Origin of the sequence: Alteromonas sp. NFXS44 (assembly GCF_040148705.1) — a bacterium.
GTDB lineage: Bacteria > Pseudomonadota > Gammaproteobacteria > Enterobacterales > Alteromonadaceae > Alteromonas.
Map to the genome: position 1 here is coordinate 1 of NZ_JAGDEA010000011.1, position 57671 is coordinate 57671.

General features: G+C 48.7%; 60 protein-coding genes (1 of these 60 running past the window's edge). 24 read left to right on the forward strand and 36 right to left on the reverse strand.

The features are described 5' to 3' along the window. On the forward strand, window positions 1–359 hold a 359-nt coding region (locus J3369_RS13730; RefSeq protein ID WP_349587858.1), incomplete at its 5' end, for a hypothetical protein. Window positions 360–457: 98 nt separating this feature from the next. On the opposite strand, the gene pssA is transcribed toward J3369_RS13730, so the two are convergent. Next, window positions 458–1279 carry a CDP-diacylglycerol--serine O-phosphatidyltransferase gene (gene pssA, locus J3369_RS13735; protein ID WP_303573132.1) on the reverse strand — a complete coding sequence of 274 codons (822 nt, stop codon included), beginning with the start codon at window positions 1277–1279 and terminating at the stop codon, window positions 458–460. Between the two features lie 329 nt (window positions 1280–1608). On the opposite strand from pssA, the gene xdp1 (J3369_RS13740) reads away from it, so the two are divergent. The 3 genes from xdp1 (J3369_RS13740) (at window position 1609) to xdp1 (J3369_RS13750) (ending at window position 6690) form a co-directional block, all read left to right on the forward strand. Next, window positions 1609–2529, forward strand: coding sequence for an exosortase-dependent surface protein XDP1 (gene xdp1, locus J3369_RS13740; RefSeq protein ID WP_349587860.1), 921 nt, complete (start codon window positions 1609–1611; stop codon window positions 2527–2529). An 83-nt stretch (window positions 2530–2612) separates the two neighbouring features. Beyond that, window positions 2613–5423 carry a tetratricopeptide repeat protein gene (locus tag J3369_RS13745; RefSeq protein WP_349587862.1) on the forward strand — a complete coding sequence of 937 codons (2811 nt, stop codon included), beginning with the start codon at window positions 2613–2615 and terminating at the stop codon, window positions 5421–5423. Window positions 5424–5736: 313 nt separating this feature from the next. Further along, the gene (gene xdp1, locus J3369_RS13750) at window positions 5737–6690 is read left to right on the forward strand and encodes an exosortase-dependent surface protein XDP1 (protein ID WP_349587865.1); all 954 of its coding nucleotides are present in this window, start codon (window positions 5737–5739) and stop codon (window positions 6688–6690) included. A gap of 83 nt (window positions 6691–6773) precedes the next feature. Here the strand turns inward: xdp1 (J3369_RS13750) and clpB are convergent, their stop codons facing one another. The 3 genes from clpB to rluD all read right to left on the reverse strand — a co-directional run bounded on the left by clpB (window position 6774) and on the right by rluD (window position 11241). Further along, the gene (gene clpB, locus J3369_RS13755; protein WP_349587867.1) at window positions 6774–9344 is read right to left on the reverse strand and encodes an ATP-dependent chaperone ClpB; all 2571 of its coding nucleotides are present in this window, start codon (window positions 9342–9344) and stop codon (window positions 6774–6776) included. Window positions 9345–9513: 169 nt separating this feature from the next. Beyond that, on the reverse strand, window positions 9514–10257 hold the full coding sequence (gene pgeF, locus J3369_RS13760) for a peptidoglycan editing factor PgeF (RefSeq protein ID WP_349587869.1): 744 nt from the start codon (window positions 10255–10257) through the stop codon (window positions 9514–9516). Beyond that, window positions 10258–11241, reverse strand: coding sequence for a 23S rRNA pseudouridine(1911/1915/1917) synthase RluD (gene rluD, locus J3369_RS13765; RefSeq protein WP_119501908.1), 984 nt, complete (start codon window positions 11239–11241; stop codon window positions 10258–10260). 169 nt (window positions 11242–11410) lie between these two features. Between rluD and J3369_RS13770 the strand changes: the two genes are divergently transcribed. Beyond that, entirely contained in the window at window positions 11411–12178 is a 768-nt protein-coding gene (locus tag J3369_RS13770; protein WP_349587872.1) for an outer membrane protein assembly factor BamD, read from the forward strand. An 84-nt stretch (window positions 12179–12262) separates the two neighbouring features. Here J3369_RS13770 and J3369_RS13775 read toward each other — a convergent pair whose 3' ends face one another. The 3 genes from J3369_RS13775 to J3369_RS13785 form a co-directional block, all read right to left on the reverse strand. Next, window positions 12263–12973: a ChrR family anti-sigma-E factor gene (locus J3369_RS13775; RefSeq protein WP_349587875.1), complete on the reverse strand. Its 711-nt coding sequence runs from the start codon at window positions 12971–12973 to the stop codon at window positions 12263–12265. Further along, window positions 12966–13577 carry a sigma-70 family RNA polymerase sigma factor gene (locus tag J3369_RS13780; RefSeq protein WP_119501911.1) on the reverse strand — a complete coding sequence of 204 codons (612 nt, stop codon included), beginning with the start codon at window positions 13575–13577 and terminating at the stop codon, window positions 12966–12968. Before J3369_RS13780 ends, J3369_RS13775 begins: the two co-directional genes overlap by 8 nt. A gap of 112 nt (window positions 13578–13689) precedes the next feature. After that, window positions 13690–14265 carry an LON peptidase substrate-binding domain-containing protein gene (locus J3369_RS13785; RefSeq protein ID WP_349587877.1) on the reverse strand — a complete coding sequence of 192 codons (576 nt, stop codon included), beginning with the start codon at window positions 14263–14265 and terminating at the stop codon, window positions 13690–13692. Between the two features lie 180 nt (window positions 14266–14445). Here J3369_RS13785 and J3369_RS13790 point away from each other — a divergent pair, with 180 nt between their 5' ends. The 5 genes from J3369_RS13790 to J3369_RS13810 are packed head-to-tail and all read left to right on the forward strand — an operon-like array spanning window position 14446 to window position 18891. Beyond that, on the forward strand, window positions 14446–14874 hold the full coding sequence (locus tag J3369_RS13790) for a nuclear transport factor 2 family protein (RefSeq protein ID WP_349587879.1): 429 nt from the start codon (window positions 14446–14448) through the stop codon (window positions 14872–14874). After that, complete coding sequence (locus J3369_RS13795; protein ID WP_349587881.1) at window positions 14871–15590, forward strand: SDR family NAD(P)-dependent oxidoreductase; 720 nt, start codon at window positions 14871–14873, stop codon at window positions 15588–15590. The genes J3369_RS13790 and J3369_RS13795 overlap by 4 nt, the downstream gene beginning before the upstream one ends. Before the next feature lie 12 nt (window positions 15591–15602). Beyond that, window positions 15603–16874 (forward strand): NAD(P)/FAD-dependent oxidoreductase, encoded by a 1272-nt coding sequence (locus J3369_RS13800; protein WP_349587883.1) that lies wholly within the window; start codon window positions 15603–15605, stop codon window positions 16872–16874. Next, window positions 16871–17632 carry a DUF1365 domain-containing protein gene (locus J3369_RS13805; RefSeq protein WP_349587886.1) on the forward strand — a complete coding sequence of 254 codons (762 nt, stop codon included), beginning with the start codon at window positions 16871–16873 and terminating at the stop codon, window positions 17630–17632. The genes J3369_RS13800 and J3369_RS13805 overlap by 4 nt, the downstream gene beginning before the upstream one ends. Next, window positions 17632–18891: a class I SAM-dependent methyltransferase gene (locus J3369_RS13810; protein ID WP_349587888.1), complete on the forward strand. Its 1260-nt coding sequence runs from the start codon at window positions 17632–17634 to the stop codon at window positions 18889–18891. The genes J3369_RS13805 and J3369_RS13810 overlap by 1 nt, the downstream gene beginning before the upstream one ends. Before the next feature lie 31 nt (window positions 18892–18922). Here J3369_RS13810 and J3369_RS13815 read toward each other — a convergent pair whose 3' ends face one another. Then, on the reverse strand, window positions 18923–19849 hold the full coding sequence (locus J3369_RS13815) for a flagellar motor protein MotB (protein ID WP_349587890.1): 927 nt from the start codon (window positions 19847–19849) through the stop codon (window positions 18923–18925). Between the two features lie 6 nt (window positions 19850–19855). Then, a complete protein-coding gene (pomA, locus tag J3369_RS13820; protein WP_303573116.1) occupies window positions 19856–20617 on the reverse strand; it encodes a flagellar motor protein PomA in 762 nt (253 codons plus the stop codon). 235 nt (window positions 20618–20852) lie between these two features. On the opposite strand from pomA, the gene xseB reads away from it, so the two are divergent. From xseB to dxs, 3 genes are read left to right on the forward strand one after another with little or no spacing between them, the layout of a single operon-like run. After that, complete coding sequence (xseB, locus tag J3369_RS13825; protein WP_119501919.1) at window positions 20853–21098, forward strand: exodeoxyribonuclease VII small subunit; 246 nt, start codon at window positions 20853–20855, stop codon at window positions 21096–21098. 51 nt (window positions 21099–21149) lie between these two features. Continuing rightward, window positions 21150–22043, forward strand: a complete 894-nt coding sequence (locus J3369_RS13830; RefSeq protein ID WP_303573115.1) for a farnesyl diphosphate synthase — start codon at window positions 21150–21152, stop codon at window positions 22041–22043. A gap of 32 nt (window positions 22044–22075) precedes the next feature. Continuing rightward, entirely contained in the window at window positions 22076–23941 is a 1866-nt protein-coding gene (gene dxs / locus J3369_RS13835; RefSeq protein WP_349587894.1) for a 1-deoxy-D-xylulose-5-phosphate synthase, read from the forward strand. A 78-nt stretch (window positions 23942–24019) separates the two neighbouring features. Here the strand turns inward: dxs and J3369_RS13840 are convergent, their stop codons facing one another. From J3369_RS13840 to lpxD, 10 genes are all read right to left on the reverse strand, one after another. Then, on the reverse strand, window positions 24020–24511 hold the full coding sequence (locus J3369_RS13840; protein WP_349587897.1) for a phosphatidylglycerophosphatase A family protein: 492 nt from the start codon (window positions 24509–24511) through the stop codon (window positions 24020–24022). Continuing rightward, on the reverse strand, window positions 24511–25476 hold the full coding sequence (thiL, locus tag J3369_RS13845; RefSeq protein ID WP_349587900.1) for a thiamine-phosphate kinase: 966 nt from the start codon (window positions 25474–25476) through the stop codon (window positions 24511–24513). The genes J3369_RS13840 and thiL overlap by 1 nt, the downstream gene beginning before the upstream one ends. A 61-nt stretch (window positions 25477–25537) precedes the next feature. Beyond that, on the reverse strand, window positions 25538–25957 hold the full coding sequence (gene nusB, locus J3369_RS13850; RefSeq protein ID WP_119501924.1) for a transcription antitermination factor NusB: 420 nt from the start codon (window positions 25955–25957) through the stop codon (window positions 25538–25540). 11 nt (window positions 25958–25968) lie between these two features. Next, window positions 25969–26442: a 6,7-dimethyl-8-ribityllumazine synthase gene (ribH, locus tag J3369_RS13855; protein ID WP_119501925.1), complete on the reverse strand. Its 474-nt coding sequence runs from the start codon at window positions 26440–26442 to the stop codon at window positions 25969–25971. Window positions 26443–26527: 85 nt separating this feature from the next. Further along, window positions 26528–27628 carry a bifunctional 3,4-dihydroxy-2-butanone-4-phosphate synthase/GTP cyclohydrolase II gene (gene ribBA, locus J3369_RS13860; RefSeq protein ID WP_349587903.1) on the reverse strand — a complete coding sequence of 367 codons (1101 nt, stop codon included), beginning with the start codon at window positions 27626–27628 and terminating at the stop codon, window positions 26528–26530. 18 nt (window positions 27629–27646) lie between these two features. Beyond that, complete coding sequence (locus tag J3369_RS13865; RefSeq protein ID WP_349587906.1) at window positions 27647–28312, reverse strand: riboflavin synthase; 666 nt, start codon at window positions 28310–28312, stop codon at window positions 27647–27649. A 21-nt stretch (window positions 28313–28333) separates the two neighbouring features. Then, a complete protein-coding gene (gene ribD, locus J3369_RS13870; protein WP_349587909.1) occupies window positions 28334–29455 on the reverse strand; it encodes a bifunctional diaminohydroxyphosphoribosylaminopyrimidine deaminase/5-amino-6-(5-phosphoribosylamino)uracil reductase RibD in 1122 nt (373 codons plus the stop codon). Window positions 29456–29463: 8 nt separating this feature from the next. Continuing rightward, the gene (gene nrdR, locus J3369_RS13875; RefSeq protein ID WP_119501929.1) at window positions 29464–29913 is read right to left on the reverse strand and encodes a transcriptional regulator NrdR; all 450 of its coding nucleotides are present in this window, start codon (window positions 29911–29913) and stop codon (window positions 29464–29466) included. A 102-nt stretch (window positions 29914–30015) separates the two neighbouring features. Next, window positions 30016–31272: a serine hydroxymethyltransferase gene (gene glyA / locus J3369_RS13880; RefSeq protein WP_303573109.1), complete on the reverse strand. Its 1257-nt coding sequence runs from the start codon at window positions 31270–31272 to the stop codon at window positions 30016–30018. A 193-nt stretch (window positions 31273–31465) separates the two neighbouring features. Further along, the gene (gene lpxD, locus J3369_RS13885; RefSeq protein ID WP_349587913.1) at window positions 31466–32503 is read right to left on the reverse strand and encodes a UDP-3-O-(3-hydroxymyristoyl)glucosamine N-acyltransferase; all 1038 of its coding nucleotides are present in this window, start codon (window positions 32501–32503) and stop codon (window positions 31466–31468) included. 219 nt (window positions 32504–32722) lie between these two features. Between lpxD and ettA the strand changes: the two genes are divergently transcribed. Beyond that, window positions 32723–34396: an energy-dependent translational throttle protein EttA gene (ettA, locus tag J3369_RS13890; RefSeq protein WP_119501932.1), complete on the forward strand. Its 1674-nt coding sequence runs from the start codon at window positions 32723–32725 to the stop codon at window positions 34394–34396. A 143-nt stretch (window positions 34397–34539) separates the two neighbouring features. After that, a complete protein-coding gene (locus J3369_RS13895) occupies window positions 34540–34941 on the forward strand; it encodes a PilZ domain-containing protein (RefSeq protein WP_232373373.1) in 402 nt (133 codons plus the stop codon). Window positions 34942–34945: 4 nt separating this feature from the next. Here the strand turns inward: J3369_RS13895 and radA are convergent, their stop codons facing one another. Then, the gene (gene radA / locus J3369_RS13900) at window positions 34946–36310 is read right to left on the reverse strand and encodes a DNA repair protein RadA (protein ID WP_349587917.1); all 1365 of its coding nucleotides are present in this window, start codon (window positions 36308–36310) and stop codon (window positions 34946–34948) included. 167 nt (window positions 36311–36477) lie between these two features. Here radA and J3369_RS13905 point away from each other — a divergent pair, with 167 nt between their 5' ends. Further along, window positions 36478–39006, forward strand: coding sequence for a PilZ domain-containing protein (locus J3369_RS13905; protein WP_349587920.1), 2529 nt, complete (start codon window positions 36478–36480; stop codon window positions 39004–39006). 55 nt (window positions 39007–39061) lie between these two features. Here J3369_RS13905 and serB read toward each other — a convergent pair whose 3' ends face one another. Then, window positions 39062–40072, reverse strand: coding sequence for a phosphoserine phosphatase SerB (gene serB, locus J3369_RS13910; protein ID WP_349587923.1), 1011 nt, complete (start codon window positions 40070–40072; stop codon window positions 39062–39064). Between the two features lie 135 nt (window positions 40073–40207). Between serB and J3369_RS13915 the strand changes: the two genes are divergently transcribed. After that, window positions 40208–40813 carry a hypothetical protein gene (locus J3369_RS13915; RefSeq protein WP_349587926.1) on the forward strand — a complete coding sequence of 202 codons (606 nt, stop codon included), beginning with the start codon at window positions 40208–40210 and terminating at the stop codon, window positions 40811–40813. A gap of 10 nt (window positions 40814–40823) precedes the next feature. On the opposite strand, the gene J3369_RS13920 is transcribed toward J3369_RS13915, so the two are convergent. The 10 genes from J3369_RS13920 to rpoE all read right to left on the reverse strand — a co-directional run bounded on the left by J3369_RS13920 (window position 40824) and on the right by rpoE (window position 49690). Beyond that, entirely contained in the window at window positions 40824–41588 is a 765-nt protein-coding gene (locus J3369_RS13920; protein WP_349587927.1) for a TatD family hydrolase, read from the reverse strand. Between the two features lie 14 nt (window positions 41589–41602). After that, window positions 41603–42241: a pyridoxamine 5'-phosphate oxidase gene (gene pdxH / locus J3369_RS13925; RefSeq protein WP_349587929.1), complete on the reverse strand. Its 639-nt coding sequence runs from the start codon at window positions 42239–42241 to the stop codon at window positions 41603–41605. Window positions 42242–42275: 34 nt separating this feature from the next. Continuing rightward, a complete protein-coding gene (gene era / locus J3369_RS13930; RefSeq protein WP_349587932.1) occupies window positions 42276–43187 on the reverse strand; it encodes a GTPase Era in 912 nt (303 codons plus the stop codon). Further along, window positions 43174–43863 carry a ribonuclease III gene (gene rnc / locus J3369_RS13935; protein ID WP_119501940.1) on the reverse strand — a complete coding sequence of 230 codons (690 nt, stop codon included), beginning with the start codon at window positions 43861–43863 and terminating at the stop codon, window positions 43174–43176. The genes era and rnc overlap by 14 nt, the downstream gene beginning before the upstream one ends. After that, the gene (gene lepB, locus J3369_RS13940) at window positions 43863–44768 is read right to left on the reverse strand and encodes a signal peptidase I (protein WP_119501941.1); all 906 of its coding nucleotides are present in this window, start codon (window positions 44766–44768) and stop codon (window positions 43863–43865) included. The genes rnc and lepB overlap by 1 nt, the downstream gene beginning before the upstream one ends. Continuing rightward, window positions 44768–46564 (reverse strand): translation elongation factor 4, encoded by a 1797-nt coding sequence (gene lepA / locus J3369_RS13945; RefSeq protein ID WP_349587936.1) that lies wholly within the window; start codon window positions 46562–46564, stop codon window positions 44768–44770. The genes lepB and lepA overlap by 1 nt, the downstream gene beginning before the upstream one ends. A gap of 172 nt (window positions 46565–46736) precedes the next feature. Then, a complete protein-coding gene (locus J3369_RS13950) occupies window positions 46737–47210 on the reverse strand; it encodes a SoxR reducing system RseC family protein (protein WP_349587939.1) in 474 nt (157 codons plus the stop codon). Further along, window positions 47203–48417 carry a MucB/RseB C-terminal domain-containing protein gene (locus tag J3369_RS13955; RefSeq protein WP_349587942.1) on the reverse strand — a complete coding sequence of 405 codons (1215 nt, stop codon included), beginning with the start codon at window positions 48415–48417 and terminating at the stop codon, window positions 47203–47205. Before J3369_RS13955 ends, J3369_RS13950 begins: the two co-directional genes overlap by 8 nt. 7 nt (window positions 48418–48424) lie before the next feature. Further along, window positions 48425–49015, reverse strand: a complete 591-nt coding sequence (locus J3369_RS13960; RefSeq protein ID WP_119501945.1) for a sigma-E factor negative regulatory protein — start codon at window positions 49013–49015, stop codon at window positions 48425–48427. Window positions 49016–49111: 96 nt separating this feature from the next. Continuing rightward, the gene (gene rpoE, locus J3369_RS13965) at window positions 49112–49690 is read right to left on the reverse strand and encodes an RNA polymerase sigma factor RpoE (RefSeq protein ID WP_119501946.1); all 579 of its coding nucleotides are present in this window, start codon (window positions 49688–49690) and stop codon (window positions 49112–49114) included. Between the two features lie 220 nt (window positions 49691–49910). Here rpoE and nadB point away from each other — a divergent pair, with 220 nt between their 5' ends. After that, window positions 49911–51602 carry an L-aspartate oxidase gene (gene nadB / locus J3369_RS13970; protein ID WP_303573095.1) on the forward strand — a complete coding sequence of 564 codons (1692 nt, stop codon included), beginning with the start codon at window positions 49911–49913 and terminating at the stop codon, window positions 51600–51602. Window positions 51603–51613: 11 nt separating this feature from the next. Here the strand turns inward: nadB and J3369_RS13975 are convergent, their stop codons facing one another. From J3369_RS13975 to J3369_RS13985, 3 genes are read right to left on the reverse strand one after another with little or no spacing between them, the layout of a single operon-like run. Next, complete coding sequence (locus J3369_RS13975) at window positions 51614–52534, reverse strand: MaoC family dehydratase (RefSeq protein ID WP_349587946.1); 921 nt, start codon at window positions 52532–52534, stop codon at window positions 51614–51616. Between the two features lie 6 nt (window positions 52535–52540). Then, a complete protein-coding gene (locus J3369_RS13980) occupies window positions 52541–52981 on the reverse strand; it encodes a protein YgfX (RefSeq protein WP_349587949.1) in 441 nt (146 codons plus the stop codon). Beyond that, a complete protein-coding gene (locus J3369_RS13985) occupies window positions 52968–53219 on the reverse strand; it encodes an FAD assembly factor SdhE (protein ID WP_119501950.1) in 252 nt (83 codons plus the stop codon). Before J3369_RS13985 ends, J3369_RS13980 begins: the two co-directional genes overlap by 14 nt. A gap of 142 nt (window positions 53220–53361) precedes the next feature. Between J3369_RS13985 and ygfZ the strand changes: the two genes are divergently transcribed. Both ygfZ and J3369_RS13995 read left to right on the forward strand, forming a co-directional pair. Further along, window positions 53362–54324 carry a CAF17-like 4Fe-4S cluster assembly/insertion protein YgfZ gene (ygfZ, locus tag J3369_RS13990; RefSeq protein ID WP_349587953.1) on the forward strand — a complete coding sequence of 321 codons (963 nt, stop codon included), beginning with the start codon at window positions 53362–53364 and terminating at the stop codon, window positions 54322–54324. Between the two features lie 53 nt (window positions 54325–54377). Next, a complete protein-coding gene (locus tag J3369_RS13995; protein ID WP_303573091.1) occupies window positions 54378–54863 on the forward strand; it encodes an FKBP-type peptidyl-prolyl cis-trans isomerase in 486 nt (161 codons plus the stop codon). 55 nt (window positions 54864–54918) lie between these two features. Here the strand turns inward: J3369_RS13995 and J3369_RS14000 are convergent, their stop codons facing one another. After that, window positions 54919–55257: a P-II family nitrogen regulator gene (locus tag J3369_RS14000; protein WP_119501953.1), complete on the reverse strand. Its 339-nt coding sequence runs from the start codon at window positions 55255–55257 to the stop codon at window positions 54919–54921. Window positions 55258–55504: 247 nt separating this feature from the next. Between J3369_RS14000 and J3369_RS14005 the strand changes: the two genes are divergently transcribed. Beyond that, window positions 55505–56047: a GspH/FimT family pseudopilin gene (locus J3369_RS14005; protein WP_349587955.1), complete on the forward strand. Its 543-nt coding sequence runs from the start codon at window positions 55505–55507 to the stop codon at window positions 56045–56047. Here J3369_RS14005 and J3369_RS14010 read toward each other — a convergent pair. Next, complete coding sequence (locus J3369_RS14010) at window positions 56044–56430, reverse strand: type IV pilin protein (RefSeq protein ID WP_303573089.1); 387 nt, start codon at window positions 56428–56430, stop codon at window positions 56044–56046. The genes J3369_RS14005 and J3369_RS14010 overlap by 4 nt on opposite strands. Window positions 56431–56513: 83 nt before the next feature. On the opposite strand from J3369_RS14010, the gene J3369_RS14015 reads away from it, so the two are divergent. The 3 genes in view from J3369_RS14015 to J3369_RS14025 are tightly spaced (each overlapping or abutting the next) and all read left to right on the forward strand, a layout consistent with a single transcriptional unit that may run on beyond the window. Continuing rightward, window positions 56514–57023 (forward strand): prepilin-type N-terminal cleavage/methylation domain-containing protein, encoded by a 510-nt coding sequence (locus J3369_RS14015; protein ID WP_303573088.1) that lies wholly within the window; start codon window positions 56514–56516, stop codon window positions 57021–57023. After that, window positions 57017–57622, forward strand: coding sequence for a hypothetical protein (locus J3369_RS14020; RefSeq protein WP_303573087.1), 606 nt, complete (start codon window positions 57017–57019; stop codon window positions 57620–57622). The genes J3369_RS14015 and J3369_RS14020 overlap by 7 nt, the downstream gene beginning before the upstream one ends. Continuing rightward, window positions 57615–57671: the 5' portion of a hypothetical protein gene (locus J3369_RS14025; RefSeq protein WP_349587959.1), read on the forward strand. It continues 1062 nt past the right edge of the window; only the first 57 of its 1119 coding nucleotides appear in the window; the start codon lies at window positions 57615–57617; its stop codon lies beyond the right edge, outside the window. The genes J3369_RS14020 and J3369_RS14025 overlap by 8 nt, the downstream gene beginning before the upstream one ends.

The window sequence follows — 57671 nt, forward strand, 5'->3', positions numbered from 1 at the left end:
TAGGCCTGCCGCCAGCGTTCAATCTGAGCCATGATCAAACTCTTCAATTAAATATATCGAAAAACTTTTATGAATCGTCGGTTGACACTCTTAACGAGTGCCCACACAGATTGTCTTGTTATAAATTGTTAAAGAACATTCGCTTAAGCCTTGCTGTTAGCCGTCTCAAGCGGGATGCGTATATTACTCCGCATCATTTTTTTGTCAATCATTTTTTGAAGTATTTTCTTCTCAAAACGCTTTCAAAAAACTCGTTTCCGGTGCTTTGTGTGAGCTCCCTGAACCGAGGACGCGCATTCTACTCACATGACCCTTCCCGTCAACCCTTAATTAGCGTAAAAAGTAAAAAAGCGACCTGAACGGTCGCTTTTTGAACACATTGATAATTAAATAGACAAAACGTCTTAATTTCGTCTGTTCTGATATCTCTTTTCTACATTATTTCAGGTAACAGGTGCTATGACTTATGCTCTGGTTCATCATCACCAACGTTTTTTTCATCTGCCTTATCATCATCAACAGTAAAATCCGCATCCTTCTCTTCATGGTCCCCCACTACATCCTGAAGTGTTACCTTATCAACGGTACGGAATGTATTAATGGGCCCGGCAAGAGCATAAAGGGCAAAGACAAGGAAAAGCACTAATGCAGGCTCTGTCGCCACAATTACAAACACAAGCATAATAATAAGAAGCGCAACAAAAGGAACTTTGCCGTTCCAGTTTACTTCTTTAAAGGAGTTATATTTGAAGTTACTCACCATGAGTAAGCCGGCCGCTCCGGTTATCAGTGCTACAACAAAACCATAATCGTTGCCATTCACATCATATTCGACGCCTACCCAGACCAACCCGGATACAACGGCTGCAGCAGCCGGGCTTGCCAACCCCTGAAAGAATCGTTTGTCAGCAATACCCACCTGCGTATTGAACCGCGCCAGACGCAACGCTGCACCAGCTACATATATAAAGGCAGCGAGCCATCCCAGCTTACCTAATTCACTTAAACCCCAGTTGTAAGCAACCAGCGCCGGAGCAACACCAAAAGAAACCATGTCGGCCATTGAGTCGTATTCAGCACCAAACGCACTTTGCGTGTTGGTGATCCTTGCAGCCCTTCCATCGAGTCCGTCAAATATCATTGCAACGAAAACGGCAACCGCAGCAGCTTCGAAACTGCCGTTCATAGACGCGACTACGGCATAGAAACCCGAGAATAGCCCTGCGGTGGTAAGTAAATTAGGCAACAGGTAGATGCCTTTCCTTTTTGTGTCCGTCATAAAACCTCAAGTTAATTAATACTGACCAATCCATTATTTCATACATACCCGCACTACGCACGGTTCAAATATACCAGAGAATGCTCATTATTTAGTATGGTATGATATACCTCAACTTAACTTATAAAATCTTTCAGTAAAGCATTGAATAGTAATAAATAAAATCACTTTAACTACTTTTGTATTATGTCAGTATTTTTTACGTAGGAATTTTTAAACCTAAATCCTACCTAAAATTTCCTTATAAAAATCAACAAAATAAAGAATGGCACGGTAAGTGCTTGTATCGGATTGAGGTATGAAATCGAGGTATAAAAGGGGTTTTTAATATGAAGATAAGTAAGATCGCGTCAGTGACGACACTCGTCCTTGCAAGCGCTATTACTGCACCTGCTATGGCAACTAACTATTCTGGTGGTTGGCACAGTGGTTGTGGTACTGGTGGCAACACAGGTGATGGCTGTAATGCAGCTGACTATTTCGCAGATGACTTAATGTACAGTCTGGCCAGTGATGGTATCAGCAATGCAGTAGTTGATGGTGTAACTATCAATGCTTCAGCTTACTCTGATACAACAGGTCATAACTATCAAGGCAAATATAATTACAACGGTAAAGATTATGCCATGTATGGAGATGACCAGGTAGAAGCTGCACAAATGGCTGATTACGGTTCAGGTTACGGTGTTATCAACCTGGACGAAGACGGTAGCTCACCTGAACACTCAGCAGATAATGAAGGTAATGCGTATTTCGCAGGTAGTAAATACAATACCTACATTATGAATGATACTGACTTCGACTATGTGCTTATTTCTTTTGACGAAGAAGTAAATGTAACGGGTGCGACTTTCAGTTGGTTGTGGAAAGAAACAGATACGCAGATCTCTGTTGCAGCATTGAGCGATACATCTATGCTTACTTCAGGTGTGAATACATGGGGCGACATAGCAGGTGATGCGCTGGCAGTAGGCTCATTTGATGTCCTTAACTGTGACGATACTGATTTAGCAGAAATCAGCGGTTTGGATAATGTTTATTCTCAATACTGGATTATCGGAGCGTATAACACAGTCTTCGGCAATATCGGGCATAGTATGTACGATGACGGTTTCAAGTTAGCCAGCGTAGGCTTTAATAAAAAGCCTGGTGAAGAGCCACCAACAACGCAGGTAACAGAACCCGGTACATTCGCAATGTTGTTCATGGGCGGTGCCCTGGCAATGTGGCGCAGAAGACGTAGTGCTTAATCATAATGATTAAGCCTTAACAGGCATTACCCGTAGAAGGTGGCTTAATGCCACCTTTTTTGTTCGGCAAATTCAGGTGAATTATGAAAAATCAACGGATGTTAGCTTCACGCGTGCGCAGCGCGCTTTTCGGTCTGGCCGGACTGAGCCTAATTGGATCAGCCCATGCTACAACCTTTGAAGATTATGAACAGGCACTGGAAGCCTACAATGCAAAACGATATGAAGAATCGTTTGTTCACCTTAAAAATAGTCTGCAAAAAGATCCTGATAACCTGACTGCAAAGATATTAATGGGTCGCCTGCTTCTGCAAAACGGTTATGTGCGTGCCGCTGAACTGGAATTTCAGGAAGCCATCGACATGGGCGCTGACCTGAATCTGGTTGCAGAACCGCTGGGAACAGCCTGGTTGTTTATGAACCGCTTCCGCGACATTCTTGATTTCCAGGAATACAAGCGACTGGGCTCAAAACAAAAATCAAGCTGGTTACAGATCCGGGCAACAGCCTGTACCAAACTTGACGATGACGTCTGTGCCGAACAAGCTTATCAGGACATGCTTGCCATGCCCTACAATAAGGACAACGCGCTGAACGGACTTGCAGCAATTGCAATGCGGGCCGGTGATACAGAAACCGCTGAAGACTTTCTCGCACAATCCCGCGAAATTGATGATAACAGCGCCATTCTGTGGCGCCTGACAGGTCAGCTCAGCTACCGTCAGGGCGACGTTGATACCGCTATCAAAGACTTTAAACGTGCACTTGAAATAAATTCAGACGATCCCATTGCTCTGCGTAATCTGGTTAATATCTACATTGCCAGAGATGACTTTGAAAGCGCCCGTGCATATGTGGATGAAATCATGTCCCGTACTCCGGACGATCCACTGGCTATTCTGCTTAACAACTGGTTGATGACACAGGAACAGACGGTCACATCAAACAGTACTGAAATTCAGAAACTGAGTAATACACTCTCCGAGTTGTCGCCGGACGTAGTTGAATCCCAACCGCTACTTATTTATATCAGCGGCCTTACTGCCTATTTTAATGGCAACATCGAAAAAGCGGTTGGCGATTTCGAACGTTACCTGGGTAAGGTGCCTGATGACTTGCAGGCAATAAAATTACTGGCCAAAGCATATATTTCTACTCAGCGCCCTAAACTGGCGTTAACACTGCTGGAGAAAAAACAGTCATTGTTGATGCAGGATTTAAACGCAGCCCTTTTGCTGGGTGATTTGCTGATAGATCAGAACAAAAGCTTCCGGGCAGACAGTCTTGTTCGCGCATTGGAAGAAGAATTTCCAAATACCCTGCAATTGCAACTATTTAAAATTAAGCTGATGACAGTGCGGGGAATGGAAGAACAGGCGCTGGCACTGCTTGATAAAAATTATCCTGCTCAGCAACTTAATCCGACTTTCCTGTTTACCTACGCATCTATGAAAATGCGATTCGGCATGTACGATGACGCTCATAATGCGGTAGATGCGCTCATTGACATTTTTCCGGACAAAGCCGATGTTTATAATCTAAAAGCTACTTTATTTATACAACAGGAAGAATTTGCCAAAGCCCGTAACTTGCTGGATAAAGCTCTGAGTATCAATGAGAGCAGTTTTTCAGCCAGATTCAACCTTGCAGCTCTGGATGCTAAGACGGGTAACCTGCCTGCATCGCTGGAACTCCTCGATGCGTTACTGGCACAAGTTCCCCGTCATGTTCCTTCGCAACTGTTGAAAGCACAAAACCTGCTAAGACTTAAAGATATTGATAATGCGGTACTGATATACAAAGATGTGCTTACCTTGCATCCTAACAATCAGGAAGCGCGGGTAAAACTGGTTCAGGTTGCCGCAGCTAAAGGCGATATGAGTGGTGCACTTTATCAGTTAGACAAACTCCTTAAAGAGGACTTTGACAATCCTGCATACTTGCTGCAGAAAGCCGACATTCTGATCGGTATGGACAGAGCTGACGAAGCCGAACAGGCCATTGTGCTTGCCAGGGACGTTATCCAGACTAGTTCAAAATATCTGGAGCGTTACGGCAATATTCTGATCAAGCTTGGGCGTCCTGATGAAGCACTGGCTGCATTCACAACTGCCAGAGAAATCTCTCCTTACGATAATGATCTTGCCCTTCATACGGCTAAACTGCAGATCGCAATGGGTAAAGTATCTGACGCGGCGAACACTATTGCTTCACGTATCGAGAAAAACCAGAATAACGCAGACTTCTGGTATGTGGCCGGCCTGCTGGCAGAAAGTCGCAACAGTTTTGATAAAGCCGCACAAGCATATGGCCGCTCACTGACTATCGCACCTGTTTATGCTCAACCTCTTCTGGCGGCTTATAAAATGGCTGAGCGGGGCAACAACCCTGACGGTTTTGTATCGATTGCCAGAAAATTAATGAAAGAACAGCCTGAATACCTGTTACCGGCTAATTTACTTGCACAGTATTTCTATAATGCCGGGGAATTTGAGAAGTCGATACCTGTATATATCGAGCTGGCTAAATTACCCAATGTACTGAACAAACCGAAAGTACTGAACCGTCTGGCAGAAATGTCAGCTCAGACAAATACCATTCAGGCCAGTCAGTGGATTAAAGAGGCATTTCAGTTGAATGCCAGCGATCCGGAAATACTGGATACTTATGGCTGGGTACTGGCGAACGAAGGAAAATATGCTGAAAGCCTGGAAATGTTGAGAAGGGCGTTCAGTCGTCAGGCGACTAACCCGAAACTCCGCTTCCACCTCGGGTACACGCTGGTGAAGATGGGTCGCGAAGCTGAAGCGCAGGAACACCTTGAACTGGCTGCCAACTCCGAAGTGGAATACAACGGCAAGACGGTGGCAGTCAGACTACTTAACGGTATATGACACACCGTATCTAAGTCTGAAACAATCAGGCCGCACTTAACCCGTTTTCCGTGCGGCTTTTTTGTACTTTTATCCTGCACAGCACACCCGCGCTCAGTATTCATCCTGTCCCCTTTGTATAAAGACACATACTTCATAAAGGGCCCGCCCAAACTACAATACAAGCCTGTATTCCGTTCAGCATACGGGTGCCTCCAGGCGTCACGTAAGAGATTTCTGCCGCAACCCTCCGAGTGTAAAAGCAGGAAGATAAACGGTTAATTATACTCAAAGTGAAGACAGTGATTCATTGTCCCCACGTAAGGTTTTATTTATGAAGTTTAATAAAATTATGAGTGTCACAACACTGGTTGCGTCAGGGATATTTATCGTACCTGCACAGGCTACCAGTTGGAGCAGTAAGTGTGGCGATAGTCACACCGGCTGCTCAGCCAGTGACTACTTTGCTGAAGATTTGCGTTACATGATTGCCAACGATGGTATCAGCAGCGCCGTTGTCGATGGCGTGACAATCAGTACAACAGCGTATTCGGATACGGGAGGCCGGGGCTTTTCTTCCCGTAATTACGATTACACCTACAGCCAGTCCAACGGCAAGCACTACCTGAGCGATGACATTGTAGAAACAGCCAGCCTGATTAATTATGGCGAGGGTTACGGTATCATCAATAAAGATGTGACTAACACGCCGTTTACCAGTGACACCCGCAGTGGCGAATATGGTGTCCCCCAACATGCCGCTGACAATATTAATCTGGACTGGTATGCCAGCGGTTATCACATAATTGAAACCGATTACGACTTTTATCTTATCTCCTTTGATGAAGAGGTTAATGTAACCGGAGCAACATTCAGCTGGCTCTGGAACAGCGGTGATACGCAGGTGTCGGTAGCAGCTTTAAACGACACCTCCATGCTGACGTCCGGTGCAAACACCTGGGCAGATATAGCCGGAGAGGCGCTGGCAGTGGGTTCGTATGACGTGCTCAATTGCGAAGACACCAATCTGGCGATGGTGGATATGGATACAACCTATTCCCAATACTGGCTGATTGGAGCGTATAACCTCGTGTTCGGAGATATTGGCGGAACCTTGTACGACGATGCCTTTAAACTGGCTTCTATCGGTTTTTCTAAAAAAGAAATGCCACAAACCGATGTACCTGAACCCGGTACTCTGGCGCTGTTCCTGATGGGTGGCTCACTGGCATTCTGGAGACGCAAACACCAAAAGTCCTCAGTGACACTGATGAACTCAGATCATTGATGAATAAAGAAGACCCCTCTGCAAGGCAGAGGGGTCTTTCATTTTGTCCGGACATCTTATTTCCAAACCAGAGACGGAATGGCTTACATCACGATAAGGTGATCGTCCTTCACATCAATACGAATTGTTGATTCAGGCAACAACACACCGGATAACAGCTGCTGTGCCAGCGGGTTTTCGATTTGTGTCTGAATAGCCCGCTTCAGTGGACGGGCACCGAACACCGGATCAAAACCTGCGTCAGCCAGCTTATCCATGGCCGCACCGGACAACTCCATTTTGTAACCTTTTTCAGATAAACGCTGACGTAATGATGCCAGCTGTATTTTAGCAATGGATTTAATTTGCTCTTTACCCAGCGGATGGAATACCACCAGATCATCCACACGGTTAATAAACTCGGGCCTGAAGTGCTGCCCGACCACGCCCATCACACGTTGCTTCATTTCGTCATACTGACTGTCATCGTGAGTATCCTGAATCACGTCAGAACCCAGGTTCGATGTCATGATCACAACGGTATTTTTGAAGTCTACCGTACGCCCCTGCCCGTCTGTCAGACGACCATCGTCTAACACCTGCAACAAAATATTAAACACATCAGGATGGGCCTTTTCGACTTCATCCAGCAGGATCACGGAATACGGTTTACGCCGCACAGCTTCAGTAAGATAACCCCCTTCTTCATAGCCAACGTAGCCCGGAGGTGCCCCTACCAAACGGGATACCGAATGCTTCTCCATGAACTCAGACATGTCGATACGTACCAGTGCATCTTCCGTGTCAAACAGGAAACCGGCCAGTGCCTTCGACAGTTCGGTTTTCCCTACACCGGTAGGCCCCAAAAACAGGAACGAACCAATGGGACGGTTTGGATCTGCCAGGCCAGCCCGTGAGCGTCTGATAGCGTTGGACACAGCATTTACCGCTTCCGCCTGCCCCACTACCCGCTTGTGGAGTACGTCTTCCATTCTAAGTAGTTTTTCCCGTTCACCCTCAAGCATTTTGGATACGGGAATGCCTGTCCAGCGGGACAGCACATCTGCAATTTCAGCGTCGGAAACCTTGTTTTTCAATAAGAAGGTTTCTTTTGTTTCGTTCTCCGCCGCTTTTTCCAGCTTCATTTCCAGCTCAGGAATACGACCGTACTGCAGCTCTGACATACGATTCAGATCTGACGCCCGGCGGGCGATTTCCAAATCGAGTTTCGCCTGCTCCAGTTCAGACTTGATGGTTTGCGTGCCCTGCATCGCATCCTTTTCTTCGCGCCAGATTTTATCCAGACCGGACAATTTGTTTTCAGCCTGTTCACGCTCCAGCTCGATCATTTCCAGGCGCTTGTGGCTGGCATCGTCTGTTTCTTTTGCCAGTGCCTGCTCTTCCAGTTTTAACTGGATGATGCGGCGCTCAAGCCTGTCCATATCTTCAGGCTTGGAATCAATTTGCAGACGAATGCTGGAAGCCGCTTCATCAATAAGATCGATAGCTTTATCAGGCAACTGACGGTCACTAATATAACGGTGTGACAATGTAGCCGCCGCGACAATGGCCGGGTCGGTAATATCCACCGAGTGGTGAAGCTCGTAACGTTCTTTCAAACCACGTAAAATGGCGATGGTATCTTCCACACTCGGCTCATCCACCAGCACTTTCTGGAAGCGACGTTCAAGAGCGGCGTCCTTCTCGATATACTGACGGTATTCGTCCAGCGTGGTTGCGCCCACACAATGCAGTTCACCGCGAGCGAGAGCTGGCTTAAGCATATTACCGGCATCCATCGCGCCGTCGCCTTTACCGGCGCCGACCATGGTATGGAGCTCGTCAATAAACAGAATGACACGACCTTCTTCTTTGGCCAGTTCATTGAGTACCGCTTTCAGCCGTTCTTCAAATTCACCACGGTACTTCGCACCGGCCACTAACGCGCCCATGTCGAGCGACAGTACCCGCTTATCCTTCAGCCCTTCCGGTACTTCACCATTAATAATACGCTGGGCAAGTCCTTCAACAATGGCGGTTTTACCTACACCGGGTTCACCAATTAACACAGGGTTATTCTTGGTCCGGCGTTGCAATACCTGCACGGTGCGGCGGATTTCATCATCACGGCCTATCACCGGGTCCAGCTTGCCCTGTTCTGCCCGTTCGGTCAGATCAGTGGTGTATTTTTCCAGCGCCTGACGCACATCTTCAGCGTTAGGATCTGTCACTTTCTGACCGCCACGCATTTTATCAATGGCCGTTTCGATTTGATCCTTTGTCACATTCAGACTTTTCAGCAAATCACCTAATTTGCCTTTGTCCTGAAGCGCTGCCAGCACAAAAATTTCAGATGTGATGTATTCATCTTTGCGCTGCTGGGCAATCTTGTCGCAAAGGTTCAGCAAAATGCCGCTGTCCTTGCTTAACTGTACATCGCCACCGATGCCATCAACCCGTGGAAGCCGCTCGATCGCTTCAGCCAGAGAAGAGCGTAATGCATTCACATTTACGTGGGCTTGATCGAGTAACGGACGTACAGAGCCGCCCTGTTGATTCAGCATGGCTGTCATCAGGTGCACGGGCTCAATAAACTGATGATCCCGACCCAGTGCCAGAGACTGTGCGTCGGAAATCGCTAATTGAAATTTACTGGTAAATCTATCTAATCGCATGAAAAATCCCCTGCAATAACGTTGCTAATTTTATGGGTATTAATCTGCTGTGATTCAAGTTATCTGATTAAAAAATAACTCAAGACAAGGTTAATTTGTTGATTAACATCAATGTTGGAATCTGCCCGGCTCACAAAACACATGATACCGGGTGACTGATTGAAAAGGCTTAACGCAAACCTATGACAGACACGATGCGGCCGGTTTGCTCCCTGCCTTCATGCGTTGCCCGCCGGTGTGAATAAAATTGGTGGGGATCGGAATAGGTACAGAGACCCGATTGCGTCACGTTTTTTATGCCGGCATCGTTTAATTGCATAAGTGCTATCAGCGGTAAATCAAGCAGACATTTATCGCTGCCGCCAATGTTCTCAATTGCTTCAGGGTAACGGGCAAAGCGGCCGGCCAGAGAACGGGGAACTTCATAGCAGGGTTGACTGATAGCCGGCCCGATCCAGGCTATTATATTATCCGCAGTTGATTTCATCGCGCTGACGGTGTGTCTGATAATCTCCTTTTCCAGTCCCTGCCAGCCTGCGTGTACTGCAGCCACTTCTGTGCCGGCAAAATTACACAGAAGAACCGGCACGCAGTCAGCTGTCATAATGGCACAGGTGCGTGCCGGGGTCCGGCTGATACAAGCATCGGCCTGCAATGGCGACGCCGGCAAAGGGCCGGTCACATCTGCATCGAAGGTAACGCAGTGTTCACCATGTACCTGATCCAGCCAGACAATGAAGGTATGGCCGGGCAATAACGCACGGTTACCGGCCACTAATTGCGGATCATCACCCACGTGGGCACCGGTGTTTAAACCGGCGTAGTCCCCGCTGCTTAGTCCCCCGTCGCGGCAACTGGTATAAGCAAATACATTGTCCGGTACCGGCCATGCCGGCTGGATCAGGGATATCACTTATACGTCATCCATACCTTTGATTTTGGTGTCTTCACGCACAGTGGCGATCAGTTGCACCATGTCATCAGGTAGCGGCGCCTGCCAGGTCATCCATTCATCGGTTTCAGGGTGGAACAGAGACAATTGCGCAGCATGCAAGGCCTGGCGGGGAAAAGCACGTAACGCTTCAACACACGCCTCTGTAGCGCCTTTTGGCAAACGGGTTCTGCCGCCATAGGCAGTATCACCCACCAGCGGGTGCTTGAGGTGTGCCATGTGCACGCGGATCTGGTGTGTACGGCCAGTTTCCAGTTTCAGGCGCAAGTGCGTATGTGCACGGAATTTTTCGATAACCCGATAGTGAGTAACTGCCGGCTTACCGGTTTCACGAACGGCCATGAGTGTACGCTTAGTTGCATGACGGCCGATAGGCGCATCGACGATACCACCGGCGACCATAGTGCCGTATGCCAGCGCTTCATACTCCCTGCTCATCACCCGGTCCTGAAGTTGATTGACCAGATGGGTTTGCGCCGGAACGGTTTTCGCCACTACCATCAAACCCGTAGTATCTTTATCCAGACGATGCACAATACCAGCCCGTGGCACCACTTCAATACCCGGTACATGGGCCAGCAACGCATTCAACAATGTGCCGTCCTGATTACCTGCCCCTGGGTGAACCACCAGATCAGCAGGCTTATTAAGAATTAAAATCGAATCATCTTCGTAGACAATGTTCAGGTCGATTTTCTGTGGCAGGCTGGCGGTCTGCACTTCCATTTCAGCCGTGACCTGTACATATTCATCACCCAGCATTTTTTGCCGGGGAGTGGTCAAAACATCGCCATCCACAGTGACATTCCCTTCCAGAATCCAATTTTTTAACTTTGAACGGGAATATTCAGGGAACAAATCAGCCAAAACCTGATCTAACCTCTGACCAAAATGGTGTGGCCCGGTGTTTGCCTCAAGCTTGACGGTGTTTACAGGCTGGGTCATATAACTCTTTCGCTGTTACAAAAAAGCGCATTATACCAATCTTTACGTTAGTTAAACGGAAAGTTTCCGGTTTTTATGTGGAGTTTGCGTGTTTGAGTGCGCTAGAATGTCGCTATAATGAAAATGCAGTTAAACGTATCAGTCGGTTAAGCAGGAATAGACAACAGATATGAAATCAATTCGATTAGTGATGCCCCTTGTTGTTGGTGTCATGATTAGCGTAACGGGCTGCAGCTCGTCTGACGATTCAGAACAACGCGCGGCGCTGGCGAACATGGGTTCCCAGCAAATGTATGATAATGCCAAACGTAATATGCAGAACGGTAATTTCGGTGCTGCGTCTACCGCACTCAGTGAGCTGGATTCTCGTTACCCGTTTGGTCCGTTGTCCAATCAGGTACAACTTGACCTGATCTACAGCTACTATAAATCGGGTAAAATTGACGAAACGCTGGCGACCATCGACCGCTTCATCCGCTTAAACCCGAACCACTCAGACGTGGATTATGCGTTCTACATGCGCGGACTGACCAACATGGAAGCCGACGCAAACATGTTTCAGCAACTGATGCAGATTGACCGCGCAGACCGTGATCCCAGTAAATCACGGGAAGCTTTCACAGATTTCAGACGTCTGATCCAGCAATACCCTGACAGTAAATATGCTGCTGATGCTAAAAAGCGCATGGTGTTTATCAAAGAAAGGCTGGCGAAGTATGAAATTGCTATCGCCCGTTTTTATATGCGCCGGGAAGCTTTTGTCGCGGCGGCAAATCGCGGACGCTACGTACTGGAAAACTACTCGAATACAGACCAGGTTCAGGAAGCGCTGGAAATCATGGTATCAAGCTATGACCAGTTAGGTCTGACTGAGCTGAAAGAAAATGCTATGCAAACACTGCGTCTGAATTTTCCGGACAGTGATTTCATCAGTTAATCAGATATAAACAAAAAAAGCGCTACGGCGCTTTTTTTGTGTCTCGAGCATGCTCACAGAGCCGCTCAGCGCCGCGAGGGAGGCTTATCTGAAGAAAAGATGACTGAACGGATTCAACAGTCTGGCGATACCTGATGTGAAATGCAGCGGTTCATCCAGTAAGGTAAATACCAGACATCCACTGATGTGATCCGAATAAGGCGCATGGGTATCTTTGCCATCCATCACCACAAAGTCTCCGGTACGGTAATGGTGCTTGCCGTCATGAAATTCACCATCCAGTACCAGCGTATACTCGACACCACGGTGTGTATGTTCTGGTACACTGCCTCCCCGCCCCATGTAAATAAAGTTGGCGACACCGGCGTATCCGAGATCGACCGGAGCCTGCCACAATTTACCAACAAGCCCTGACCATGAACCCGTTTTGTGGATAACACGCTGTAACGTTGGCGGAAGTTCGAAAGTCTGACCATCCAGTTCAATGGTTTTCTCTCCACGTCCGCGTTTAGCAGTGATAGAGCTTACAGACGCGGACTTTGTTGCCGGCTTTGCCGTAGCAGGGAGTTGGGTAATATCAGCGAGCATGGCGCTGTAACTTTCCAGTTGCTCGTCTTGAGACAGTGAGGAAAAATCAAATACCTCTGCAGCAAACCGTGAAGTTTCTTCTGACGCTATTTTTCTGCATCTGGGACACAGATCGCAATGCGCCGAGACAATGAATGACTCGGCGGGGGATAAACTACCTTGAACAAATTGTGAAAGCTGGTTTTGTTCCGGATGGTGATTAATCATGATCCTGTAGCATGCCTTTCAGGCGTTGCAGTGCAAGTCGGGTACGGGATTTAACAGTACCCAACGGGATATGCAGTTCATCTGCAACTTCCTGTTGAGATTTACCATCAATGTAGATGGCTTCAATAACAGATTTTTGTTTCTTCGGTAACTCTTCAAACATATACCCGATTTGTTCAAGGGTAATCTGTTCGTCCAGCGACTGTTCATTCACGTCTGGTGTCTGCTCACAAAGAACCGGCCACAAGTCGTCAGAACACACATCTTCTTTTCTGTTCTGTAATTTCCGTAACATATCAAAACGGATGTTACGGGCAATCGTAAAAATCCAGGTTGAAGGACTTCCCTTCTCTGCATTAAACAGATGTGCCTTCTGCCATACGTTGGACATGGTATCCTGGACCATTTCCATGGCTAAAGCTTCATTACCCATCTGCTTTAACGCGTAAGAACGCAGGCGCGGAGCAAAATATCCAAACACCCTTGCAAACGATGCTTTGCAGCGCTGTTCGGCAACTTTAACAATATAGTCTGACATTTCTGCCGCACAATCTTTCGGCTTAATTACACTGTTACTTTGTTCCACTGGGATTCCAACTAACATAAGTATTTGTCCATATCCTATCAAGTTAATAGTTGCTACAGACGAGTGTTTCAAGCAGATTACAGAATTGTAATGGTTTCATGCCCCTACCATGTAAAGTTTACACGGCGATTTACTGCACAAGTGCCTTTAAGTAATCCAGTAACTTATGGCAATTGCGTTGAGCAAGAAAATACTGTTTCTGTTTAGCGTCTACGGGCAATAATTCGAGCCAGCGGTACATTACCCAAATGGGATTCCGGAATTCCGGAACATCATATAACTGGCCTACCTCAGCGTAGCGCTCAAAAATCTCCTGCAAACGTTCATCTATAGGTGAAATCTGTTGAGAAGTAATATCACAGTGCCAGTCTGGTAGTGGCTGACAGTGTCCTGTACGCAGCCCGTCGGGCTCAGTCTTCACATTACTTATCTCTACACAGTTAACACCAGCAACCTTTATGCCAAGCAACCCGTCATCGAGCATATCGAAGTCAACGACAGTCGCTGCAGTGCCCACAGGATAGAAGTGTGTGTTGGCTTCCTTTTCACCCTGTGTGTTGAGCATACAAACCACCAGTTGACCATTACCGGCACATACCTCTTTAACCATGCGCACGTAGCGTGGTTCAAAGATTCTGAGTGCAATCCGGCCACCGGGAAGAAGGTGTGCTGACAAGGGAAATAAAGGGAGATTTTGAGCCGTCATAAACACAGTATTTTCATTATTCACTGAGCTTACTTACGGCGAAAAATAAATTTGGATCGGAGTATTTACACGCTTTAATAATTCGTCTGCCGACCTGATTCTGATCCGCGTGTAAGTAAAATTGGTATACATTCAGGACGATTTTACATACTTCATTACTCAGTCAGTAAATATTGCATCATGAGCATCATTGAACGGTTTTGTGAATTTTATTCCGAATTACATAAGGTCAACCCTGACCACCTTGATAGCATTTATACAGCTGATATCGAGTTTATAGACCCTATCACCACTCATCACGGGCTGGATAATGTGATTGCGTATTTCAGAAAGTTGCTGAATGAAACCCAATCATGCCGGTTCGATATTCACGAAAGCCTGCTGTCTCAGAAAGATAACACCAACGCATATACCGTTATCTGGACAATGCATTTAGTGCTGGCGCAACCGGCAAAAACTATCACGCTGGATGGTGTCAGTATTGTAAGGGTTCGTGATGACAAAATTTTCTACCACCGGGATTACTACGACATGGGAGAAATGGTTTATGAGCACATTCCGCTTCTCCGCTGGATTATCAAAAAAATAAAGGTAAGGTTGGCTTCATGAAAACAATGTTGGTTACCGGGGCAACGTCGGGCATAGGAAGGGCTTTCACACTTCATGCCGCCAGTCAGGGATATCATGTTATTGCTTGTGGCAGAAATGAGGAAGCGCTGGCGGAGCTGGCATCTGAATCCAATATCACCACCGCAAAATTTGATTTAACAGACCTAGATGCTACCCGCACCGCCATCGCGCCGCTGCAATTTGATATCGCAGTACTGAATGCCGGCAATTGCGAATATGTAGACGTAGATAAATTTGAACCTGACATGTTCAGACGGGTGTTTGAGATCAACTTTTTCGGGATTATTCACAGCGTCGACGCATTATTGCCTAAACTTAAAAAAGGCGACCAGCTGGTAATCGTAGACAGTATGGCCAGGCTCATTCCTTTTACCCGCACAGAAGCTTACGGAGCAAGTAAAGCGGCTGTGCATTATTTTACTAAGAGTCTGGATGTGGATCTGGCGGAAAAAGGCATCATTGTTCAGTCGGTGTCTCCGGGCTTTGTGGAAACCCCGCTGACAGATAAAAATGATTTCGATATGCCTATGAAAATAACGGCAGAAGAAGCGGCAAAAGCAATGCTCGACGGCATTGAAAAACAAAAGAAGAGTCTGTTCTTCCCTTCAGGGTTTGGCTGGATTATGCGCACGCTGCATAATCTGCCTGCAGGCATACAGAGGTGGCTGTCTCTGAAAATGAGACAACAGCAGTAAGGTACGAGAATAATGCAACGGCGAATTGCGATTATCGGGACAGGGATTTCCGGACTTACGTGCGGATATTTATTGCACAAAGAACATCAGATCACTGTGTACGACGCCAACGATTATATTGGCGGGCACACGGCAACAAAATTGATAGACGTAAAAGGCAGACAGTGGCCAGTGGATACGGGCTTCATCGTTTTCAATGACTGGACTTACCCCCGCTTTATAAAATTAATGGATAAATTGGGGGTCCGGCGGCAGCCCACGGAGATGAGCTTTTCCGTCCGCAGCGAAAAAACCGGACTGGAGTATAACGGTAACAACCTGAATACCCTGTTTGCGCAACGACGTAATCTCTTCAGACCACGATTCTGGCGGATCGTACGGGATATTTTGGCATTCAACAAAGCCTGCAAAGAACGCGCTGCGGAAAATCAACAAAGTGATTTCAACATCACACTCTTTGACTATATCAAGTCCCTCGGGCTCAGTGACGACTTCGCTAATTACTATATTTTGCCAATGTGTGCGGCAATATGGTCCGCCAGTCTGGAGCAAACGAAGCAGTTTCCTCTTGCCTTCTTCCTGCAGTTTTTCAATAACCATGGACTGCTTAACGTCACTAACCGCCCCCAGTGGTACACCCTGATAGACGGCTCTCACAGCTATATTCCTGCTCTGACAAAAGGATTTTCAGACAATATAAAGTTGTCGACACCGGTTTCACGGGTAGAAAAAAACGGTAACGGCTGGCTGGTAACGGCAGGCGGTCTGGAACCTGAGCAATATGATGAGGTCATCTTCGCCTGCCACTCAGATCAGGCGCTGGCCATGCTGGCTGAGCCTACGCCTTCACAATCCGCCATTCTCAGTGCAATCCCTTATGCTAAAAATGAAGTCGTGCTGCACATGGATACCACCCGGCTACCCGAAAGAAAGCTGGCATGGGCAAGCTGGAACTACCGCCTGAAAGAAACACCTGAAGAAAATCATGCCCCGGCGGCTGTTACCTATAATATGAACATATTGCAGCGTTTCGACACCGCTCCGGTCACCTTTTGCGTCACACTCAATAATACTGCTGCCATTGATCCGGCAAAAATTCTGCGACGCTACGACTACGCCCATCCTCAATACAGTGCGCCCATGGTCGCAGCCCAGCAGCGGCGCGGCGAAATCTGCGGCAAAGGCGGTCTGCATTTTTGCGGCGCTTACTGGTACAACGGATTTCACGAAGATGGCGTCAGAAGCGCTCTGGATGTGTGCGAACGCTTCGGAGCAACTTTGTGAGTCAGCAAGAAGTTTCTCAGACGGAAAGCGGCATCTATCTGGGCAAAACGTTCCACCAGCGGTTCAGGCCGGTGGAACACAAGTTTGAATACGATATCGCTTTGTTCTGGCTGAAACTGTCGGAAGCAGACAGTCTCGGTGAATCACTTAAATGGTTTTCCGTACACAGCAGAAATTTCACCCGCTTCTATCGACCCGATTATTGCGGCGACGCCAGTGTGCCCCTTGAAACTGCGGTAAAATCTAAAATGACGTCGCTGAACAAAGGTGTTGAACTCGGCGGTGATGTTTACTTTCTCGGCCAGTTGCGCACCCTTGGTATGTACTTCAGTCCGGTAAATTTCTATTTTTTACGGGATCCTGCCTCATGCACCTATACTCATATGATGGCTGAAGTCAGCAATACACCCTGGAATGAAAGACATTATTATCTGGTCGATATGGCCAGCCAGCAGGATACGGAAAAAGCATTTCATGTGTCGCCGTTCAACCCGCTGGAGATGACCTATAAATGGCAGATAACGCCGCCGGATGAGCACTTTTCTTTATCCCTGTCCTGTCACACGGAGAAAAAGGATTTTGTAGCCGGCGTGAACATGACAAGAATTTCACTTAATAATGAGAATCTGCGCTCTACACTGAGACGTATACCCAGTATGACAATAAAAACCGTAGCCGGTATCTATTGGCAGGCATTGAAATTATTTATTAAGCGCGCGCCAATTTACGATCACCCTAAAAGTCAGGAACCGAGATAATGTCACACGGCGAATCCACTTTTATATTTCAGCAGGAAGCCAGCAGTATTGACCGCGCTTGCAGAAGTGCATTTTTTAAAGTGTTGTCACTGTTACCCGAAGGTCACATGACAATCAAAGAACATGGCACTACCGTAGCCCAATTTGGCGATCCGGAAAGTGAGCTTAAGGCCGATGTAAACATACTCAACGTAAAAGCTTACCGCCATTTGCTGTTTGGCGGCAGTGTGGCATCCGGTGAAACTTACACTGACGGATTATGGAGCAGCCCGGACCTGACTTCTGTGATAAGAGTTTTCGCCCGTAACTTACCCGTACTGGACAAATGGGAAGAAAAATTCCGTCTGCTGGTACTCCCTCTCCAGAAAGTACAGCATTTCTTACGCCGTAATACTGAAAGTCAGGCGAAGAAAAACATTGAAGCTCATTATGACTTAGGTAACAAGTTATACACGCGGTTCCTCGATCAGACCATGATGTACTCTTCGGCTATTTATCCTGATCCTAATGCTTCGCTGAGCGATGCCCAGACTCACAAACTGAAAACGATTTGTGACAAACTACAGCTGAAACCGACAGATCACCTGATGGAAATCGGCACCGGCTGGGGCGGTCTGGCAGTTTATGCAGCAAAACACTATGGCTGTAAAGTCACCACCACGACTATCTCAGAAGAGCAACATGCTTACGCTGCTGCCTGGATAAAAAGAGAAAATCTGAGTGACAGAATCACCCTGTTAAAACAGGATTACCGGACACTCGAGGGCCAGTATGACAAACTGGTGTCCATCGAGATGATTGAAGCTGTAGGTAAACGTTATCTGGGTAACTTTTTTGATAAATGCGCCTCACTACTGAAAGCCGATGGTTTGATGTTATTGCAGTCTATTGTCATTGATGACCGCCGTTACGACAGTTACAGCAAGAGTGTGGATTTTATTCAGAAATATATTTTCCCGGGCGGTTTTCTGCCCTCACAGCTGGTTATCAACGACTACCTCAAACGTTTCAGTGACTTATCCGTAAGAGATTTACAGGATATCGGGCTGGATTATGCCAGGACGCTGGATGACTGGTACAAGGCTTTCATCAATGCCAAAGAACCGCTGATGCAGGATGGTTATGACGAGCGCTTCATGCGCATGTGGACTTACTATCTTAAATATTGCGAAGGCGGGTTTCTGGAACGGACTATTTCGACGGTTCAGCTGGTCCTGTCAAAACCTCACTTCAGAGATACAATACAACGGGGAGCGTAGCGCTTAATCGCTGCGCCCTTTCCCCGCCCTGCTATTCTTCCAGCACCGAAATAGGTTCAGACAATAACGGTTTGCCCTGATTGATGTTAATTTCTACCCGGCGGTTGCGGGCACGGTCGTCAGCAGTGGCTGCGTTTTCAACCAGAGGTTTAGTGTCAGCCAGACCGGTCACGGACATGCGTGACTCATCAAATCCCGGCGCTTTGCGGATTTCTTCCGCCACGGCCACAGCGCGTTGTGCAGACAAATCCCAGTTAGAGCGGTACAGCTCATTGGCAATATGCTGGCCGTCACTGTGTCCTGAGATTGCTATTTCACCGGGCATTTCTGCCAGTAAGGTGCCGATTTTTCTCAATATAGGCTTAAACTGAGGCTGCAAAAAAGCTGAACCGGCGGAAAATGAACCGTTTTCTCTGATCCGGATAGTCAGTTGCTGGCCCAAAGACTCCATTTCAATAGAGCCGTCCGCCACTTCTTTTTGCAGTTGTTCAGCCACCTTCTTCATCATTTCGTTGTCCTGCTCTTTGTCAGAGCTTTGTGATGATGAAGCCGCGGAGTCTGACGCAGTTTGCTGAGCCTGACCACCACGCTGGGATCCGCGCTGTGTTTGCCGGCCACCGGATGAGTCCTCATCCCCTGCCTGAAACTCCAGTGTCGGCTGAGTCATATCGATGGTTTGCTGCTGAATGGTCTCAATAGGCGTCGGATCCGGACGGCCCGGGCGAAACTCCATCGCGATAACACTGGTTCCCTTGGGAATGTCTTTGACTTCAATTTTATTCTGCACACCGAAAGCAAACTTCATGGAGCCGGCGATTTGCTTAAATTTCAATACATCCATTTCCGAGAAAGACAACAGCAGAACGAAGAAGCACATCAACAGTGACATCAGGTCAGCGAATGTCCCCATCCACGCAGGCAGGCCGGGAGGGGGGCATTTAGGGCATTCATCTGACATAGCAGATTACTCCTCGTCCCCGCTGCCACGTTTGCCGGCAGCGATGTAGTTTTTCAAAATCCCCTCAATGACTTTCGGGTTCTGACCGTCAGCAATACCGACGATGCCGTCAAGGACCAGAGACTGATTCAGTTTCTCTTCCTCTTTACGGTTTTCCAGTTTAGCGGCAATTGGCAAACAGATAACGTTTGCCAGGAAGGCACCGTAAAGTGTTGTTAAAAGTGCTACCGCCATGGCAGGACCGATTGATTTAGGATCATCCATGTTTGATAGCATGGCAACCAGACCAACCAGTGTACCGATCATCCCCATCGCCGGCGCAACATCGGCCAGACCTTTAAAAATTGAACCACCGAACTCATGGCGCTCAGTGGTCATCTGAATATCTTTTTTCAGCGTTTCTCTGACCACTTCAATGTCGTGGCCATCTACCAGCATATCTACGCCCTTTTGCATAAAGGCATTATCGATTTCGGCTTCTTCCAGTGCGAGAAACCCGCCCTTACGGGCCGCATCTGCCATCTCAACGATTTTTTCAATCAGCACTTCCGGCGGATCGATTTTGAACATGAATGCTTTGCCGGCCACTTTACCGGCACCGAAAAACTGACCCAGCGTAAACTGAGACATCACTACGAAGATAGAACCACAGAATACAATGAGCACTGAGGCTACATCGACGAACATGCCCAACTCCCCACCCAGGATCATGGCCATGACAATAAAGCCGATACCACCTAACATGCCTATGACGGTTGCTAAATCCACTTATTGCTCCTCAAAAACTCTCTTATCGCGATGCCATTAACTCTATCGGCCGGTATTATGAATTCTATAATCAAAATACAAGATTACCAGATGAATGCTGATTATTAGGTATCACCAACAAAACCAGAGAGATACCCGCCGTTTGACCACACAGGAACAGGACAAACCAATTGACCCCGCGTGCCTGCCCGGTTAATGTGCGCGATTATCATTAAAACTGCACCGGGTATCCGACGTGACCACTGAAAAAACGCCATCTGCGCCCTCTTTTGAAGCATCACTGGCAGAACTTGAAGCCATCGTGACGGAAATGGAATCGGGAGAATTGCCGCTGAATGAAGCTTTAGAAAAATTCGAACGTGGCGTAAAATTATCCCGTCTGAGTCAACAGGCTCTCGCGCAGGCAGAACAGAAAGTCAAAATATTGCTCGCTGAGCAAGGTGAACAAACGCTGGTTGATTTCACCCCTTCTGAAGACTGATAAAATCTGGCGGAGAGACCGCTCCGCTCCACCTTGTTATACAGGTAATTCATGACAAATATTGACAGCTTACGTCAGAAGATTAAGCACGACACTGACGAAAGCTTGCTGCGCCTCGTTGCCGCACTTCCTGATCACGCACCACAACTTCGCGCAGCCATGGAATATGCGCTCCTTGCCGGTGGCAAACGTATGCGTCCATTACTGGTACATATCATCGGTAATACACTGGATATTCCCGGTCAGGATCAGGCCGCAGTGAGCATGGCGATAGAATGCATTCATGCCTATTCTCTGGCCCATGACGACCTGCCGGCAATGGACGATGACGATCTTCGCCGCGGAAAGCCCACCTGTCACATTCAGTTTGATGAGGCGACGGCTATCCTTGCCGGAGATGCCTTGCAAACCCTGGCGTTCAGTATTCTTGCTGATGCTCCCATGAGCGACTACGCCAATGGTCAGCGCGCAAAACTGGTCAGCATTCTAGCCAGAGCTTCTGGTTACGCCGGCATGTGCGGTGGTCAGGCGATAGACCTTGCAGCTACCGGTTCCACCATCGACATTGCATCTCTTACCCGCCTGCATCGCCTTAAAACCGGCGCATTGCTACAGGCCTGTGCGGAAATGATTACGGTACTTTGCAGTGATCTTAAACCGGAACACCGCGAAGCACTGACGGGTTACGCGGGAGACATGGGACTGGCCTTTCAAATTCAGGATGACATTCTGGATGTGGAAGGTGATGCCGAAATCACCGGCAAACCGCAGGGTTCCGATATTGAACTTGGCAAAAATACGTTTCCGGCATTACTGGGAATGGCACAGGCGAAGGCTGAATTAAACCGTCTTCATGCCAGCGCCCTTCAAGCTTTAGACAGTTTGCCCTACAATACCGGATTGCTGTCTGAGTTTACGGACCTGATGGTAAAACGGACATACTGATTTATGCTAAACAACATAATGAAACGATAACAATGAGTTTAGAATTAACGCACTATCCTGTTCTGGCACAGGCACTGACGCCGGATGAACTCAGAAAGCTGCCACAGGAAAAACTCCGTGAACTGGCTGATGAGTTGCGACAGTTTTTATTAGCTTCAGTCAGTCAGACAAGTGGCCATTTTGCTTCCGGTCTTGGCACAGTAGAACTGACCGTGGCTTTACACTATGTGTATAACACCCCTTTCGACCGTTTATTATGGGATGTTGGCCATCAGGCTTACCCGCATAAAATTTTGACCGGCCGTGCCGGCCGCATGTCGACGATTCGACAAAAAAATGGTCTGCACCCGTTCCCGTGGCCTCCGGAAAGTGAGTACGACACCTTCGCTGTCGGTCACTCGTCTACATCCATCAGCGCCGCGCTGGGTATGGCTGTCGCAGCAGATAAAGAAGGCAAAGACCGCAAAGTGGTTGCCGTCATCGGCGACGGTGCAATGACAGCGGGTATGGCGTTTGAAGCGTTGAACCATGCCGGGGACATAAACAAAGACCTGGTGGTGGTACTTAACGACAATGAAATGTCTATCTCGGAAAACGTCGGTGCACTGAACAGTCACCTGGCACGCCTGCTTACCGGTAACTTTTTCAATAAAATCCGCGATGGCGGTAAAAAGCTGCTGAGTAACGTTCCCCCGATTAAAGAGTTCGCCAGCCGTGCAGAAGAGCACATCAAAGGCATGGTAGTGCCGGGTACTATTTTTGAAGAACTCGGGTTCAATTACATTGGTCCCATCGACGGCCATGATGTTAACGGCATGGTCGATACACTGCGCAACATGCGTCAGTTCTCAGGCCCGCACATTCTGCACGTGGTAACACGAAAAGGGAAAGGCTATCCGGTAGCGGAACAGGATCCGATTAAATTCCACGCTGTACCAAAATTTAATCCGGAAGATAACGCCCTGCCTAAATCTGCACCTTCAGCCCCCACGTTTTCGGCCATTTTTGGCCAGTGGTTGTGCGATATGGCGGCTCAGGATCCCAAACTCATGGCCATTACCCCTGCCATGCGTGAAGGCTCAGGCATGGTGAAGTTTTCCCAGCAGTTCCCTGAACAATACTTTGATGTGGCCATAGCAGAACAGCATGCTGTGACCTTCGGTGCCGGTCTTGCCAAAGAAGGGTATAACGCCGTTGTTGCCATTTACTCTACCTTTTTGCAAAGGGCTTACGATCAGTTGATCCATGACGTGGCGCTGCAAGACTTACCTGTGCTGTTTGCCATCGACCGCGCCGGTGTGGTGGGTGCCGACGGTCCCACTCACCAGGGTGTATTTGATGTTGCGTTTTTACGCTGTATACCTAACATGATCATTATGACCCCTGCTGATGAAGATGAATGCCGTCAGATGCTTTATACCGGTCATAAGGCGCAGAAGCCGGCTGCTGTGCGTTATCCACGTGGTGCGGGGAAAGGCATCACGCCGCAGCAAAGCATGACTGAAATCCCGTTAGGCCAGTCACGTACGCTTCGCAAAGGTAACAAGCTTGCTATTTTGAATTTCGGTACATTGTTACCGTATGCAGAGGAAGCCGCTGAATCTCTCGATGCCACAGTGGTTGATATGCGGTTTGTTAAACCTCTGGATACTGCGGTTATTGATGAAATTTGCAAGGAGCACGAAGGCATCGTGACCCTGGAAGATGGCTGTATCATGGGCGGTGCCGGTTCTGCAGTAACAGAATATCTGCAATCTGCGAAGCAAAGAGTGCACACACTTCATCTTGGTCTGCCTGACAGCTTCATTTTGCAGGGTACTCAACAGGAAATGTATGCCGAGCATGGTCTCGACACCGCCGGTATTATCCGTCAGGTGCAGGCGTATTTTGGCGACTGAGAAAAGTTACTGTAAGAGATAAACGAAAAAGCCGTTCTGCTTCACACAGAACGGCTTTTTTTTCTATAAGCCGTGAAGTTAACCTATGGCGGGAACCAGCCATATAAGAGCATGCAGGCACACACAAGCCATAATCCCCGCAAGAATATCATCCAGCATGATGCCAGGTCCCCCGTGAACCGTTTTATCAACAGGTCCGATAGGCCAGGGCTTCAAAATGTCAAAAATGCGGAACAACACGAAACCGGCAATAAGCGTAGACATACTCAGCGGAACAAACAGAAAAGTGAGAAGCATACCGGCCACTTCATCCCAGACAATGGAGCCGTGATCATGAACGCCCATATCTGTGGCAGTTTTACCGCAAAGATACACGCCGGCAATGCAGCTCAATATCGTCGCCGTGATAAAAATAAAGTTACCAGCCGGCGCAAGGAGCAGAATTAAGGGAATCGCTGCCAGAGAACCAAACGTCCCCGGCATCAACGGGATCAGACCGGAGCCAAAGCCCAGTGCACAAAAATGCACCGGATTTTTCATTGATACTCTGGCACGGTACTCAGGTTGCATTAAAAATCGTGCTCGTAGCCCGCAACGTCTTTCAGTTGATACGGTTCGTCATACAATTTTAAGTCTGTTTTGCCTGCCTGCCCGGTTACCTGACCGATACAGGTTGCTTTTACGCCGGTGCTGGCCAGAGACGTTTCCAGATTACCCCGCTGCTCTTCGTTTACAGTGAACACCAGTTCATAATCATCTCCGGCGGTCAGCGCGTAACGGTAGGCATCCTGTGCACCTACACAATTGAACAAGGCAGAAGAAACCGGCAACCGGTCTACGTGCACAGTTGCACCGCAATTCGATGCTTTCAGAATGTGATTTAAATCAGCCAGCAGGCCGTCTGACACATCAATACAGGAAGAGGCAATGCGTCGCAGCGCCGCTCCGACAGCTACGCGCGGAGTGGGATACAAATGACGTTTAACAAGAAACTCCCTGTCTTCCTCTTTGGCTTCACGTGACCCTTTGAGAATATCCAGACCAGCGCCGGCATCACCGGTAGTGCCGGTAACATATATCCAGTCGCCGGGTCTTGCCGTGCTGCGCTTCAACGCTGCTTCAGGAGGAATGAAACCCTGTGCAGTGATAGTCATCGCCAGAGGGCCGCGTACCGTGTCACCGCCAATGAGCTGCACAGAATAGTATCTGGTGAGCTCATACAGGCCACTGGCAAATTCTTCCATCCAGGCCTCGTCCACATGAGACATAGACAGGGAAAGAGAAATCCAGGCTGGCTCTGCACCCATTGCGGCGAGATCACTGAGATTAACAGCAACTGCTTTATAGGCTACGGATCTGGCAGGCGCATCTTTAAGGAAATGCACGCCGGACACCAGTGTATCAGTGGTAATGGCGAGCTGCTGATTTGCAGGAACAGACGTAACAGCACAGTCATCACCGATGCCGACGATTACGTCTTTTCGTTGATGGCCGCCATTTGCAAAGTAACGGCCAATAAGATCAAATTCTTTCACGTTTTACCGGTTAACTCAGTGTCGTCGTGTCATTACGTACAGGTACGTAAATGGATCGCTGTTAACGCTCGTGCTGACGTAACGTCTTCACCGCTTTATCTAACGCACCATTGATAAACTTATGGCTTTCTTCGGCACCAAAAGATTTAGCAAGTTCAATAGCTTCGTTAATAATTACGCGATAAGGCACGTCCATGCGCTCAGTTAATTCATAGGTAGCAATACGCAGAATCGCTTTTTCGATAGGATCCAGTTCTTCCGGTAAACGGCCAAGGTATGGCTTAATTTTTACGTCCAATGCTTCTGCATTTTCCGCAACACCGCGCAACATGGCCTGGAAATACACCATGTCGACTTTCTGCATATCGTTACTGGTCGCAAGTGATAACTCCACCTGGGCGATATCATTCTTGCTCATTTGCCATGAATAAACACCCTGAAGGGCAAGTTCTCTGGCTTTATGACGTGCGGATACTTTCACGTAACCCCCGGTTAAAGATCGTTAAGCGCTGAAACAACGTTCACCATCTCAAGGGCACCCAGTGCAGCTTCTGCACCTTTGTTCCCCGCTTTGGTACCGGAACGCTCAATAGCCTGTTCGATAGAATCTGTGGTGATAACACCGAAAGAAACCGGAATACCATACTCCAGTGATACCTGCGCCAGACCTTTATTACACTCACCGGCAACAAAATCAAAGTGAGGCGTACCACCCCGGATCACCGCACCTAAGGCGATAATCGCATCGAACTGGCCTTTTTCTGCCAGTTTTTTTGCTGCTACAGGTAATTCATATGCACCCGGTACGCGAACCAGTGTAATGTCATTGTCGCTGACTTCACCGTGACGCTCTAACGTATCCAGCGCACCTTCAAGCAAGCTTTCTACAACAAAACTGTTGAAACGTGACACAACAATCGCGAATTTCTTGCCTGTCGCGCGAATATTACCTTCAATTACCTGCATGGTATTCCACCCCTATGAAAAAACGGCGCGCAGTATAGCATAACTGCGCGCAAACTAAATCGAATGTTCACGAATTACACGGGAACTAATTATGAATGTATTCCACCACATCCAGTCCGAAGCCGGACAACGCATGGTATTTAACCGGCTTGCTGAGCAAACGCATTTTTTTAACGCCCATGGTCGCCAGAATCTGACTGCCAACACCTACGGTACGTGACGAACCGGTCCAGGTTTTTCCTTCCGGCTTTTCACCGCGGTCTTCTGCAGCAAATTGTCTGACCTGCCCTTCCAGGTCTTCTTCTTTACCCAGAACCACCAACACACCACCCTCGTCTGCAATGCGCTTCATGGCATCAGGTAAAGTCATTGTGCGGTTTATCGCGCGGGTAGAACCCAGTAAATCACTGAGCGTATTATGCAAGTGAACCCGCACAAGTGTAGGTGTTTCCGGGTCAATGTCACCTTTCTTCAGCGCAAAGTGGATCTGATTATCGATAACATCTTTAAAAGTATGCAGTTCGAACTCACCATATTCCGTAGGCAGGCTGCACTGGGTAACTTTCTCAATAGTGGTTTCGTTCAGATTGCGATATTCAATCAGATCCGCGATTGTGCCGATTTTTATATCGTATTTTTCTGCGAATTTTTCAAGCTCGGGACGACGGGCCATGGTGCCGTCTTCATTGAGGATCTCGACAATAACAGCAGCTGGCTCACAGCCACCAAGACGGGCAAGATCGACGCTTGCTTCAGTATGACCTGCACGGTTCAGCACACCGCCTTCTTTAGCGATTAACGGAAAAATGTGGCCCGGCTGCACAATGTCAGTTGCTTTAGCATCTTTACCTACCGCGGCCAGAATTGTGGTCGCGCGGTCTGCAGCAGAAATACCGGTGGTTACGCCACGGGCTGCTTCAATGGAAACGGTAAAGGCGGTATGAAATTGTGCGCCATTTTTATCTACCATCAGCGGTAAATTCAAACGCTCACAGCGTTCCTGCGTCATGGGCAGGCATACCAGTCCGCGGGCATGAGTAACCATAAAGTTAATCGCTTCCGGCGTCACATGCTCAGCGGCCATGATGATATCGCCTTCATTCTCGCGATCTTCATCATCCATCAGGATAACCATTTTACCCTGACGGATATCTTCAATTATTTCAGCTGTGGTGTTGAGTGCCATAATTTCACTTATGTAGGGTTATTTTCTAAGAAAACCATTTTCGGCCAGGAAGGCCATACTAATGTCTTTTTTGGTGGTCTTTTCCGCTGCCTTGTCACCCATCATCAGGCGTTCCAGATAGCGGGCAACCACGTCTACTTCCAGATTGACACGGCTGCCAGCTTTATACGTGCCGATCACCGTTTCCTGCAGGGTGTGAGGGATGATCCACAACATAAACTCATTGCCATCCACCTCATTCACAGTCAGGCTGACGCCGTCCACCGTGATACTGCCTTTATGGGCAACATACTTTGCTAACTCAGTGGGGGCAGAAATCCAGATTTCAATGTAAGTACTGTGTTTAACAATCTTTTTGACTTCACCAACGCCGTCCACATGGCCGGATACAATATGACCACCAAAACGATCTGTAGGGCGCATGGCTTTTTCCAGATTCACGGTACTGCCGGGCTTATAATTGGCAAAACCGGTGTAACGGATGGTTTCGGCTGACACGTCAGCACAATAATAATCTGTACCGAAGTCGGTTACTGTGAGACAGACGCCGTTTGTGGCAATACTGTCGCCAAGGGCCACATCAGACATATCCAGCTTTTCTGACGACACAGTCAGCTTGATGTCTTCGCCCCGGTGATTAAGAGACTGAATCGTCCCCAGGGCCTGAATAATTCCGGTAAACATCGTATACCCTCTACAAAAGCGTTACTTAATTATATCGTATGACAAGCGGATATCAGGGCCGGTTTGCCGTACGTCCGTGAGTGACAGTACCGGCGTTTCATCCAGCGACACAAACTCATCCAGCGTGAGCATGCTTTGTGCTTTATCACCTAACAGTTTGGGCGCCTGATACACCACAAGCCGGTCAACTTCACCGGCAGTAAACAAAGCACCGGCAAGACCAGGACCGGCTTCCACCCACACATCATTAATTTGTCTTTCCCCCAGCTTCTCCATGAGCTGAGAGAGGTCTATATAATTGCCACGCATGGAGACGGCCATTGCAGGGACACTGGTTTGCGGTGCAACTGGCTGACCGGTTACCCGCAGGGTTTTGTGTCCGTCTGTGAATAACTGCAGATCGTCCGGCAACCGGTTGTGGCTGTCTATCACGACCCTGAGCGGCTGCCTTACCGGCGAAACAGGATAATCAGAAAAGTTGGCTTCATTTTCCCTGACCAGCAAAGACGGATTGTCGGCCAGTGCAGCGCCGCTGCCGGTTAGAATGGCACAACTGGCAGCACGGTGTAGTTGCACATCACGACGGGATTCAGCACTGGTGATCCACTGGCTGACGCCGTTAGACAACGCGATTTTGCCATCAAGACTGATACCCAGTTTCACGGTTACCCGCGGTTTGCCTGATACCATGCGTTTGATAAAACCGGGGTTCAATGCTGCCGATTCGGCCGCCAGAATATCAGACACCACATCAATGCCGGCATCCTGAAGTTTTTTTATGCCACGGCCGCTCACCTGAGGGTTCGGGTCAGTCATGGCGATAACCACCCGGCTGACACCAGCCTCCACTAACGCATCGGCACAGGGAGGTGTTCGTCCGAAATGACTGCAGGGCTCGAGTGTGACATAAGCCGTACCGCCACGGGCCTTATCGCCCGCTTCACGAAGCGCATGCACTTCCGCATGGGGTGTGCCGGCCTGAATATGAAAGCCCTGTCCGGCTAAGTCGCCGTCACTGTCGAGAATAATACAACCGACACGGGGATTCGGAGATGTGGTGAACTGACCCTGTGTAGCCAGTCTGATGGCTTTCGCCATCCAGGCGTAGTCCTGAGAAATGGAAACAGCTGACGTGGTTTTCATGGCGGTTATCAGTCTCCTAAACGGGCAATTTCCTCACCAAACTCACGAATATCTTCAAATGAGCGGTACACTGACGCAAACCGCACATAAGCGACTTTGTCCAGCACCTTCAGTGCATCCATAATCAGATTACCGAGGAATTCACTGGAAACTTCCCGCTCACCGGTAGCACGCAATGCAGACTTCAGCGACAAAATCACTTCTTCCACTTTCTCCGTGCTCACAGGGCGCTTTTCCAGTGCCCGCTGCAAGCCGGCGCGCAGCTTATCTTCATTGAAAGGCTCTCTCGAACCATCCCGTTTAATGACTCTCGGCATCACTAATTCAGCACTTTCAAAGGTAGTAAAGCGCTCGTGACAGATAACACATTCGCGACGGCGACGTACCTGATGCCCTTCTGCCACCAGACGGGAATCGATAACTTTGGTTTCCTGTGCCGAACAAAACGGGCAAAACATAGCAGGTCCTTTTAACAACAAAGCCGCCAGGCAGCACAGGCTGCTCTGACGGCATCAACTCTTACTGACTAAGAGCGGGGAATTTCATACTGATAAAGCGGCTTACCCGTAAACCGGGAACGCTTTACACAGTTCAACAACTTCACCTTTAACACGCTCAACAACACTTTCATCACCCATGTTGTCCAGAATGTCGCAGATCCAGGTCGCAACCTGTTTCGCCTGCTCTTCTTTAAAGCCTCGACGGGTAATCGCCGGACTACCGATACGCAGACCACTGGTCACGAACGGTGAACGTGGATCTTTAGGTACAGAGTTTTTATTTACTGTGATATTCGCACGGCCAAGCGCGGCATCAGCATCTTTACCTGTGATATCTTTCTTAATCAGATCCAGCAGGAACAGGTGGTTTTCAGTACCGCCTGACACTACGTCGTAACCACGCTCCAGCACCACTTCAACCATGGCTTTTGCGTTTTTCACAACTTGCTGCTGATATTCTTTAAATTCAGGCTGAAGGGCTTCTTTGAACGCTACCGCTTTAGCTGCAATAACGTGACACAGAGGACCACCCTGGTTGCCCGGGAATACAGAGCTGTTCAGCTTCTTGTAGATGTCTTCGTCGCCACAGGCAGACAGGATCAGACCACTACGTGGACCCGCAAGGGTTTTGTGAGTCGTGGTAGTCACTACGTGTGCGTGAGGCAGCGGGCTCGGATAAACACCGGCAGCAATCAGACCGGCAACGTGTGCCATGTCGACCAGCAGGTACGCACCTACTTTGTCTGCGATTTCACGGAAACGGGCCCAGTCAACCACTTTTGAATAGGCAGAGAAACCACCGATAATCATCTTAGGCTTGTGCTCTAAGGCCAGTGCTTCAACCTGCTCGTAATCGATTTCGCCAGTTTCTTCATTCAGACCATACTGTACCGCATTGTAGGTTTTACCTGAGAAGTTTACGTGAGAACCGTGAGTTAAGTGACCGCCTTCAGACAGACTCATACCCAGAACAGTATCACCGGCATTAATTAGAGCCATAAACGCAGCAGCGTTGGCCTGAGAGCCTGCGTGGGGCTGAACGTTGGCGTACTCAGCACCAAACAGTTGCTTAGCACGGTCAATCGCCAGTTGCTCTACCACGTCTACATGCTCACAACCACCATAGTAACGCTTACCGGGATAACCTTCTGCGTACTTATTCGTTAACTGAGAGCCTTGCGCCTCCATGACACGTGGACTGCAATAGTTTTCTGATGCGATGAGCTCAATGTGATGCTCCTGACGCTCAGCTTCTTTGGCCATGGCATCTGCCAGTTCCGGATCGTAATCCGCAATAGTCATATCGCGAGGTAACATGAAGGCTCCTTACTCTGCGTTTTATGGACAGCTAAAAAATGAGGGGCATATTTTAGTCATTTTAAGCCGCATGTATACTGCTTTATGCCCGTTTCGTTTATATCCGCAGCGGCAGCATTTCTTAACACTGCCCTGTCGCTTATACGCCGCGGCCTGCGGCCATATATAACGTTTAATTACAATTCAGAAAGATTTAACCTTTTTCCAGCGCTTTCACACGGTTAAAGAGATCATCGATCTGACGGGTCCGTACAGTCACTTTGCGCCAGTCACGGTTTTTCATGGCCGGCTGACCGGATGAATAAACGCCTGACTCGGAAATATCCTGCACAATCATGGTATAGCCGGTGACCTGCACATTGTCGCAAATGCTGATATGTCCATTCACACCACAGCCTCCGCCAAGTATGACGTATTTGCCGATATGGCAACTGCCTGCAATGCCCGTAGCGCCGCAAATACAGGAGTGATCACCAATGATACAATTGTGTCCTACCTGAACCTGGTTATCGATAATCACATTCTTACCGATGATGGTATCTTCCATTGCGCCACGGTCGATGCTGCTTGAAGCACCAATTTGTGAATCATCACCAATCTGCACACTGCCGGTTTGCGGAATGGGCAGCCATGTTCCTTTATCGTTTGCGTATCCAAAACCTGCCGCACCAATAACGGTCTGGCTGTGAATAGTCACCCGCTTACCAATCACAATATCGTGATACACGGTGACATTGGGATAAATTGTCGAACCTTCGCCAATTTTCGTGCCTTTACCAATCACGGTATTTGCACCGATTCTGACGTTATCACCCAGCATGACATTATCTTCAATAATGACATTGTGACCCAGCGACACATTGGTTCCCAGCGTGGCAGAAGAAGCCACAACCGCTGTTTCAGCGATACCGGATGCCACCTCCGGAGTGGTGTCGAACAACTGGGCTATGCGGGCAAAGGCTGCATGAGGATTGCTGTGAATCAGCGCAGGAACCGGACAGTCGTCCAGCATTTTTTCATTCAGAATAACCGCTCCGGCGGCCGTATCAGCCAGTTGCGACTTGTATTTTACGTTGGTCAGAAATGAAATCTGGTGGCCTTTCGACCCGGCCAGAGTGCCCACACCACTCACCTTTGTTTCGTTGATACGGGCTTCATCACCCGCCACACTGCCACCCACGTGGTCAGCCAGCTCAGTTAAAGTGTATGTGCGTTTTGCGTGTGCCGTCATAGCTTAACCTGTTAGTCAATTTCCTGTGTGTATGGTAATGCAAAATTCCGGATTCGTCCTGACCCTCACCATTAATTTCCTGCCATCCGCCATGTAAACGTTCAAAATTAACCCATTATTGAAAATCACTGCTGGCTTTACTGGTCAGATTGAGGACAAAGCGAGTACAATAGATGGCATATCATTTACTTATATTGAAGCAAGGACACTGTTCGGAACATGTCATCACAATACGTTTATTCCATGCACAGGGTTGGCAAAATTGTGCCGCCCAACCGTCATATTTTAAAAGATATCTCTCTGAGCTTTTTCCCGGGCGCCAAAATCGGCGTATTGGGTCTTAACGGTGCAGGTAAATCTACCCTGTTACGCATAATGGCCGGTGTGGACACCGAAATAGAAGGTGAAGCCCGCCCGCAACCGGGTATCAATATTGGTTACCTGCCACAGGAACCTAAGCTGGACGAGTCCAAAGACGTACGCGGCAACATCGAAGAAGCGGTTGCTGATGTAAAACACGCCCTTACCCGTCTTGATGAAGTGTATGCCGCCTACGCCGAAGCAGACGCCGATTTTGATGCGCTGGCAAAGGAACAAGGTGAGCTGGAAGCGATTATTCAGGCGAAGGACGGTCATAACCTGGACAACGCCCTGGAACGTGCTGCGGATGCCCTGCGTCTGCCGCCATGGGACGCCGATGTATCCAAACTGTCCGGTGGTGAACGCCGCCGTGTAGCACTATGCCGCCTGCTGCTTGAGAAGCCGGATATGCTGCTGCTTGACGAACCGACTAACCACCTGGACGCAGAATCTGTTGCCTGGCTGGAACGCTTCCTTCACGACTATGAAGGTACCGTGGTAGCCATTACCCACGACCGTTATTTCCTTGATAACGTTGCCGGCTGGATCCTGGAACTCGACCGTGGTCACGGTATTCCGTGGGAAGGTAACTATTCATCCTGGCTGGAACAGAAAGAAGCCCGTCTTGCCCAGGAAGAACGCACTGAAAATGCCCGCGTGAAATCCATGAAGCAGGAACTGGAATGGGTGCGCTCGAACCCGAAAGGCCGTCATGCTAAATCGAAAGCACGCATGGCCCGCTTTGAAGAAATGTCCACGTCTGATTACCAGAAGCGTAACGAAACTAATGAACTGTTCATTCCACCGGGTGAGCGACTGGGCGATAAAGTCATTGAAGTGAAGCACCTGAAAAAAGCTTACGGTGACCGTGTACTTATCGATGATATGGACTTTGTGGTACCGAAAGGCGCTATCGTCGGTATTATCGGTCCTAACGGTGCGGGTAAATCTACCCTGTTCAAAATGATCTCAGGTCAGGAGCAGCCGGACGAAGGTGAAGTGGTTATTGGTGATACCGTTCATCTTGCCAGTGTGGAGCAGTTCCGTGACCACATGAATGACAAGAATACCGTGTGGAAAGAAATCTCTGACGATTCTGACATTATCCGCATCGGTAACTTTGAAATTAACAGCCGCGCTTACTGCAGCCGCTTTAACTTCCGTGGCAGCGACCAGCAAAAGTTCATCGGTGATCTGTCCGGTGGTGAGCGCAACCGTGTTCACCTGGCCAAACTGCTGAAAGCCGGCGGCAACGTGTTGCTGCTCGATGAACCGACCAACGACCTGGACGTTGAAACCCTCCGTGCACTGGAAAATGCCTTATTGGAATTCCCCGGCTGTGCCATGGTTATCTCGCACGATCGCTGGTTCCTCGACCGCGTAGCCACGCATATCATTGACTACCGTGATGAAGGTAAAGTTAACTTCTTTGAAGGAAACTACACCGACTACGAAACCTGGCTGAAAGAAAACTTCGGACAGGACGTGGTAGAGCCGCACCGGCTGAAATATAAGCGTATGGCGAAGAAGTAATAAACAGGCCCCGCATTTGCGGGGCTTTTACTATCTGGTTGATTAATTTTCCGGCTTTCGCAGGATTAATTTGAACGATCAGGTTGACCTTACCCCGTTGTTTACACTAATAATTAAGGGGTAAGTTATCAGGAAGAACAATTGTGGATAAACGACAGTTTCAGCGTGTAGATTTAAAGGTACCGGGAGAGCTCAGTCTCCACGGTAACAGCATACCTGTTACTGTTGAGGATGTATCACTGCAGGGCCTGCGCCTCAGCGCTGCAGAAGCCATGCTGGACATGCTGCCCTTCGACAGTCATGACCCTTACACAGTGATGTTTAAAGCAAATCCCGACAGTCCGTTAATGACACTGTATCTGATCCAGCTTTACCGCCAGTCTCCGCAAAAAGCCGGCGTCATTTATATCGGCTGTAAAGTTGATCACATCGATGTGGAATGTCTCGCCGAACTGCGCCGCCTGATCAACCTGAACAGCGGCGACGATGCGCTAAGCGAAAAAGACATGGACGCCCTGCTCAATGCTGTCTATCCCGGCAACTGAGTGTTTAACTGAGTGCATCCAGCGCTTCCGACAATTGACTCACCGGCACGACCTGCAATCCGGCTACCGGCTGTTTGGGCGCATTGGATTTGGGCACGATAGCCCGTTTAAAACCGTGCTTGGCGGCTTCAGTGATCCGCTCACTGCCGTTCGGTACCGGTCTGATTTCACCGGCCAGACCCACCTCACCAAATACAATCAAATCCTTTGGTAAAGCACGATTGCGGAAACTGCTGACCATCGCCAGCAATAAGGCTAAATCAGCACTGGTTTCCGATATTTTTACACCACCCACCACGTTAACAAACACGTCCTGATCATTCATCTGCACATTACCGTGACGGTGCAACACTGCCAGTAACATGGCGAGACGGTTTTGTTCCAGACCGACTGCAATCCGGCGGGGATTAGCCATCTGTGAATAGTCCACCAGCGCCTGAATCTCTACCAGCAAGGGTCTGGTACCCTCCCAGACCACCATCACACTGGATCCCGGAGCCTGATTTTCCCCGCGACTGAGGAAAATAGCGGAAGGATTGCTGACTTCTTTAAGACCTCTTTCCGTCATGCCAAAAACGCCAAGCTCATTAACAGCACCGAAACGGTTTTTATGACTACGTAGTGTTCTGAAGCGCCCGTCACTCTCGCCTTCCAGCATCATTGAACAGTCGATACAGTGCTCAAGGACTTTCGGGCCGGCCAGATTGCCGTCTTTCGTTACGTGGCCAACGATAAACATGGCGATATGATGTTGTTTCGCAAATCGGGTCAGATAAGCGGCACTTTCCCTCACCTGCGATACACTGCCGGGAGCAGACTGTACATTAGCCACATTCATAACCTGAATTGAATCAATAACCATAATTTTAGGCTGTTGTGTCAGTGCCAGTTCGCAGATAGTCTCAACATTGGTTTCTGCCAGCATCATCAGCTTATCAGTGGGCAACCCTAATCTTTGGGCGCGCATAGCCACCTGTTGCAACGACTCTTCACCGGTAACATAAAGCGCGCTGCGTTCTTTGGCCAACTGACACATTACCTGCAACAACAAGGTACTTTTACCGGCACCGGGTGAACCGCCTATCAACATAGCTGCGCCGGGTACAATGCCACCGCCGAGTACCCGGTCCAGCTCTTTGAAACCGGAGCTGAATCTGGGTAATGCTTCCAGATCGATGGCATTCAGAGGCTCTATTCGGGCATTCGTCTGACCGGCGTACCCGCTGAATCCGGCCTTTACTGTTTTAGCAGGGGAAACCACAAACTCTGAGATGGTGTTCCAGGATTTGCATTCGCTGCATTGCCCTTGCCACCTTGGAAACTCTGCGCCACAGTCAGAACAGACGTAGGCTGTTTTACGTTTTGCCATTTGATTCAATTTAAAGGTATTATTTTGCGCTATTCTAACGTTATTATGAAGGCACTGCATACCGGATTAAAGTAGGGATGGAGTCCGGGTAAATGTTCACTTACAGTCTCAGCGAAGTCTGCCGATAAAAAATACAACAGGGCAGCAAATTAAGATCAGTAGTTAAAATGGAAAAAGAACTTCAGCAATATGCAGACATCATAGAGCAGCTGAAATCATCAATCGGCGCCCCTGAATTCAATCAAATTTTGATGCAACTGACGCAAAATCTTCCGTCAGAAAAACGCTTTCTCATCAAAATGGAGTTGAAAAGACTGGCCAAGCCCTGTGTCCGCTCAATTGATCTGCGCGGTCAGGTGGACGGTGAATGCAAGCTTTTCGAGTATCGTGGCAGGAAGCATTATCTCGATGACATTGCCATAGACGTTTTTAACCGCCAGGTGAATATCTTCGGAAATTACACCTTTGGTGTTTACGAAACGGTGATGGCAACAGAAAATAACTTCCGAGTGATGCGGGAGAGGGCTGAACAACAAGCCTTGCAGGGCACGGTTAAATCTGACACAGAAACCAGGCAGGAAAACCTTCACCAGTACTCCATTCCTGTTGTCAATTTGCTGAACTATGCTCACCGTAATCAGGAACGGATGAACTTTGCTGTCGCAGTTGAAATACAGGATGAGAGCGGCAGTCAGTACAAAGCCAGCAGTGTGGATATTTCTACCGAAGGACTCAGGCTGAAGTTACCGAAAGAATACCGCTTCCGGCCAGAGCAGAAGTTACATATCTTCTTCCGTGGCCTGGAAGATGAGTTTGCCATGGATAAGCGCTCGGGTATTGTTTATGAAGTTATCACCACCAAGTTTGAAAAATCAAATCATTACCTCATTCTGAAACGCAACCGTCAATTCCCTTCCCCGTCATTCGACAAGTTTCTCGATAACTTCATACACGGCAACAAACGCCGTTATAAGGTTAACCTGACAAACACTATTGATGCCATCATCAATAAAACTGCAGAGCAGTATATTTCCCCCTGTAGTCCATCGCTGCCGGTATTCATCGACAGTATTAATGACGCATTGCTTCCCCGTTATGCCATGCTCAACACCATCAACAAGGATATCCTGGATTACTGGAAGGATGAGACCGGTGAGATCAAACTGGGCTATTTGCTGAAACCTTCGCGTCTGGCAAAATTGCAGGCTGATGCAGATAAACATAACGAACTGTATGTTTATTGTTTCACCCACATCCAGAACGGTGCGGTGTATTTCTACTCGGCGTCCACACGTGAACTGGAACAAAAAGAATCACTCAAGTCTGTTTTCATCGGATTTGGTTCCCGGAAAGTCAGCTGGCGGGTATTTAAACTGACAATGAGCACCATGTCACCGGATGAAGCGCATTGTCCGCTTTCTATTCCGGATGACGTAGGCAGTGTGGCAAAGAAACAAAATACGCCGCCTTCAGCCCGGCTGATGGCAAAACTAAAACGTCTTCAATACCTGATGCATATCACAGATGTCACCTCTGAAAGTGGTCAACGGCAATATGCGGCGTTAAAATTTGACCGAAGTAATCTCACCCATCTTCGCATTTTTGCTCACCCCAGAAATAAGCAACCGGCCCCTATCCGCCCTTACCGTTATCGTTTTCAGGAACAACGGATGGAAACCCGCTATATTCTGCGGTCACCGGTTGAGTTAAGTGGCCTGGATGAAACCATGCAGTGCAAGGGGATTTCTGAAGATATCTCCATATCCGGCCTGCGTCTTGAAATTCCCGGCGAATTTGACGGAGAAAAAGGCAGCCTGGTAAAGATTGCGCTGCCTGAACTGCAAGCGCTGACGACCAAACACGATGTGACCGGTTTGATTTACGAAGTAGTTTATTACAATACTGACCGCAATATTGTGCACCTTCGTGCCGCTGAAGGTGAACCGGGCGCTGCAGCCAGAAAGTTCTTTGATAATCTGATCAAGCAGAACAAACAGGCACTGAAAACCTATCCGGAAGAAGAAGAAATTCCGGGTATCGGTCATGCCCTGCGTTGTATTAACGCCCGTCACACACCTAATTTCGCTTTTCTGCTGGCCAAAAACGGTATTCGCTACGAGGCGGATATGGCCGTCATGAACGGGTTGAATTCTGTGTCAGCACGCATGCTGACCCATTTCACCGGCAGTCGTAAAACCAACGTTGAGTTTCTCTACCGGGATAAGAACCTGGAAGCTCCGCTCATGCTTCATGGTATTAAGACCATGAGACTGGAAAATCAACCATTACGGCAAGAGCTTTTTATTGCTTATGATCCTGCCCGTAAGAACAGCAAACTGGCCATATTGCCTAAGCTGGATAAAGATTTTTCCAGTGATGACACCAGAAAGTCCTTTATCACTGAAGCATTGGCAAGAGGTCACTTTATTGCCATGCAGGTTATTTTAACGACCACAGGTAAACCGGATCTGGACATGCTGCAAGCCGAATTAAGCTATGTCAGCATGTACGCATTGCACCGCGCTAAAGAACTGGAAGAGAAGATCTGGGGTATGGGCGCATCTGTGCACCTTGTCGATATGACCAGCGAAGTAATGATGCGTTTTGGCTATGACAAAGCAACCATTTCCCGTAACAGTCAGCTAAGAGCCGTCAGCGAATCGACAGCGCAGATTGAAAAAATCCTCAACAATTGAACAAAGAAGGCGTGCTCACGGCATGCCTTCATCGCTTTTACTCTGTTTCAGCTTACTAGTCAGCCAGCAAATACAGCATGCCGTGCAAACCTGAGAACCGGATGGCGGTATCAGCTTTTTCCCTTACCAGCGGTTTAGCATGACAAGCCACACCCAATGCTGCTTTTGCCATCATTACCAGATCGTTAGCGCCGTCTCCCATAGCGACGGTTTGTGACATAGGTATTTGCCATTCACTGGCCAGAGACACAACAGTGCGCGCTTTCACATCAGCATCCACGATTTCACCGGTCACCTCTCCGGCAAGCTCGTCGCCATCGGTTTTCAAGGTATTGGAAAATGCTGCATCCAGGCCAAGCCGTTCTTTTACGTGATCGGCAAAATAAGTGAACCCGCCGGAGGCAATAGCGATTTTCCAGCCATGGTCTTTTAACACGGATACCAGTGGTACAACGCCCGGCATTAACGGAATACTGTCACGGATTTGGGCCAGCTGTGAAACCTGTACACCTTTCAGGCAGGCCACCCGTGATATCAAACTTTCACTGAAAGCCAGTTCCCCGCGCATGGCCCTTGCGGTTACAGCGGCAACCTTGTCACCGAGGCCGGCCAGTTTGGCTATCTCATCAATACACTCAATTTGTATAATGGTGCTGTCCATGTCCATCACCAGCAAACCGGGCGCAGACAACGATGGCCGGGCAGCCTGAACGACTATATCGACCCGCAACGATTCAGCCAGTTTTTCCAACAGCGGCTTTACCGCCGGCACATCAGCCGTTTTTATTGACCCCGTTACTACGGTTTCGTGGAACTTACCGCTAAGGGCATGTAACCGGAAACCGGAAAGCGTTGCGACTGGTGCCAGTGTGTCAGACACTTTTTCAAGTTGCCAGGCTGTCAGCGCCGGCGCATAGACAGTGATAACAGCGTCATTATTGTCTGAAGAGACTGCACCTGTGCTCTGCCACTGGCCGCCTGAAAAAACGATGCCGGAGGGATGTGTTTCCAACGCAGTTATTAGCGCAGCATGAGAATGTACTGAAGATAAAGCTACTGAATTCAATGTAGGAGGTTCCGCTACTCAAAGTATGCGTATCCTAGCGAATTCAGTGACCGGGGAAAACTGCCATTTATGAATAGATTATGCTCATGATGGCAAAAACGGTATGATGACGGCAAATGCGCTTTTTCTCTGATTATGACTGATAGATACGCGGCCTGGAGAACACCGGCCCCGGAAAAGAAACACTGGTTTGCCTGGTTGCAACGCAGAAGTGTGCACATTACTGTATTCGCCCTGCTGATTATGGCATTGGTGAGCCTGTGTGTGCTTGAGTCACGGCATGCTTCGCATGAAGCCGGACAGGCAGCGTCAGCCCCGGTCGACGTGCTGGGCGAACAATACGCCCTTATTCTGGCAGGTCCGGTTTATTCAAAGAATGGCGATGTCATTGCACTAAATTTAAGCCGCCTTGCAGAAACAAACTTTATTCTCGCTGCGGCAGTATTCGATAACAAAGGCAAACGCCTCGGCGTGGTGACCAGGAAGTCTTCTGTAACTGAAGAGTCCCCGGAACAAAACCACCTGGTAAGACTATTTTCCGTAAAAGACGACAACGGCAGTCAAACCGGCGTGTTGCAGCTCACCGTTGACAGTGCCCGACTTCTCAACGACGAATACGCACTATTGCAGTCTGAACGAGCAATTCAGGCGGGGATCTTAATGACCGGATTATTCGCCGGAAGCATTCTGACCGCAGCGGGCTGGCGATACCGCTACTATTTTATCAATAAAATGCGTTAGCCAGTGCAGCTCAGGGCTGAACAAACAGATCACGGAAATTGGCAGTGGTCTTCTTTGTAACCTCAGCCACAGACACACCAAATGCTTCTGCCAGCACCTGAGCAATTTGCACCAGCCGCGCCGGTTCATTCCGTTGCCCCTGTAACCCCTGTACGGGCATGTCCGGAGAATCGGTTTCCAGCAGAATATTATCCAGCCCGGTCTCAACCAGAGCATCCAGTGTTTTCTTACCACGGGGATAGGTAATTGTGCCCCCTGCACCTAATTTAAAGCCCAGTTCAACATACTGAGCAGCGACCTCTGCATTGCCGGAAAAAGCATGCACCACACCGCCACAGGAAAAGCCTGCCTGTTTAATCATTGCGGGCAAACGATGATGAGTTTTAAGGTGATGAAGGACAACCGGTAATTCACACTGCTTTGCCACGTCCAGTTGTGCGAGTAACCACTTCTCCTGTTCCGCAAGAGGCAGTTCTATTGTGGCATCGAGACCAATTTCGCCGATAGCGCATACTGACTGGCGGTGTTCTGCTACCGCCTTTTGCAATTTTGACACAGCATCATCAAGGGAGCCGCGAATAAACCAGGGGTGGATGCCAAAGCCGAGGAAGATATCAGAATGGCGGGCCTGAATGGCAAGCTGTATTTCCCAGCCTGCCGGTGTGGTGCCGGGGATCAGGAAGCCACTGATCCCTGCCTCCCCTGCCCGTTTAAGCACACCGTTAAGATCATGCTCAAAGGCGGGTAAATCAAGGTGACAGTGGCTGTCTATCATGTTGCCGGCTTATCTCAGGGCATAAGCCGCTGAGTACTCCATGTACCGTCTTCTGTTCTATTATACTCAAAACGATCGTGAAGCCGGTCTTCACCGCCCTGCCAGAATTCAATCTGATGCGGCTTTACACGGAAACCTCCCCAGAAATCCGGCACAGGAAGTTCTTTACTAGCAAATTTGTTTTTTAATTGCTGAAATTGTGTCATCAGCAATTCACGGGTAGCAATGGGTTGGCTTTGTTTTGACGCATAAGCTGCCAACTGGCTGTCTTTCGGGCGGGAAAAGAAGTACTTTGCATTTTCCGCAGTACTCAATTTTTCGGCCACGCCGCATACCCGCACCTGGCGCTCCATGAAAAACCAGGGAAAATGCAGAGAAACTTTATTATTCTGCCCCAGCTCTCTGGCCTTACGGCTGCCAAGGTTGGTATAGAATAAAAAGCCTTCTTCACTCACATCTTTCAGCAGCACAATACGCTGGGATGGTTGCCCGCTGCTGTCTACAGTTGCCACAGTCATGGCTGTAGGATCCGGAATATTTGCGTTAATGGCATCGTTCAGCCACTGCCGGAACAACGCTACCGGATGCTCAGTTAACTGAGTATCATCCAGACGGCCAGCAGAATATTGCCGCCGCATATCAGAAAGAGACATAGCACCTCCTTACAACGGTGAAACAAAAAGTAGGTTAATCGTCGCCGTAGCCTAATGAACGCAAGGCACGGTCGTCGTCAGCCCAGCCTTGTTTCACTTTAACCCAAAGCTCAAGAAACACTTTGTTGTCAAACAGGTTTTCCATATCTTTGCGGGCCTGCTCGCCGATAGTTTTAATATGATTGCCGGCTTTACCAATGACCATGCGTTTCTGGCTGTCACGCTCAACCAGGATAAGACCGTTAATACGGTATACCCCGTTTTCCATCATTTTGAATTGTTCTATCTCAACCGTGGTGGAATAAGGCAGTTCATCACCGGTGAAGCGCATCAGTTTTTCACGGATAATTTCCGCCGCCATGAACCGGCTCGAACGATCGGTAATATAATCTTCGGGGAAATAAAATTCGCTTTCCGGCAAAGATTGCTGCACGGTTTCCCGTAACGCATCCACCTGCTTGCCGTTTTTCGCACTGACAGGGAAAATATGCTCAAACGTGTGCAGTGCCGACAGCTTCTGAATCTGAGCCATCAGACTTTCTTTGTCTTCTACCTTGTCGACTTTATTGACCACCAGGTAACAGGGTAAACGGCTGTTTTTCACCTTTTCCAGCACCATGGCATCATCTTCGGTCCAGCGTGTGCCTTCCACCACAAACAGAACCAGACCCACTTCAGCCAGTGAGCTCGATGCAGCACGGTTCATGTAACGGTTAATGGCCCGTTTCTCGTCCTGATGCAACCCGGGCGTATCCACGTAAACCGTCTGGCATTGTGCTTCGGTATCGATACCTAAAATACGGTGACGGGTGGTCTGGGGCTTTCTGGAAGTAATACTGACTTTCTGACCCAGGATACGGTTCAGTAATGTAGATTTACCCACATTCGGACGGCCGACAATGGCTACCAGGCCACAGCGGGTATCAACATCTTCATTCAGATGCATGTTCAAGCTTCTCCAACGTTTCTTTTGCAGCTTGCTGTTCTGCTTTACGCCGGCTGTTCCCTGTGCCGAAAACGGGCTTTTCAAGTTGCGCTACAGTGCAACTGACTTCAAAAGTCTGCGCGTGATCCTTGCCGCTTATTCCTACCACTTCATACACCGGAAGAGGCTCACGGCGAGACTGTAAATATTCCTGTAAACGGGTTTTACTGTCTTTCGGATGTTCATTCGGATCGAGCCGGTCAATACGTGCAGACCACAAACTCAGAATCACTTTACTGACGGTATCGATGCCTGCATCCAGATAGATGGCACCCAGTATGGCTTCAACAGCATCAGCGAGGATAGAACTGCGGCGGTGACCACCACTTTTTAATTCACCCTGCCCCAGTTTAAGCAATTCACCTACGCCGGCTTCTTTCGCCATTTCAGCCAGGGTATCGCCCTTCACCAGGGTTGAACGCATGCGGGTCAATTTCCCCTCCGGTACAGACGGGAAACGGGCGAATAACGCATCTGCGATGACCATGCCTAATACGGCATCGCCCAGAAATTCCAGCCGTTCATTGTGCTTTTTCGCTGCACTGCGGTGGGTTAAAGCCTGCTCAAGCAAACCTTCGTCTTTAAAGCGGTAATCCAGTAATTTTGATAACCGTGCGTATCTGTCGATACCCTGCATTACTCTATGCCACCAATCCGGTTAAATCTGATACCTGTCGGTACCCATCCCGGTAACACGCTGTCTGCCGGACGTTCAAACTCAAAACTGATCCAGATAGCCACGGCTTTACCTACCAGATTATCATCAGGAACAAATCCCCAGAAGCGGCTGTCACGGCTGTTTTCACGGTTGTCGCCTAATACAAAGTATTGTCCTTCAGGAACAATCCATTCATTACTGCGGGTACCCGGTTGCGTGTAAAAATTTGATGCCGGAATACTGCGTCCGGGATTGCGCAAAATGTCGTGGGTCACATCGCCAAGTTGCTCGGTGTAACGCAACAACGGCACCATGTCCTGCACAAATTCGCCGCGCTCTTTAAATTCCAGAGGTACCGGTTGCTGTTTCGGGCAGTCGCTGCCGCTTTCACAGTATGGCTTAATAAAAACTTGTTTGTTCTGATACACAATGGTGTCGCCAGGCAGACCCACTACACGTTTAATGTAGTCTACATTCGGATCTTCAGGGTATTTGAATACCACGACATCGCCACGCTCCGGTTCACCGGTTTCCAGAAACTTGGTGCGGAACACCGGGTCTTTTAAACCGTAGGCATACTTTTCTACCAGAATGAAATCGCCTACCAGTAAGGTAGGCATCATAGAACCGGAAGGGATCTGAAACGGTTCATACAAAAATGAACGTAACACCAGTACAAACGCGATGACCGGAAAAATTTGTTGTGATGTATCCACCAGCCAGGGCAACTCACTTTGAGGACCCGTTGATGAACCACCGGCTACCGCTTCACCACCTGCGAGCTTTTCCTTTCTTGCCGGTGCCCACAGCAAACTGTCCAGCAGCCAGATTAATCCGGTTGCTACTGTCAGGATCACCAACAAAATTGAAAAATAATTTGCCATTACTTACCTACCTTGAGAACAGCGAGGAACGCATCCTGAGGTAATTCAACATTACCTACCTGCTTCATGCGTTTCTTTCCTTCTTTTTGTTTTTGCAGCAGTTTTTTCTTACGGCTCACGTCACCACCATAACACTTGGCGATAACGTTTTTGCGCAGCTGTTTAACTGTGCTTCGTGCAATAATATGGTTACCGATAGCAGCCTGAATAGCGATATCAAACATCTGGCGCGGGATCAGTTCACGTAACTTTTCAACCAGTTCACGACCACGACCCTGACTGTTTTCACGGTGGGTGATCATGGCCAGTGCATCCACACGTTCGCCGTTGATAAGTACATCAACACGCACCATGTCAGACTGCTGGAAGCGCTTGAAGTTATAGTCCAGTGAAGCAAAACCACGGCTGGTTGATTTCAACCGGTCAAAGAAGTCCATTACGACTTCAGCCATCGGTATTTCATAGGTTACCGCGACTTGCTTACCATGATAAGTCATGCTGGTCTGCATACCACGCTTCTCAACGCAAAGTGTGATGACATTACCGAGGTATTCCTGAGGAACAAGAATGTTTGCCTCTACCATCGGCTCGTGAATCTCTTCGATTTCATTCACCGGTGGCAAATTAGAAGGGTTATCAACCTGTACGGTTTCCCCTTTGGTTGTAACAACCTGATAAATTACTGTTGGTGCGGTGGTGATAAGATCAAGATCGTATTCCCGCTCCAGACGCTCCTGAATGATTTCCATGTGCAGCATGCCAAGGAAACCAATCCGGAAACCAAAACCAAGAGCAGCTGAACTTTCCGGTTCATAAAACAATGAAGCATCATTCAGACTCAGTTTCGATAATGCGTCACGAAAATCTTCGTAATCGTCTGAGCTTACCGGGAACACACCGGCATAGACCTGAGGTTTAATTTTCTTAAAACCGGGCAGCGGCTTATCAGCCGGCTCACGTGCCAGTGTGATGGTATCACCCACCGGGGCACCGTGGATCTCTTTGATACCGGCAATGATAAACCCAACTTCTCCGGCACGGAGAATACCGGTATCAGTTTGCTTAGGAGTGAAAATACCCACTTTGTCCGCCTGATGGGTCTGACCGTTAGACATGATTTTAATTTTGTCTTTTACGTTCAGTTCACCCTGAACAATACGTACCAGAGACACAACGCCCTGATAGTTATCAAACCAGGAATCGACAATCAGCGCTTTCAGCGGTGCATTTCTTTCACCTTCCGGTGGCGGAACACGGTAAACAATAACTTCCAGTACGTCTTCAATACCCACGCCGGTTTTGGCTGAGCAACGCACAGCATCGATGGCGTCAATACCGACGATGTCTTCAATTTCTTCTGCTACACGCTCAGGTTCAGCCTGCGGCAAATCAATTTTATTAAGGATTGGCACCACTTCCATATCCATATCAATGGCGGTGTAGCAGTTTGCCAGAGTCTGTGCTTCTACGCCCTGTCCGGCATCAACCACCAGCAGCGCACCTTCACAGGCTGCAAGTGAGCGGGATACTTCGTAGGTGAAGTCCACGTGTCCCGGTGTATCGATAAAGTTCAACTGATAGGTTTCACCATTCTTCGCGGTGTAATTCAACGTTACACTTTGCGCTTTGATGGTAATACCCCGTTCGCGCTCAATATCCATCGAATCCAGCACCTGTTCGGCCATTTCCCTGTCAGTCAGTCCTCCGCAATGCTGGATAAGACGATCAGACAGTGTAGATTTACCGTGATCGATATGGGCGATGATGCTGAAATTACGTATGTGCGACTGTTGCATAATGCTGGAAAATGTCCTGCGAGAATTAAGTTAAACAAACCGGATTTTATTTGAACCGGCAAAACCACAATACTTCTGCCCGGGAAAGTTAATACGGCAGCGCAAAGCGTGCGGATTTTACCTATTTCTTCACTGAAAAGCGAATCAGTGTACAAGCCTTATCAGGCTCAGCTCAGGGCTGATGTTGCTGAACGGCTCCGTTAGCAGGAATGGAAGAAAGAATAACAGGACGGAAACGGGTCTGGTCGCGCTTTTTCAGGTAACCTGAAATTACCGTGAAGGCCAGAAACGTCACACATAGACTACCCAGTAAAACCCAAAATTCGCCGCTGAGTCCCACAGCCGGCAGCAGTGCATTAAAGCTCAGCGCACTGGCAATAAAGATAATAAGAGGAATAACGTAAAGCCAGAGTGAAGCAGTCACAATGCCGGCTTCCGGCACGCCGATACTGACTTTATCTCCCACCTTACAGGGCACCGGAGATTGCATTGTCAGTTGCTGGGTTTTCGGCGACAATGCGCGGGAAATCACACCTGATCCACAGTCAGATTGCGCCTGACAGGATGAACAGGTGGTTTTGATAGCGGCTTCGACGGTGATCACGTCACCGTCGACAGCTATTACCGTAGCGGTTTCCTTAATCACCGCTGACCTCTTTGAGCTTCAAAGAAGTGGCAATAGCATTGGCCGTCTGCAGAGGAATTTCCCCGATGACTGTCACCTGGGCCTTACCATCGGTGAGAGTCAGAAACGTACTCAGGTCATGGCGCAGGACTAAATCGGAACCGATAGCGTCACTGGCAGGCTGTACATATACAGACACATCCACCAGCCCGTCAGAGAACAATTTGTATTCCACCACCTGCCCTGTCATCGCCAGGCGGCGGATATCTCTTTTCACTTCGACCATACCATCAGGAAGATAATCGACTTCCCATCCTTGCTGACGGTTTGTGGACGGCGTCAAAGCCAGTGGACTGGGAAGAGAAGCTCGGTTCACACGGGCAAAATACGCAGGCGGCGTGTCTGACATTGTCAGTGATGTAACCTGAATTTGCTCCAGCACATTACCCTGTAGATCCAGCGTATTAAGTTTCAGCAACATCCCCGACTGTTCATCCAGCCAAAGCTGGTAACTGAAACGGGTATTATCACGACTGACGATCCTGAACTGCTGAGCTGGCCGGCCTGCCACACGGGCTCTGCCCACAGATACAAACTCGTAGCCTTTGGTCAGAGAAACCGGTTCGTACAGCAACTCTCCGGGTATAGGACCATTGATATACTGAGAATGCAGACTGTAAGGCTGGGTATCCGGTTCAAATATACTGACCACATCCCCTACCCGGATGAGCTCTCTTCCGGGGCCGTTTTGCAGATTCAACTGCTCCACGCTGGTACCGTCTTCAAGTACACCGTGCCGCCACAAGTAGGGCACAGTTTCCTGATTTAACCGGCTGACGACATAGGCCACCTGAAAATTCAGTGTACGGGTCGCTGCAGTCATTTTCTCCAGCCATCCGGTCACCGACTCCGGCTTAACCTGCGCTGCTCCAACAGACTCCGGTTCTGCACTGTCATTATGTGCTGCGGCTTTCTGGCTGATAGCTTCTTCCGCTGTCACGATAGAATCGGGAGGTAAAATATCCTGAGACACCGGATTATGAGCATCAGATTCCGCTTCGATTTCAGCAGCAACCTGCCGCGAAGCCGCTTCAATCCCGTTTTCCTGAGCCGGAACAGGTGAAGAAAGAACGATAATGGAAAACGTGCATGCCAGAAAAGCATGCCCTGAAAACGCGCGTACCAGCTCCACTGGAGCTGGTACGCGTTGTATAAATGATTTTGTCATTTAGCTCTTAATTTGGATTAGCGTCAGACTCAGCACGTTCTTCTACGGCTTTACTTTGATCTTCTGCCTGCTTCAGCTGAATCTGTTGTTCATGGTCAGCGATGATAGCATTGATCTTACGCTTTTTCTCCAGCACAACATTCATATCGTTGCGCGGAATCGTACGGGTCTGTTCCAGGCTAACCGGAGAAAGCCCACCCAGACGGGTATTCGTCTCAAACGTAGAGAACGGTTCTGCAGGTTCCGGCTGATTCATTTGTTGAACACCAAGAATCACCGCGACAGCTACTGAAGCAGCAACGGCGAACTGTCCACCCTGTTTGGCAAATGGCACCACACTACCGACCAGCGGCAATGATTTCCAGCCTGAACGCTTCGGCGCCATCACTGTAGGTTCACTTTCTAAGGCAGCGGCTACCGCAGCAGTAATGTCTAACTGAGGTGCGACCGTGGCTTCTTTACGTAAACCACTACGAATAACATGATATCGCTTCCACTTTGTTTTTAGCTCTTCATCATTAAGGATTGCATCCATGATGTCAGCGCTGTTTGTCTCGCCATCCATAAAGGCTGACAATTTTTCTTGCTGTTGCGTCATATTATAAAATCCTGATCGAAATGATCGTTTACCACCTTAACACAGCTAGTTAGTTCGTTTCATCCCGTGAAAGTTCAATTTCATCGTGAAAAAAAATCAATTTTCTAACAATGGCTGTATGACCTTGTCGATTGCCTCACGTGCCCGGAAGATCCGGGAACGGACTGTACCGACAGGACACCCCATTACGCTGGCGATTTCCTCATAACTTAAGCCTTCAATTTCCCGCAGGGTTATTGCCATACGTAAATCGTCGGGTAACTTCTCCACAACACGGAATAATGTAGCTTCGAGTTCATCAGACAACAAACTGCGTTCCGGCGTGGATTGCTCTTTCAGCGCATCACTGCCTTCGTAATAGTCTGCGTCTTCAGCGTCGACATCATTTGCAGGCGGCTTTCGCCCCTGTGCCACAAGATAATTCTTAGCGCTGTTAACGGCAATGCGGTACAACCAGGTGTAAAACGCACTGTCGCCGCGAAAATTTGGTAACGCGCGGTAAGCCTTGATAAACGCATCCTGAGTGACATCTGCAACATCACCGGAGTTTTTGACATATCGAGACACCAAATGCATCACTTTATGCTGGTAACGGGTTACCAGTAAGTTAAATGCATTTTTATCACCGCTTTGTACCTTTTCAACAATCTGTTGATCGGTTATCTGCTCGCTCATCCGAGCTATTTCTCCTTAACATCTACCACATAAACAGCTCATGCAAGCATCAGGTAGACTGCATTATTCCCAATAAGTTCGCAAAAAATGCGGACAATCTTTAAATTATCAATAAATAATATAAGAAAAATCCTGCAGACGCGCGCTCTATGCTTTGCGTTTTGCTGTGCTTCCTTTAGACTTGCCGGACCTTAGCCTACAAGTAAACCGCTAAAATACCATGAAATCAGTGGCTTCTTCACTAACATCAGCGGATCCGAAAGGAATTGAGCACCAATGTGATGTTTTAGTCATCGGCAGTGGTGCTGCCGGATTAAGTCTGGCGCTGAAACTTGCAAATCATTGTAACGTGATTGTGCTGAGCAAAAGCGACCGCAATGAAGGATCGACCCGATACGCCCAGGGCGGTATTGCCGCCGTTTTCGACGAACATGACTCTGTTGAGGCACACGTTGCTGACACACTAAATGCCGGTGCCGGATTATGTGAAGAAGACGCAGTACGCTTCACAGCCCAAAATGCCAAAGATGCACTGAACTGGCTGATAAATCACGGCGTACCTTTTGATACTGAAACGAATGAGCAGGGTGAGGAGCGTTTTCACCTGACCCGTGAAGGTGGTCACAGTCACCGCCGTATTTTACATGCTGCCGATGCAACCGGTGAAGCGCTGCAAATTACTCTGAATGATGCCGTGTCATCCCACCCCAATATCCGGTTCCTGGAACGGTACAACGCCATCGACTTAATTAAGTCCCGCAGTAATAACCTGCACTGTACCGGTGTGTACGCGTGGAATCTGGAACAGGCCCATGTTGAAGTTATCCGCAGCCGTTTCATTGTGCTGGCCACGGGCGGCGCGAGCAAAGTGTATCAGTACACATCTAATCCGGATGTGTCCAGCGGTGACGGTATTGCCATGGCCTGGCGTGCTGGTTGCCGTGTGGCGAATATGGAATTCAATCAGTTCCATCCCACCTGTTTGTATCATCCTCAGGCAAGAAACTTCCTGATTACCGAAGCACTGCGGGGTGAAGGTGCACAGCTGTGCCATGCTGATGGGACACGCTTTATGACACGCTTCGATGAACGGGGCGATTTAGCGCCCAGGGATATTGTTGCCCGTGCCATCGACTACGAAATGAAACGTCTGGGTGCTGACTGTATGTATCTGGATATCAGTCACAAGCCGGCTGACTTCATTGAAAAGCATTTCCCGAACATTTACCGCAAGTGTCTGTCTGTGGGCATCGATATCACTAAGGAGCCTATTCCCGTGGTGCCTGCCGCGCACTATAGCTGCGGTGGTGTCATGACTGATTTTAATGCCAAAACTGACCTCGATAACGTTTATGCCATAGGTGAAGTAGCTTATACCGGCCTGCATGGTGCGAACCGTATGGCATCAAACTCTCTGCTGGAATGTGTGGTCTACGCTGCAGCTGCCGCGAAAGACATCCTTACTCATTTGCAGGACGACTACACTGAAGAGACGATTGCCCCCTGGGATGAATCACAGGTTACCAATTCAGACGAAGAAGTCATCATTCAGCATAACTGGCATGAACTGCGTTTGTTTATGTGGGATTACGTGGGCATTGTCCGTACTAACAAAAGACTCGAGCGCGCACTGCGACGGATCCAGTTGCTTAGCCAGGAAATTCAGGAATATTACGCACACTTCCGGGTCAGCAATAACCTGCTGGAACTGCGTAATCTGGTGACGGTTGCGGAACTGATTGTCCGTTGCGCAATGAACCGTAAGGAAAGCCGGGGCCTGCATTACAATGTGGACTATCCGGACCTGCTACCGCAAGCCAGACCCACAGTACTTAAACCTTTGCCGGCCAAATGTCAGCCTGAGCCCGGTACACTGGCCACCAGTACTTACCGGGAAGATGAGCAGCTTTAACAACCGCCGGTTCAGTTTTTCACTGAACCGGTTTCGCCGGATATAACGGCACCTTTTATTAACGGCTCACCATTTGCGGTATTTTCCAGCAGGAAATCTGTTATGCCCCCTCCCCTGCTGATTTTAAGGTCCGCATTGCCGGGCAGAAATAGCGGGCGCTTAAATTCACAACTTATGTCAGTGCTGTGATCAGCTTTATCTGTTTCTGCATAACTCACCGCCATAGCCAGCGTCCACATGCCATGAGCAATCGCTTTGGGAAAGCCAAACAGTTTTGCAGTGAATGCGCTTAAATGAATAGGATTGGCGTCTTCCGAAATCCTTGCATAACGCCGCCCGGCATCCGCCGGTGCAGAAAAACTTGCAATGTTCTGCCAGCGTTCAGCGGCTTCTGCTTCCTCAGCGTTTTCATACGCTTGCGCTGAAGGTTTAAACGGTGGCTCGTGCCGCGGCGCTGAAGGCTCCACACTGTCGTCCACATGTGGCGCTTTTACCCGCACCAGATAAGTAGCTTCTGCCCGGTAACATTCCCTCTCCTGTTGCGTAGCAGTGGTATACATAAGAATATCCCAGCCCCGCCGGTGAGGTGTAATCGCAGAAAAACCGGTACGTAAAGTGACAGGTTTAGACAGCCGGATCCCGCTTTGCTGGATGATTTCGTTTTTCCTGTGTACCAGGCCAAATAAGGGGAACGGACTTCGCGGGTGAGCCAGACACCGCATCTGCAATGGCAGAGACAGCATCTGGAGATAACAGGGGTGCAGTCTGTCCCCGTGCTGCCAGTGAGTCATATCGCAGTAACGGTGGTAATGTGAAGGGTCAATCAGCTGTGTTTTACCACCATGAACACCCGGCACCGCAGGAGGCTTAAATTGCTTCAGTAATTGTTTGTCAGGGCGGTGCGTCAGCGCCCGGTACAATAAACTCATCATAGTTACTTAATCCCCTTGCGACTGATGCTGAACCAGTCTCACCAGACGGCGATAGTAAAGCTTCTTACATTCCCCCGGTAAAACCCAGCGATAACAAGCTGTGCCATCATAATGTGTACCGGCCAGGTAAATACCGAAAATCGTCACTTTGCTGCCGGATGATATTGTCAACGGCCTCACTGTACCGCTGCGGGCAGGCTCATACCACCGGTTTGAGTCCACCGTTATGCTTTCACAACCTTGCCGCATCTTATGTTGCCCTGCAAGCAGGATTAGCAGAAAGACCGGCACAACAGAGCACAGGAACACGGAAACAGTGTAATCAGGAAACCACGAAGCGGCGCTGGCAGGCAATGACCATATCGCGATGCCTGCAGCTACAAGAGGGATAGCTACCGCAGCCATCCGGATGGCACGGTAGCGGATAACGAAGCTATACTTTGACACGATCCAGAATGATTTTGACCATTCTTGCCAGCTCAGGGTCTTCACATTTCTGATGGCCCATGAACCAGGCAAACAAATCGGGGTCGTCACAGGTAAGTAAACGTTCAAATAAAACCTGATCGTCGTCGTTTAAGTCGTCGAATGCTTCTTCTACGAATGGCAGAAATAATACATCCAGTTCCAGCATGCCCCGGCGGCATGCCCACTTTAGCCGGTTACGTCTTTTCTCAGTGAACATCAATTAGGACCTCTTCATTGAACGGCAGCACTATACCAGAAGAGTCACGCCGGCTCACCGTACTTTTTGTCAGATTACAAACTTGTGAATTACAATTCGCCCCCCATAGTTAGAGTTCACGTTTAAAAGTTACGGATGGTTTATGTCAACGCCAGATTCACTTAATGAGTTAGTTTCAGACTTTGTTATTCCTCTGACGGGTTCCACAGTCATTACTGTTGAAGGTGAACAGCAAAATGATTACCTGCACGGGCAACTGACCATCAATGTAAAAAATCTTGCTGACAATACAGCCCGCCATGCTGCGCATTGTGACTTTAAAGGTAAGACATGGTCGCTCAGCAGTGTTTGCCGCTGGCAGAACAGTATTCTGATGCTGATGCCATCGGGTTGTGCAGAAGCCTCTCTGGAACAGTTAAAAAAATACGGCGTATTTTCAAAAGTTACCATTGAGAAAAAAGACAGCCAGCTGAAACAATATGCAGTGAAAGGCAAACAGGCAGAGCAATGGATTAGGGAATTTTTCGGTTCACTGCCTGAACAGACACTGGCCACTGTTCAGCACTCTGACGGTGTAGCGATCCGCGCAGATTATCCGCAGGACGTGTTTATTTTGCTTCTCAGTGAAACCGCTGCCGGCACGCTGGAGCAATGGCAGGCAGAACAGAACATCCAAACTTACAATTATTGCGTTTATGACGCCTTAATGGTGTCTCAGGGTATTCCTGAAGTCAGTGGTGAAGTGGTTAATGAGTTCGTTCCCCAGATGATGAACGTACAGGCGCTGGACGGCATCGATTTTAATAAAGGCTGTTACATGGGTCAGGAAGTCGTAGCCCGCACCCGTTACCTGGGTAAAAATAAGCGCGCGGGATACGTCTTTTGTTTACCCGCGGCAATTGATGTTAAAGTAGGTGATACCGTTGAGAAGGCACTGGATACAGGATGGCGCAGAGGCGGCACTGTTATCCGCTGTGCTACATTGGGCAAAGAGACCTGGTTCATGGCCGTGCTGCCCAACGACACAGAAGCAGACACGCCACACAGACTGGCGGACGCGCCTGACGTTCAGGCATGTTTTTACGCATTGCCATATACTGTATAGCAAGCAATGCAAATTCACGTGTTGAGAAAACACACCCCAAAACAGGAAATATTATGACAATCACGTCAGACAGTGTGGTAACACTACACTATACCGTTTCAACAGAAGACGGCACTACACTGGACTCTTCAGAAGGCAAAAACCCGCTGGTTGTGCTGCTCGGCAGACGCTTCCTGATTGAAGGTCTGGAAGATGCTCTGATGGGCAAAAATAAGGGTGATAAATTCGACGTCGCTGTAGCGCCTGAAAAAGCTTACGGTGAACGTGCAGACGAACTTGTACAAAGCGTACCTAAGTCAATGTTTGACGGTATGGATGTGCAACCCGGCATGTCTTTCCGCGCTACTTCTGAAGGCGGCGAACAATCTGTGATCGTTATTGAAGTCAGTGAAGAAGAAGTGATTGTAGATGGCAATCACCCGCTGGCAGGCGTGCCTTTGAAATTTGATGTGGAAGTCGTCGATATCCGTGAACCGACTCAGGAAGAGCTGGAACATGGTCATGTGCATGGTGAAGGTGGCTGTGGTCATAACCACTAAGCCCTGAACGGAATAAAAGAAGCCGGTGCAGCGTCAGCTCACCGGCTTTTTTGTATCAGATCGCTTCTTCGTTCTGTTCACCGGTACGAATACGGATAGCCGTTTCAACCGTGGTAACAAAGATCTTCCCGTCACCAATCTTGCCAGTTTTTGCTGATGACTCAATGGCTTCAATGGCCTGCTGAACCTGATCGTCTGCAAGTACCAGTTCCACTTTAATCTTTGGCAGAAAATCTACCTGATATTCAGCACCACGATACAGCTCAGTGTGCCCTTTCTGACGTCCAAAGCCTTTTACTTCGGTGACGGTCATGCCGGCAATTCCTACTTCGGCCAGTGCCTCACGAACATCATCCATCTTGAACGGCTTGATAATCGCTTCAATTTTTTTCATAACTTGCTACTCGTTGTTTAGTGAACTGATCCGACTAAGTCTATGTCGTTACTGCAATAGTTTACACAAAGATTGCCTCACGTACATAGACAAAGCATCTCTTTGACCTGCAAATTACCACACCGGAACTGCATTTTACTTTGCACGGTAAAGTATAGACATCCAGCCGTTTGCTGTCTTTTATATACGCATTTTCTGTGCATTTCGGTTAATCTGACCTTCGGGTAACTGAATTATTGCAACAGGTATGAACGCGCAAAAAGGACTGTCTCTGATAGAACTGATGATCACTGTAGCCATCATGGCTCTGCTGATCACTGTCGGCGCACCTGCCATGCAGTCCGTTCTCCAGCAAAACCGGGTGATAGCGGCTGTAAATGATATCAGCGGCGCTGTGCGGATGGCCCGTTTCACTGCCATTGATCAGGAGCAGACTACCCTGCTTTGCCCCACATCTGACTACAAAAATTGTTCAAATGACTGGACTCAGGCAAAAATCGTTTTTATGGATACCAATCTGAATGGTGCCAGAGACAACGATGAACCGCTTATACTCTCTACTGATCCTCTGGGTACCGGCCTTGGACTGGACGGAGTATCAGGCACTCTGACGTTTGCCGCTGATGGCAGTGTCAGCAATGCTGTCACCATCAAAATTTGCCCGTCGTCAAAGGATGCCAAAGCCGCATCGGCCGTGCTGATTACCTTATACGGCCGCGTATCTGTTGCCACAGATGCCAGTGGTAACGGCATTAAAGAAGATCTCAACGGCAGCGATTTGTCCTGCTAATGCCAGCATTTTACAGGCGCATATGTGCCTGCAGCATCCAGCGTCAACGTATCGCAGCCATCGTTTAACCCTTTAATCCGGTCAGCACGAAGTACATACCCGCCAGCAGAAACATTAATGACCGTGAACATATACTTATTAATGACCGGGGCCGATAACGCCACCTGACCGGCATAACCCGCATTCGCCAGACGAAACCGTATTTGCTCGGCCTGCCACCGCAGCAGTTGGCTTCTTGCCTGTTGCCGTTCGTGCCGGTTAAGCAAATCAACAAAGCCGGGTACTGACAATGCACTGAGAATACCGGTAACAGCCAGTGCCATCATCAGTGACATCAGTGTTACACCCCGTTGAGATAAAAATTCTTTCCTTTGGTACAGCATACAATTCCCTGCTCACAAAATAGACTGATATCACTTTATCAAACCGGCAGAACAGTTCGCTGCCGCCTATAAGGACAGTTGTCATGCGTCAGGGATTTTCGCTTACAGAACTGCTGGCCGGACTTGCCATAACAGCGATAGTGGCGAGTCTTTCTTTGCCTGCTATTCAACATCAATATCGTCTTGGACAACTGACCAGATTACTGGATGCAGTACAACTGCAATTCAGACGGGCGCAGGCTGTGGCACTTGCCGGCGGCCAGCACGGTTACATTGCCATCCATGCCGGCACATCCTGGTGTGCGGTGGTCACGTCAACGGTGTGTCATTGCAATATTCCTGCGTCCTGCTCAGCCTCAGCACTTTTTGAGCCGGTGGACAGTGGCGGGTACCCTGCCACATCGCTGGTTAATAATACGTTTAACCCGGCTCATTTTGCCCGGTTCAGCAAGGGTAGCGGCAAAGCTTCCGGTAATGCAGGCTCTCTGACTTTCGATGTGTCAGGACTCCGGGGCAAGATGATTGTAAGCAGCCAGGGCCGCATCCGCGTTTGTCTTGAAAATATGGACTACGGAGGATACCGGGCATGTTAAAGATCCAAAGGGGTTTCAGTCTGTCCGGCATGCTCATTTCCATGGCGACCGGCCTGACACTCATTGCCACCTCAGCATCACTGATTGCTTCAGTGAAAAACAGTCAGCAACGCCAGACCAGTGCTCTGTTGCTGGAAGATGAAATGGTTCGTGTCACATCGTTACTGCGGCAACAGTTAAGGGAAAGCGGTAAAACGGGAAATTACCTGCAAACCTTAATTCAGTCTGGGAATCCGGATACAACGTTCACCTCAAAGCTGGCAAGCGGCGCTTACGGAAATGAACCTGCCGGCAGTTGTATCATTTATGCATCAGATCTCAATCTGAACGGTGTTATTGACAGTCACCCTGTGAATGAGAGGAGAGGTTTCAGACTCAGAAGCAAGGCCCTGGAAACACGTATTAACGGCCGCACATGTACTCAATCCGGATGGCAGGATATTACCGATCCAAATTTTGTGACTGTCAGTCAGTTTACTGTGAGTCTGGACAGGAAACAGCAAACCACCGATATCACCGTTTCTCTTGCCATGGGTCTAAAAACAGCCAGTGACATTTCCAGACAAAATACATTTATTGTCACGGTATATCATGATTAGACTGGCCCGAAAACACAAGCTGCAATGCTCCGGCAACAAATTAGCGCCA

What these genes read in the sequence shown, in the direction of transcription:
- nadB (WP_303573095.1), top strand. Translation starts at nt 49,911, where the DNA reads ATGAAATCAGTGGCTTCTTCACTAACATCAGCGGATCCGAAAGGAATT.
- J3369_RS14020 (WP_303573087.1), top strand. Translation starts at nt 57,017, where the DNA reads ATGTTAAAGATCCAAAGGGGTTTCAGTCTGTCCGGCATGCTCATTTCC.
- lpxD (WP_349587913.1), bottom strand. Translation starts at nt 32,503, where the DNA reads ATGACGGCACACGCAAAACGCACATACACTTTAACTGAGCTGGCTGAC.
- J3369_RS13815 (WP_349587890.1), bottom strand. Translation starts at nt 19,849, where the DNA reads ATGTCAGATGAATGCCCTAAATGCCCCCCTCCCGGCCTGCCTGCGTGG.
- J3369_RS13790 (WP_349587879.1), top strand. Translation starts at nt 14,446, where the DNA reads ATGAGCATCATTGAACGGTTTTGTGAATTTTATTCCGAATTACATAAG.
- pdxH (WP_349587929.1), bottom strand. Translation starts at nt 42,241, where the DNA reads ATGTCTCTTTCTGATATGCGGCGGCAATATTCTGCTGGCCGTCTGGAT.
- J3369_RS13840 (WP_349587897.1), bottom strand. Translation starts at nt 24,511, where the DNA reads ATGCAACCTGAGTACCGTGCCAGAGTATCAATGAAAAATCCGGTGCAT.
- J3369_RS13800 (WP_349587883.1), top strand. Translation starts at nt 15,603, where the DNA reads ATGCAACGGCGAATTGCGATTATCGGGACAGGGATTTCCGGACTTACG.
- J3369_RS13745 (WP_349587862.1), top strand. Translation starts at nt 2,613, where the DNA reads ATGAAAAATCAACGGATGTTAGCTTCACGCGTGCGCAGCGCGCTTTTC.
- J3369_RS14005 (WP_349587955.1), top strand. Translation starts at nt 55,505, where the DNA reads ATGAACGCGCAAAAAGGACTGTCTCTGATAGAACTGATGATCACTGTA.
- ettA (WP_119501932.1), top strand. Translation starts at nt 32,723, where the DNA reads ATGTCATCACAATACGTTTATTCCATGCACAGGGTTGGCAAAATTGTG.
- xdp1 (WP_349587860.1), top strand. Translation starts at nt 1,609, where the DNA reads ATGAAGATAAGTAAGATCGCGTCAGTGACGACACTCGTCCTTGCAAGC.
- J3369_RS14010 (WP_303573089.1), bottom strand. Translation starts at nt 56,430, where the DNA reads ATGCTGTACCAAAGGAAAGAATTTTTATCTCAACGGGGTGTAACACTG.
- J3369_RS13995 (WP_303573091.1), top strand. Translation starts at nt 54,378, where the DNA reads ATGACAATCACGTCAGACAGTGTGGTAACACTACACTATACCGTTTCA.
- ribBA (WP_349587903.1), bottom strand. Translation starts at nt 27,628, where the DNA reads ATGGCACTCAACACCACAGCTGAAATAATTGAAGATATCCGTCAGGGT.
- clpB (WP_349587867.1), bottom strand. Translation starts at nt 9,344, where the DNA reads ATGCGATTAGATAGATTTACCAGTAAATTTCAATTAGCGATTTCCGAC.
- J3369_RS13865 (WP_349587906.1), bottom strand. Translation starts at nt 28,312, where the DNA reads ATGTTTACCGGAATTATTCAGGCCCTGGGGACGATTCAGTCTCTTAAT.
- era (WP_349587932.1), bottom strand. Translation starts at nt 43,187, where the DNA reads ATGCATCTGAATGAAGATGTTGATACCCGCTGTGGCCTGGTAGCCATT.
- rnc (WP_119501940.1), bottom strand. Translation starts at nt 43,863, where the DNA reads ATGCAGGGTATCGACAGATACGCACGGTTATCAAAATTACTGGATTAC.
- J3369_RS13985 (WP_119501950.1), bottom strand. Translation starts at nt 53,219, where the DNA reads ATGTTCACTGAGAAAAGACGTAACCGGCTAAAGTGGGCATGCCGCCGG.
- rluD (WP_119501908.1), bottom strand. Translation starts at nt 11,241, where the DNA reads ATGACCCAGCCTGTAAACACCGTCAAGCTTGAGGCAAACACCGGGCCA.
- lepA (WP_349587936.1), bottom strand. Translation starts at nt 46,564, where the DNA reads ATGCAACAGTCGCACATACGTAATTTCAGCATCATCGCCCATATCGAT.
- J3369_RS14000 (WP_119501953.1), bottom strand. Translation starts at nt 55,257, where the DNA reads ATGAAAAAAATTGAAGCGATTATCAAGCCGTTCAAGATGGATGATGTT.
- glyA (WP_303573109.1), bottom strand. Translation starts at nt 31,272, where the DNA reads ATGTTACCTCGCGATATGACTATTGCGGATTACGATCCGGAACTGGCA.
- dxs (WP_349587894.1), top strand. Translation starts at nt 22,076, where the DNA reads ATGAGTTTAGAATTAACGCACTATCCTGTTCTGGCACAGGCACTGACG.
- rpoE (WP_119501946.1), bottom strand. Translation starts at nt 49,690, where the DNA reads ATGAGCGAGCAGATAACCGATCAACAGATTGTTGAAAAGGTACAAAGC.
- J3369_RS13960 (WP_119501945.1), bottom strand. Translation starts at nt 49,015, where the DNA reads ATGACGCAACAGCAAGAAAAATTGTCAGCCTTTATGGATGGCGAGACA.
- ribD (WP_349587909.1), bottom strand. Translation starts at nt 29,455, where the DNA reads ATGAAAACCACGTCAGCTGTTTCCATTTCTCAGGACTACGCCTGGATG.
- J3369_RS13770 (WP_349587872.1), top strand. Translation starts at nt 11,411, where the DNA reads ATGAAATCAATTCGATTAGTGATGCCCCTTGTTGTTGGTGTCATGATT.
- xdp1 (WP_349587865.1), top strand. Translation starts at nt 5,737, where the DNA reads ATGAAGTTTAATAAAATTATGAGTGTCACAACACTGGTTGCGTCAGGG.
- J3369_RS13795 (WP_349587881.1), top strand. Translation starts at nt 14,871, where the DNA reads ATGAAAACAATGTTGGTTACCGGGGCAACGTCGGGCATAGGAAGGGCT.
- J3369_RS14015 (WP_303573088.1), top strand. Translation starts at nt 56,514, where the DNA reads ATGCGTCAGGGATTTTCGCTTACAGAACTGCTGGCCGGACTTGCCATA.
- ribH (WP_119501925.1), bottom strand. Translation starts at nt 26,442, where the DNA reads ATGCAGGTAATTGAAGGTAATATTCGCGCGACAGGCAAGAAATTCGCG.
- radA (WP_349587917.1), bottom strand. Translation starts at nt 36,310, where the DNA reads ATGGCAAAACGTAAAACAGCCTACGTCTGTTCTGACTGTGGCGCAGAG.
- J3369_RS13810 (WP_349587888.1), top strand. Translation starts at nt 17,632, where the DNA reads ATGTCACACGGCGAATCCACTTTTATATTTCAGCAGGAAGCCAGCAGT.
- lepB (WP_119501941.1), bottom strand. Translation starts at nt 44,768, where the DNA reads ATGGCAAATTATTTTTCAATTTTGTTGGTGATCCTGACAGTAGCAACC.
- ygfZ (WP_349587953.1), top strand. Translation starts at nt 53,362, where the DNA reads ATGTCAACGCCAGATTCACTTAATGAGTTAGTTTCAGACTTTGTTATT.
- pssA (WP_303573132.1), bottom strand. Translation starts at nt 1,279, where the DNA reads ATGACGGACACAAAAAGGAAAGGCATCTACCTGTTGCCTAATTTACTT.
- J3369_RS13920 (WP_349587927.1), bottom strand. Translation starts at nt 41,588, where the DNA reads ATGATAGACAGCCACTGTCACCTTGATTTACCCGCCTTTGAGCATGAT.
- J3369_RS13780 (WP_119501911.1), bottom strand. Translation starts at nt 13,577, where the DNA reads ATGTTAGTTGGAATCCCAGTGGAACAAAGTAACAGTGTAATTAAGCCG.
- J3369_RS13775 (WP_349587875.1), bottom strand. Translation starts at nt 12,973, where the DNA reads ATGATTAATCACCATCCGGAACAAAACCAGCTTTCACAATTTGTTCAA.
- J3369_RS13975 (WP_349587946.1), bottom strand. Translation starts at nt 52,534, where the DNA reads ATGATGAGTTTATTGTACCGGGCGCTGACGCACCGCCCTGACAAACAA.
- J3369_RS13830 (WP_303573115.1), top strand. Translation starts at nt 21,150, where the DNA reads ATGACAAATATTGACAGCTTACGTCAGAAGATTAAGCACGACACTGAC.
- J3369_RS13905 (WP_349587920.1), top strand. Translation starts at nt 36,478, where the DNA reads ATGGAAAAAGAACTTCAGCAATATGCAGACATCATAGAGCAGCTGAAA.
- J3369_RS13955 (WP_349587942.1), bottom strand. Translation starts at nt 48,417, where the DNA reads ATGACAAAATCATTTATACAACGCGTACCAGCTCCAGTGGAGCTGGTA.
- nrdR (WP_119501929.1), bottom strand. Translation starts at nt 29,913, where the DNA reads ATGTTTTGCCCGTTTTGTTCGGCACAGGAAACCAAAGTTATCGATTCC.
- J3369_RS13915 (WP_349587926.1), top strand. Translation starts at nt 40,208, where the DNA reads ATGACTGATAGATACGCGGCCTGGAGAACACCGGCCCCGGAAAAGAAA.
- J3369_RS13785 (WP_349587877.1), bottom strand. Translation starts at nt 14,265, where the DNA reads ATGACGGCTCAAAATCTCCCTTTATTTCCCTTGTCAGCACACCTTCTT.